54 protein-coding genes and 1 pseudogene (1 of these 55 running past the window's edge) are annotated in these 57,061 nt (G+C 70.0%); 14 read left to right on the plus strand and 41 right to left on the minus strand.

What is annotated here, in order from left to right; genetic code table 11:
• On the minus strand, positions 1–92 hold the 5' portion of the coding sequence (locus G6N30_RS10770; protein ID WP_134052621.1) for a MerR family transcriptional regulator. The gene continues 334 nt to the left of window position 1, outside the view; only the first 92 of its 426 coding nucleotides appear in the window; its start codon is at positions 90–92; its stop codon lies off the left edge, out of view.
• 45 nt (positions 93–137) lie between these two features.
• Here G6N30_RS10770 and G6N30_RS10775 point away from each other — a divergent pair, with 45 nt between their 5' ends.
• Positions 138–761 carry a class I SAM-dependent methyltransferase gene (locus tag G6N30_RS10775; RefSeq protein WP_134052623.1) on the plus strand — a complete coding sequence of 208 codons (624 nt, stop codon included), beginning with the start codon at positions 138–140 and terminating at the stop codon, positions 759–761.
• Here the strand turns inward: G6N30_RS10775 and G6N30_RS10780 are convergent.
• The 7 genes from G6N30_RS10780 to rimP all read right to left on the minus strand — a co-directional run bounded on the left by G6N30_RS10780 (position 750) and on the right by rimP (position 8,454).
• Positions 750–2,090, minus strand: coding sequence for an MATE family efflux transporter (locus G6N30_RS10780; protein WP_134052625.1), 1,341 nt, complete (start codon positions 2,088–2,090; stop codon positions 750–752). The two genes, G6N30_RS10775 and G6N30_RS10780, sit on opposite strands and share 12 nt — an antisense overlap.
• Complete coding sequence (locus tag G6N30_RS10785; RefSeq protein WP_134052627.1) at positions 2,083–3,078, minus strand: DHH family phosphoesterase; 996 nt, start codon at positions 3,076–3,078, stop codon at positions 2,083–2,085. The genes G6N30_RS10780 and G6N30_RS10785 overlap by 8 nt, the downstream gene beginning before the upstream one ends.
• Positions 3,053–3,568, minus strand: a complete 516-nt coding sequence (gene rbfA / locus G6N30_RS10790; RefSeq protein WP_134052629.1) for a 30S ribosome-binding factor RbfA — start codon at positions 3,566–3,568, stop codon at positions 3,053–3,055. The genes G6N30_RS10785 and rbfA overlap by 26 nt, the downstream gene beginning before the upstream one ends.
• 3 nt (positions 3,569–3,571) lie before the next feature.
• Complete coding sequence (gene infB, locus G6N30_RS10795) at positions 3,572–6,337, minus strand: translation initiation factor IF-2 (RefSeq protein ID WP_134052631.1); 2,766 nt, start codon at positions 6,335–6,337, stop codon at positions 3,572–3,574.
• Between the two features lie 101 nt (positions 6,338–6,438).
• A complete protein-coding gene (locus G6N30_RS10800) occupies positions 6,439–6,918 on the minus strand; it encodes a YlxR family protein (protein ID WP_234880099.1) in 480 nt (159 codons plus the stop codon).
• Entirely contained in the window at positions 6,851–7,894 is a 1,044-nt protein-coding gene (gene nusA, locus G6N30_RS10805; protein ID WP_134052633.1) for a transcription termination factor NusA, read from the minus strand. The genes G6N30_RS10800 and nusA overlap by 68 nt, the downstream gene beginning before the upstream one ends.
• Complete coding sequence (gene rimP, locus G6N30_RS10810; RefSeq protein ID WP_134052635.1) at positions 7,891–8,454, minus strand: ribosome maturation factor RimP; 564 nt, start codon at positions 8,452–8,454, stop codon at positions 7,891–7,893. The genes nusA and rimP overlap by 4 nt, the downstream gene beginning before the upstream one ends.
• A gap of 150 nt (positions 8,455–8,604) precedes the next feature.
• On the opposite strand from rimP, the gene G6N30_RS10815 reads away from it, so the two are divergent.
• Complete coding sequence (locus G6N30_RS10815; RefSeq protein WP_134052636.1) at positions 8,605–9,141, plus strand: hypothetical protein; 537 nt, start codon at positions 8,605–8,607, stop codon at positions 9,139–9,141.
• Positions 9,138–9,605 (plus strand): ferritin-like domain-containing protein, encoded by a 468-nt coding sequence (locus tag G6N30_RS10820; RefSeq protein WP_134052637.1) that lies wholly within the window; start codon positions 9,138–9,140, stop codon positions 9,603–9,605. Before G6N30_RS10815 ends, G6N30_RS10820 begins: the two co-directional genes overlap by 4 nt.
• Positions 9,606–9,655: 50 nt before the next feature.
• On the opposite strand, the gene G6N30_RS10825 is transcribed toward G6N30_RS10820, so the two are convergent.
• The 8 genes from G6N30_RS10825 to mqo all read right to left on the minus strand — a co-directional run bounded on the left by G6N30_RS10825 (position 9,656) and on the right by mqo (position 20,224).
• A complete protein-coding gene (locus G6N30_RS10825) occupies positions 9,656–11,410 on the minus strand; it encodes a proline--tRNA ligase (RefSeq protein WP_134052638.1) in 1,755 nt (584 codons plus the stop codon).
• 74 nt (positions 11,411–11,484) lie between these two features.
• A complete protein-coding gene (locus G6N30_RS10830) occupies positions 11,485–13,077 on the minus strand; it encodes an MFS transporter (protein WP_134052639.1) in 1,593 nt (530 codons plus the stop codon).
• A gap of 33 nt (positions 13,078–13,110) precedes the next feature.
• On the minus strand, positions 13,111–14,307 hold the full coding sequence (gene cobA / locus G6N30_RS10835; protein WP_134052640.1) for a uroporphyrinogen-III C-methyltransferase: 1,197 nt from the start codon (positions 14,305–14,307) through the stop codon (positions 13,111–13,113).
• Positions 14,304–15,671 (minus strand): cobyrinic acid a,c-diamide synthase CobB, encoded by a 1,368-nt coding sequence (locus G6N30_RS10840; protein ID WP_134052641.1) that lies wholly within the window; start codon positions 15,669–15,671, stop codon positions 14,304–14,306. Before G6N30_RS10840 ends, cobA begins: the two co-directional genes overlap by 4 nt.
• A gap of 97 nt (positions 15,672–15,768) precedes the next feature.
• Positions 15,769–16,383: a cob(I)yrinic acid a,c-diamide adenosyltransferase gene (gene cobO, locus G6N30_RS10845; RefSeq protein ID WP_134052643.1), complete on the minus strand. Its 615-nt coding sequence runs from the start codon at positions 16,381–16,383 to the stop codon at positions 15,769–15,771.
• Positions 16,384–16,394: 11 nt separating this feature from the next.
• Positions 16,395–18,251 (minus strand): magnesium chelatase subunit D family protein, encoded by a 1,857-nt coding sequence (locus tag G6N30_RS10850; RefSeq protein WP_134052645.1) that lies wholly within the window; start codon positions 18,249–18,251, stop codon positions 16,395–16,397.
• Complete coding sequence (locus G6N30_RS10855; protein ID WP_134052647.1) at positions 18,248–18,703, minus strand: GNAT family N-acetyltransferase; 456 nt, start codon at positions 18,701–18,703, stop codon at positions 18,248–18,250. Before G6N30_RS10855 ends, G6N30_RS10850 begins: the two co-directional genes overlap by 4 nt.
• A gap of 12 nt (positions 18,704–18,715) precedes the next feature.
• Positions 18,716–20,224 carry a malate dehydrogenase (quinone) gene (mqo, locus tag G6N30_RS10860; protein ID WP_234880174.1) on the minus strand — a complete coding sequence of 503 codons (1,509 nt, stop codon included), beginning with the start codon at positions 20,222–20,224 and terminating at the stop codon, positions 18,716–18,718.
• A gap of 213 nt (positions 20,225–20,437) precedes the next feature.
• Between mqo and G6N30_RS10865 the strand changes: the two genes are divergently transcribed.
• Positions 20,438–21,454: an alpha/beta hydrolase gene (locus tag G6N30_RS10865; RefSeq protein ID WP_134055149.1), complete on the plus strand. Its 1,017-nt coding sequence runs from the start codon at positions 20,438–20,440 to the stop codon at positions 21,452–21,454.
• A 36-nt stretch (positions 21,455–21,490) separates the two neighbouring features.
• Complete coding sequence (mtr, locus tag G6N30_RS27225) at positions 21,491–22,903, plus strand: mycothione reductase (RefSeq protein ID WP_134052651.1); 1,413 nt, start codon at positions 21,491–21,493, stop codon at positions 22,901–22,903.
• A 97-nt stretch (positions 22,904–23,000) separates the two neighbouring features.
• On the opposite strand, the pseudogene G6N30_RS10875 reads toward mtr, so the two are convergent.
• From G6N30_RS10875 to G6N30_RS10925, 11 genes and pseudogenes are all read right to left on the minus strand, one after another.
• A pseudogene (locus G6N30_RS10875) lies at positions 23,001–23,492 on the minus strand (sigma-70 family RNA polymerase sigma factor); the annotation flags it as partial.
• Positions 23,493–23,525: 33 nt separating this feature from the next.
• Complete coding sequence (locus G6N30_RS10880) at positions 23,526–24,272, minus strand: energy-coupling factor ABC transporter ATP-binding protein (RefSeq protein ID WP_134055151.1); 747 nt, start codon at positions 24,270–24,272, stop codon at positions 23,526–23,528.
• A gap of 8 nt (positions 24,273–24,280) precedes the next feature.
• Positions 24,281–25,054: a cobalt ECF transporter T component CbiQ gene (gene cbiQ / locus G6N30_RS10885; RefSeq protein ID WP_134052653.1), complete on the minus strand. Its 774-nt coding sequence runs from the start codon at positions 25,052–25,054 to the stop codon at positions 24,281–24,283.
• A 2-nt stretch (positions 25,055–25,056) separates the two neighbouring features.
• Positions 25,057–25,398, minus strand: coding sequence for a PDGLE domain-containing protein (locus G6N30_RS10890; RefSeq protein WP_134052655.1), 342 nt, complete (start codon positions 25,396–25,398; stop codon positions 25,057–25,059).
• On the minus strand, positions 25,395–26,093 hold the full coding sequence (locus tag G6N30_RS10895; protein ID WP_163687522.1) for an energy-coupling factor ABC transporter permease: 699 nt from the start codon (positions 26,091–26,093) through the stop codon (positions 25,395–25,397). The genes G6N30_RS10890 and G6N30_RS10895 overlap by 4 nt, the downstream gene beginning before the upstream one ends.
• 58 nt (positions 26,094–26,151) lie before the next feature.
• Entirely contained in the window at positions 26,152–26,481 is a 330-nt protein-coding gene (locus G6N30_RS10900) for an ArsR/SmtB family transcription factor (RefSeq protein WP_179965577.1), read from the minus strand.
• Between the two features lie 53 nt (positions 26,482–26,534).
• Positions 26,535–27,284: a FadR/GntR family transcriptional regulator gene (locus G6N30_RS10905; protein ID WP_134052659.1), complete on the minus strand. Its 750-nt coding sequence runs from the start codon at positions 27,282–27,284 to the stop codon at positions 26,535–26,537.
• Between the two features lie 11 nt (positions 27,285–27,295).
• Positions 27,296–28,084 carry a 3-oxoacyl-ACP reductase gene (locus G6N30_RS10910; protein ID WP_134052661.1) on the minus strand — a complete coding sequence of 263 codons (789 nt, stop codon included), beginning with the start codon at positions 28,082–28,084 and terminating at the stop codon, positions 27,296–27,298.
• A complete protein-coding gene (locus G6N30_RS10915; RefSeq protein WP_134052663.1) occupies positions 28,081–29,460 on the minus strand; it encodes an aldehyde dehydrogenase family protein in 1,380 nt (459 codons plus the stop codon). The genes G6N30_RS10910 and G6N30_RS10915 overlap by 4 nt, the downstream gene beginning before the upstream one ends.
• The gene (locus G6N30_RS10920; protein ID WP_134055155.1) at positions 29,457–30,179 is read right to left on the minus strand and encodes a gamma-glutamyl-gamma-aminobutyrate hydrolase family protein; all 723 of its coding nucleotides are present in this window, start codon (positions 30,177–30,179) and stop codon (positions 29,457–29,459) included. The genes G6N30_RS10915 and G6N30_RS10920 overlap by 4 nt, the downstream gene beginning before the upstream one ends.
• 25 nt (positions 30,180–30,204) lie before the next feature.
• Complete coding sequence (locus G6N30_RS10925; protein ID WP_134052665.1) at positions 30,205–31,572, minus strand: glutamine synthetase family protein; 1,368 nt, start codon at positions 31,570–31,572, stop codon at positions 30,205–30,207.
• Positions 31,573–31,759: 187 nt separating this feature from the next.
• Between G6N30_RS10925 and G6N30_RS10930 the strand changes: the two genes are divergently transcribed.
• From G6N30_RS10930 to ngg, 3 genes are all read left to right on the plus strand, one after another.
• A complete protein-coding gene (locus G6N30_RS10930; RefSeq protein WP_134052667.1) occupies positions 31,760–33,328 on the plus strand; it encodes an amino acid permease in 1,569 nt (522 codons plus the stop codon).
• 149 nt (positions 33,329–33,477) lie between these two features.
• The gene (locus tag G6N30_RS10935; protein WP_134052669.1) at positions 33,478–35,283 is read left to right on the plus strand and encodes an N-acetylglutaminylglutamine amidotransferase; all 1,806 of its coding nucleotides are present in this window, start codon (positions 33,478–33,480) and stop codon (positions 35,281–35,283) included.
• Positions 35,280–37,064 carry an N-acetylglutaminylglutamine synthetase gene (gene ngg, locus G6N30_RS10940; RefSeq protein ID WP_134052671.1) on the plus strand — a complete coding sequence of 595 codons (1,785 nt, stop codon included), beginning with the start codon at positions 35,280–35,282 and terminating at the stop codon, positions 37,062–37,064. The genes G6N30_RS10935 and ngg overlap by 4 nt, the downstream gene beginning before the upstream one ends.
• Here ngg and G6N30_RS10945 read toward each other — a convergent pair whose 3' ends face one another.
• The 5 genes from G6N30_RS10945 to map form a co-directional block, all read right to left on the minus strand.
• Positions 37,065–37,628 carry an alpha/beta fold hydrolase gene (locus G6N30_RS10945; protein ID WP_134052673.1) on the minus strand — a complete coding sequence of 188 codons (564 nt, stop codon included), beginning with the start codon at positions 37,626–37,628 and terminating at the stop codon, positions 37,065–37,067. It abuts the gene before it with no gap.
• Positions 37,629–37,687: 59 nt separating this feature from the next.
• Positions 37,688–38,350: a hypothetical protein gene (locus G6N30_RS10950; RefSeq protein WP_134052675.1), complete on the minus strand. Its 663-nt coding sequence runs from the start codon at positions 38,348–38,350 to the stop codon at positions 37,688–37,690.
• A 52-nt stretch (positions 38,351–38,402) separates the two neighbouring features.
• Positions 38,403–38,663 (minus strand): hypothetical protein, encoded by a 261-nt coding sequence (locus G6N30_RS10955; protein WP_134052681.1) that lies wholly within the window; start codon positions 38,661–38,663, stop codon positions 38,403–38,405.
• Positions 38,664–38,765: 102 nt separating this feature from the next.
• Positions 38,766–40,253 carry a cobyric acid synthase gene (locus G6N30_RS10960; RefSeq protein ID WP_134052683.1) on the minus strand — a complete coding sequence of 496 codons (1,488 nt, stop codon included), beginning with the start codon at positions 40,251–40,253 and terminating at the stop codon, positions 38,766–38,768.
• 69 nt (positions 40,254–40,322) lie between these two features.
• A complete protein-coding gene (gene map, locus G6N30_RS10965) occupies positions 40,323–41,180 on the minus strand; it encodes a type I methionyl aminopeptidase (RefSeq protein ID WP_134052685.1) in 858 nt (285 codons plus the stop codon).
• Between the two features lie 80 nt (positions 41,181–41,260).
• Here map and G6N30_RS10970 point away from each other — a divergent pair, with 80 nt between their 5' ends.
• A complete protein-coding gene (locus G6N30_RS10970) occupies positions 41,261–41,647 on the plus strand; it encodes a PaaI family thioesterase (RefSeq protein ID WP_134055157.1) in 387 nt (128 codons plus the stop codon).
• A gap of 64 nt (positions 41,648–41,711) precedes the next feature.
• Here the strand turns inward: G6N30_RS10970 and G6N30_RS10975 are convergent, their stop codons facing one another.
• The 4 genes from G6N30_RS10975 to G6N30_RS10990 are packed head-to-tail and all read right to left on the minus strand — an operon-like array spanning position 41,712 to position 45,880.
• Complete coding sequence (locus G6N30_RS10975; RefSeq protein WP_134052687.1) at positions 41,712–42,329, minus strand: DUF1707 SHOCT-like domain-containing protein; 618 nt, start codon at positions 42,327–42,329, stop codon at positions 41,712–41,714.
• A gap of 16 nt (positions 42,330–42,345) precedes the next feature.
• The gene (locus G6N30_RS10980) at positions 42,346–44,166 is read right to left on the minus strand and encodes a penicillin-binding transpeptidase domain-containing protein (RefSeq protein WP_134052689.1); all 1,821 of its coding nucleotides are present in this window, start codon (positions 44,164–44,166) and stop codon (positions 42,346–42,348) included.
• A 60-nt stretch (positions 44,167–44,226) separates the two neighbouring features.
• Positions 44,227–45,156 carry an alpha/beta hydrolase gene (locus tag G6N30_RS10985; RefSeq protein ID WP_134052691.1) on the minus strand — a complete coding sequence of 310 codons (930 nt, stop codon included), beginning with the start codon at positions 45,154–45,156 and terminating at the stop codon, positions 44,227–44,229.
• 7 nt (positions 45,157–45,163) lie between these two features.
• Positions 45,164–45,880, minus strand: a complete 717-nt coding sequence (locus G6N30_RS10990; RefSeq protein WP_134052693.1) for a FadR/GntR family transcriptional regulator — start codon at positions 45,878–45,880, stop codon at positions 45,164–45,166.
• Positions 45,881–45,963: 83 nt separating this feature from the next.
• Here G6N30_RS10990 and G6N30_RS10995 point away from each other — a divergent pair, with 83 nt between their 5' ends.
• The 3 genes from G6N30_RS10995 to G6N30_RS11005 are packed head-to-tail and all read left to right on the plus strand — an operon-like array spanning position 45,964 to position 50,214.
• The gene (locus G6N30_RS10995; protein WP_134052695.1) at positions 45,964–47,184 is read left to right on the plus strand and encodes an iron-containing alcohol dehydrogenase family protein; all 1,221 of its coding nucleotides are present in this window, start codon (positions 45,964–45,966) and stop codon (positions 47,182–47,184) included.
• Positions 47,168–48,817: a flavin-containing monooxygenase gene (locus tag G6N30_RS11000; protein WP_134052697.1), complete on the plus strand. Its 1,650-nt coding sequence runs from the start codon at positions 47,168–47,170 to the stop codon at positions 48,815–48,817. Before G6N30_RS10995 ends, G6N30_RS11000 begins: the two co-directional genes overlap by 17 nt.
• Positions 48,814–50,214, plus strand: a complete 1,401-nt coding sequence (locus tag G6N30_RS11005; protein ID WP_134052699.1) for a glutamine synthetase family protein — start codon at positions 48,814–48,816, stop codon at positions 50,212–50,214. Before G6N30_RS11000 ends, G6N30_RS11005 begins: the two co-directional genes overlap by 4 nt.
• Here the strand turns inward: G6N30_RS11005 and G6N30_RS11010 are convergent.
• From G6N30_RS11010 to dxr, 5 genes are read right to left on the minus strand one after another with little or no spacing between them, the layout of a single operon-like run.
• On the minus strand, positions 50,211–50,900 hold the full coding sequence (locus tag G6N30_RS11010; RefSeq protein WP_134052701.1) for a GNAT family N-acetyltransferase: 690 nt from the start codon (positions 50,898–50,900) through the stop codon (positions 50,211–50,213). The two genes, G6N30_RS11005 and G6N30_RS11010, sit on opposite strands and share 4 nt — an antisense overlap.
• A 22-nt stretch (positions 50,901–50,922) precedes the next feature.
• The gene (locus tag G6N30_RS11015; protein ID WP_134052703.1) at positions 50,923–51,777 is read right to left on the minus strand and encodes a GNAT family N-acetyltransferase; all 855 of its coding nucleotides are present in this window, start codon (positions 51,775–51,777) and stop codon (positions 50,923–50,925) included.
• Positions 51,778–51,829: 52 nt separating this feature from the next.
• Complete coding sequence (ispG, locus tag G6N30_RS11020; RefSeq protein ID WP_134052705.1) at positions 51,830–53,014, minus strand: flavodoxin-dependent (E)-4-hydroxy-3-methylbut-2-enyl-diphosphate synthase; 1,185 nt, start codon at positions 53,012–53,014, stop codon at positions 51,830–51,832.
• Between the two features lie 8 nt (positions 53,015–53,022).
• Positions 53,023–54,237, minus strand: a complete 1,215-nt coding sequence (locus tag G6N30_RS11025) for a M50 family metallopeptidase (RefSeq protein ID WP_134052707.1) — start codon at positions 54,235–54,237, stop codon at positions 53,023–53,025.
• Positions 54,234–55,412 (minus strand): 1-deoxy-D-xylulose-5-phosphate reductoisomerase, encoded by a 1,179-nt coding sequence (gene dxr, locus G6N30_RS11030; RefSeq protein WP_134052709.1) that lies wholly within the window; start codon positions 55,410–55,412, stop codon positions 54,234–54,236. Before dxr ends, G6N30_RS11025 begins: the two co-directional genes overlap by 4 nt.
• A gap of 195 nt (positions 55,413–55,607) precedes the next feature.
• Between dxr and G6N30_RS11035 the strand changes: the two genes are divergently transcribed.
• Both G6N30_RS11035 and G6N30_RS11040 read left to right on the plus strand, forming a co-directional pair.
• Entirely contained in the window at positions 55,608–56,294 is a 687-nt protein-coding gene (locus tag G6N30_RS11035; RefSeq protein WP_134052711.1) for a fasciclin domain-containing protein, read from the plus strand.
• A gap of 126 nt (positions 56,295–56,420) precedes the next feature.
• On the plus strand, positions 56,421–57,017 hold the full coding sequence (locus tag G6N30_RS11040; protein WP_134052713.1) for a fasciclin domain-containing protein: 597 nt from the start codon (positions 56,421–56,423) through the stop codon (positions 57,015–57,017).
• The last annotated feature ends 44 nt before the right edge of the window (positions 57,018–57,061 follow it).

Genomic DNA, 57,061 nt, shown 5'->3' on the forward strand with positions numbered 1-57,061 from the left:
GGGTGCACCAGACCGCGCTCGTCGTAGTAGCGCAACGCCGACGTCGTCATTCCCAGCCGGGCGGCCGCCTCGCCGATCGGAATCGCCTCCATGCGGCCATTTGACTTCAACCGGACTTGAACCGGCAAGGTCGTTTCATGACCGAACCCGCCACCGTGGTCAACCACCATGCCGGCCAGCGGGGCTTCGCCGGGCCCACCGGCGTGCTGTCCGCCGTCCTGTTCCTGCTCACCGGACGCGGCAACGCCCGCCTCGCCGCCGACCTCGCCGCGGTGTCGGCGAACGACCGTGTCGTCGACGTCGGGTGTGGGCCCGGGACCGCCGCCCGGGTCGCGGCCCGCCGCGGCGCCCGGGTCACCGGTATCGACCCGTCGGACGCCATGTTGCGGGTGGCGCGGGCGGTGACCCGCCGCCGCACCGCGGTGACGTGGGTGCGCGCCGGCGCCGAGGCGCTGCCCGTGCCCGACGGGTCCGCGACGGTCGTCTGGGCGCTGGCCACGGTGCACCACTGGCCCGATGTCGGCACGGCGCTGACCGAGATCCACCGCGTGCTGGCCGCCGGCGGGCAGCTGCTCGTCCTGGAGCGTCAGGTCCAGCCCGGCGCCACCGGACTCGCCAGCCACGGCTGGACTGCGCAGCAGGCGGAAACGTTTGCCGCACTGTGCAGTTCCGCCGGCTTGACCGATGTGCGCGTGACCGCACACGTGCGCCGGCGCCGTGCCGCCTGGACCGTGCGCGCCGTCCGGCCGTCAGCCCCGTGACGTGCCCGGGACCAGCCACCGCCCCGACAGCGCCCGCCAGCCGACGAACACCAGACGCAGCACCATGAACGTGGTCAGCCCCGCCCAGATCCCGACGAGCCCCCAGCCGAACGCGAGCGCCAGCCAAATCAGCGGCAGGAAGCCGACCAGCGCGCTGATCAGCGTCGCGTTGCGCATGAACGTCGCGTCTCCGGCGCCCAGCAGGACGCCGTCGAGCGCGAACACCACCCCGGCGACCGGTAACTGTGCGACCAGGAACCACCACGGCACCCCGATCTCGTCGAGCACCGAACGGTCGTCGGTGAACACGCCGGGCAGCACCGAGGCCCCGAGGGCGAACACCAGTGCCAACAGCGCGGCGGCCACCGTCGAGAAGACCGTCACCCGCCACGCCACCGACTTCGCGTGCGGCAGGTGTCCGGCTCCCAGCGCCGCCCCGACCAGCGACTGCGCCGCGATCGCCAGCGAATCCAGCACGAGGGCAAGGAAACTCCACAGCTGCAGCACGACCTGGTGGGCGGCGACGGCGGCCGCGCCGAAGCGTGCGGCCACCGCACCGGCCGAGACGAAGCAGGCCTGGAACGCCACCGTGCGCAGCACCAGGTCGCGCCCCATCACCACCTGGGCGCGCAGCACCGACGGCTGTAGGCGCAGCGGTACGCGTTCCACGATCAGCGCCCGGCAGAACAGCACGGCGGCCAGCCACTGCCCGACGAGGTTGGCCACCGCCGACCCGGCCAGACCCAGTCGCGGTGCCCCGAGCAGTCCGTAGACCAGCAGCGGGCACAGCACCGCCGACACCGCGAATCCGAAGACCACGTAGCGCAGCGGCCGCACCGTGTCCTGCACGCCGCGCATCCACCCGTTGCCCGCCGCGGCGATCAGGATCGCCGGTACGGCCAGGCTGGCGATGCGCACCCACGGCAGCGCGGCGTCGGCGATCTCGGCGGATCCTGCCAGCGCCGAGACCAGCGGCACCGCGCACACCTGGACCGCGGCGACGATCGTCGTGCCGATGCCCAGCGCCAGCCACGTGGCCTGTACGCCCTCGGCCACGGCGGCGGTGCGGTCGCCTGCGCCGTAGAAGCGGGCCGCCCGCGCCGTCGTGCCGTAGGACAGGAAGGTCAGCTGCGCGCTGAGCACACCCATGACCAGCGCGCCGATAGCCAGACCGGCGAGGCTGAGCGCCCCGAGCCGGCCCACGACGGCAAGGTCGAACAGCAGGTAAACGGGTTCGGCGGCGAGCACGCCGAGCGCCGGGAAGGCGAGCGCCGCGATGCGCCGGCCGGTCGCCGGTTCGACGGGCGCAGCGCCGTCGCGCTCAGCCAAGGGCCGCGCGCAGGGCCGCCACCACGTCCTCGGCCGGTCCGCTGGCGGAGTACCCCGCCGCGAGGCGGTGCCCACCGCCGCCGAACGCACCGGCCACCGACGTCAAGTCGATCGACTTGGCGCGCATCGACACCGACCACTGCTGCGGTTGGAGTTCCTTGAACACCGCCGCGACCTCGGCCTGCTGCGTGGTGCGCACGATGTCGACGATGCTCTCGACCTCTTCGGGGCGCGCGTCGGCCAGTTCCTCGTGGGCCACCACCGCGTACACCAGGCCGCGACCGTCCACGGCGTCGGCGATGAGCCGGGCCGAGGCCAGCACACGCGACAGCATCGGCAGCCACGCGAACGGGTGGGTGTCGAGCAGCGTCCGGCTGATCTGCGCGTTGTCCACGCCGAGGTCGACCAGCCGGGCGGCCAGCCGGTGGGCGCGGGCGCTGGCCCAGCGGAACGATCCGGTGTCGGTGGTCAGTCCGGCGTACAGGCAGTGGGCGACGCCTTGGTCGATCGGCTTGTTCCACGCGTCGAGCAGTTCGGCGATGAGCATCGTGGTGGAGTCGGCGGACGGGTCGACGTAGTTGGCGGTGCCGAACAACTCGTTGGACGCATGGTGGTCGATCACCAGCACCCGCCGCCCGGCCGTGGCCAGCTCACGCAACGCGCCGAGCCGGTTGAGGCTCGGAATGTCCACGGTGACAACCAGGTCGGCGTCGTCGCGCATCGCCTCCGGCGTCACCAGCAGGTGGCCGCCGGGCAGCGACTGCAGTGACTCCGGCAGGTCCGCCGGCGCCGCGAAACTGACCTCGACACCCTTACCGGCATGGTCGAGGACCAGCGCCAGCGCCAGCCCGGCGCCGATGGTGTCGGCGTCCGGATAGACATGACAGATGACGCTGACCGTCGCAGCCGCGGCCAGCATGTCGGCCGCCCGGTAAGCGTCTACACGCGCGCCGGCAGGTACCTCAGTCGTCTTGTCTATTGCGGTCACCGGTGTCCTCAGCGTCGAACTCGGTCTGAACTTCTCCAGACCCCCCGGATTCCTCCTCCGCCCCACTCACACGGTACGGGTCCGCATCGCCTGCGTGCTTGGCGCCCTGACGTACTCTCGCCAAATCCTCATCTGCGGCGCGCGCGCGGGCCAGCAGCTCCTCCATCCGGTGCGCGGTGTCGGGGACGGTGTCGCGGACGAACGCCAGGGTCGGGGTGAACCGCACCCCGGTCCCGGCGCCCACCTTGGTGCGCAACACACCCTTGGCCTTGTCCAGCGCGGCCGCCGCCCCGACGTAATCGGGCTCCTCGTCGAGGCTGCGGCCGAGCACCGTGTAATACAGCGTCGCGTCGTGCAGATCGTTGGTGACCTTGGCGTCGGTGATGGTCACACCGGCCAGCCGCGGATCCTTGATCTCGTACTCGATCGCCGAGGCGACGATGGTGGAGATGCGCTTGGCCAACCGCTTCGCTCGTGCTGGGTCAGCCATCCGCTAGGTCCTCGCCTTCTCCACGAGTTCGTACGTCTCGATGATGTCGCCCTCTTTGATATCCGAGTACGTCAGCGTCAAACCGCACTCGTAACCTTCGCGGACCTCGGTGGCGTCGTCCTTCTCCCGCTTGAGCGACGACACGGTGAGGTTCTCGGCCACCACCACGTTGTCGCGCAGCAGCCGGGCCTTGGCGTTGCGCCGCATGATGCCGGACTGGACGAGGCAGCCGGCGATGTTGCCGACCTTCGACGACCGGAAGATCGCGCGGATCTCGGCGCGGCCGAGCTCCCGCTCTTCGTAGATCGGCTTGAGCATGCCCTTGAGCGCGCTCTCGATCTCGTCGATCGCCTGGTAGATCACCGAGTAGTACCGGATCTCCACGCCTTCGCGGTTGGCCAGTTCGGTGGCCTTGCCCTCGGCGCGGACGTTGAACCCGATGATGATCGCGTCCGACGCCGACGCCAGGTTGACGTTGGTCTCGGTGACACCACCGACGCCGCGGTCGATGACGCGCAGTTCCACCTCGTCGTCCACCTGGATGCCCATCAGGGCCTCCTCCAGCGCCTCGACGGTGCCGGAGTTGTCGCCCTTGAGGATCAGGTTCAGCTGGCTGGTTTCCTTCAGCGCCGAATCCAGGTCCTCGAGGCTGATGCGCTTGCGGCTGCGGGCGGCCAGTGCGTTGCGCTTGCGCGCGCTGCGCCGGTCGGCGATCTGCCGGGCGATGCGGTCCTCGTCGACGACCAGCAGGTTGTCACCGGCACCGGGCACCGACGTGAAGCCGATGACCTGCACCGGCCGCGACGGCGTGGCCGCCTCGACGTCGTCGCCGTGCTCGTCGACCATGCGGCGCACACGCCCGTAGGCGTCGCCCGCGACGATCGAGTCGCCGACCCGCAGCGTGCCGCGCTGGATGAGCACGGTCGCCACCGGGCCGCGGCCACGGTCGAGGTGCGCCTCGATCGCCACACCCTGGGCCTCCATGTCGGGGTTCGCCCGCAGGTCCAGAGCGGCGTCGGCGGTCAGCAGGACCGCCTCGAGCAGCGCGTCGATGTTGGTGCCCTGCTTGGCCGAGATGTCGACGAACATGGTGTCGCCACCGAAGTCCTCCGCCACCAGGCCGTACTCGGTGAGCTGACCGCGGATCTTGGCCGGGTCGGCACCCTCCTTGTCGATCTTGTTGACCGCCACCACGATCGGCACGTCAGCGGCCTGCGCGTGGTTGATGGCCTCCACCGTCTGCGGCATGACGCCGTCGTCGGCGGCGACCACGAGGATCGCGATGTCGGTGGCCTTCGCACCGCGGGCACGCATGGCGGTGAACGCCTCGTGACCCGGGGTGTCGATGAAGGTGATGAGCCGTTCGTTGCCGTCGTGGTCGACGGCCACCTGGTAGGCACCGATGTGCTGGGTGATGCCGCCGGCCTCGCCCTCGCGGACGTTGGCCTGCCGGATCGTGTCGAGCAGTCGGGTCTTGCCGTGGTCGACGTGGCCCATGACGGTGACGACCGGCGGACGGATCTCGAGGTCCTCCTCGCCGCCCTCGTCCTCGCCGTAGGTGAGGTCGAACGACTCCAGCAGCTCGCGGTCCTCGTCCTCGGGGGACACGACCTGCACGACGTAGTTCATCTCGCTGCCGAGCAGCTCGAGGGTCTCGTCGTTCACCGACTGCGTCGCGGTGACCATCTCGCCGAGGTTGAACAGCGCCTGGACCAGCGAGGCCGGGTTGGCGTTGATCTTCTCGGCGAAGTCCGACAGCGACGCGCCGCGGGCCAGCCGGATGGTCTCGCCGTTGCCGTGCGGCAACCGCACGCCACCGACGACCGGCGCCTGCATGTTCTCGTATTCTGCGCGTTTCGCCCGCTTCGACTTGCGACCCCGCTTCGGGGCGCCGCCGGGACGGCCGAACGCACCCGCAGCGCCACCGCGCTGTCCGGGCCGTCCACCGCCACCGGGACGACCGCGGAAGCCTCCGGCCGCCGCGCCGCCTCCGGCACCGCCACCGGCGCCACCACCGCGGTAGTTGCCGCCACCGCCGCCGGCGCCGCCACCCGGGCGACCGCCACCGGCCGGACCACGGCCACCGGGGCCGGGGCGCGGACCGCCGGGACGACCCGCGGGGGCACCCGGACGGGGGCCGGCGGGACGCGGCGGCATGTTGTTCGGCGACATGCCGGGACGCGGCGTGCCGGGCCGGGGTGCGCCGGGACGCGGCTGCGGCCGCGGGATCGGTCGCTCGACCGGCTGCTGCGTGGAGAACGGGTTGTTGCCGACCCGCGGGGTCCGCGGAGCGGGCTTGGGCGCCGGAGGGCCGGGACGCGGGCCGGGGGTGGGCCCCGGACGCGAGGGAGCCGGTGCCGGTGCCGAGGCCGCGGGCTGGGCCGGGGCGGGTGCCGGTACGGACGCCGCAGGCTGGGCCGGTGCGGCCGGTTGCGGCGCGGGCGCGGGCGCCGCGGGCTTGGGGGCCGCGGGCTTGGCCGGGCTGGGTGCCGCCGGTGTCGGCGACGGGGCCGGAGCGGCGGCAGCGGCAGCCGCGGCGGCGGGCGTCGCGGGGGTGGGCGCGGGTGCGGACGGAGCACCGTTGCCTGCGCTCTTGGCCGGCGCGGATTTGCTGCCGAACTTCTCGCGCAACCGGCGCGCAACGGGTGCTTCCACGGTCGAAGAAGCGGATTTGACGAACTCACCCTGCTCTTTGAGCGTTGCGAGGAGTTCTTTGCTGGTGACACCGAGTTCCTTCGCCAACTCGTGTACGCGAGCCTTACCTGCCACTACATCTCCATCTCTAGAGGCGACAGCGGTGGTAGGCGCCGCGCCTCGGGTTAGCTATGACGCATGGTCATCGGGACTTCACGGTGTGCTCATGTTCTTCGCTACCTGTTCTCTCTTGCCGGGTGAGGCGAACTCGCCGAGAGGTTCTCGACGTGCTCGATCACCGCGGATAAGTCCGGTGAACCGGTGATTCGCAGCGCTCGGACGAACGCTCGCCGCCGGATTGCCGCGTGTAGACACTGCTGGTCGGGATGCAGCCAGGCACCCCGCCCGGGCAGATTACCCGTTGTATCGACAGTCGCGGCGCATTTACCGTTCCCGTCGACCACAGCGGCCACTCGAAGCAGTTCGGCGGCCAGCTCTCGCTTCCGGCATCCCACACACGTCCGCACCGGCCCCGGGGGGTTGTCTGTGGTGCTTCGATGCCGCGATACCGAAATCTCGTGCTGGCTCACGTCGAGTCTACCGCCAACGCCCCCGCGAACCGAAACGGCCGTAGGGATGGGACGGGCACTACCGATCACGTACCGCGGGATGCGGCGCGTCGGAGTCGGCCTTGGGCTGATCGGCGGGGGCGGCATCGCTGCGGATGTCGATCCGCCAGCCCGTCAGCCGCGCGGCCAGCCTGGCGTTCTGCCCCTCCTTGCCGATGGCCAGCGACAACTGGAAGTCGGGCACCACCACACGCGCGGCGCGGGTCTGCTCGTCGATCACGCTGACCGAGACGACCTTCGCCGGAGAGAGCGCGTTGGCGACGAACCGCGCCGGGTCCTCGTCCCAGTCGATGATGTCGATCTTCTCGCCGGACAGTTCGCTCATCACGTTGCGCACCCGCTGCCCCATCGGACCGATGCAGGCGCCCTTGGCGTTCAGACCGGGCACCCGGGAGGCCACCGCGATCTTCGACCGGTGGCCGGCCTCGCGCGCCACCGCGACGATGTCCACCGAACCGTCGTTGATCTCCGGGACCTCCAGGCTGAACAGCTTGCGCACCAGGTTCGGGTGGGTGCGCGACAGCGTGATCAACGGTTCGCGCGCTCCGCGGGTCACCCCGACGACGTAGCAGCGCAGCCGGTCGCCGTGTTCGTAGCGTTCACCGGGCACCTGTTCGGCGGACGGAATGACGCCTTCGTTGCCCTTGGTCTCGCTGCCCATCCGCACCACGACCAGTCCGCGGGCGTTGGCACGGGCGTCGCGCTGGATGACCCCGGCCACGATGTCGCCCTCACGGGCGGAGAACTCGCCGTAGTTCTTCTCGTTCTCGGCGTCGCGCAGGCGCTGAAGGATGACCTGACGCGCCGTGGTCGCGGCGATCCGGCCGAAACCCTCGGGGGTGTCGTCCCACTCCTGGATGAGGTTGCCGTCGGCATCGGTCTCGCGAGCCATGACCTTCACCGCACCGCTCTTGCGGTCGATGTCGATCCGCGCGTCGGACTGGTGCCCTTCGGTGTGGCGGTAGGCGGTCAGCAACGCCGACTTGATGGTGTCGACGACGACGTCCACCGAAATGCCCTTGTCCGCCTCGATGGCGTGCAGGGCCGCCATGTCGATGTTCATGCTCCGGCCTCCTCTCCCGGTTGGCCGGCCAGTTCCAGCTCACGCTGGCTCGGTGGCGAGAACTCCACCTGGACAACGGCTTTGACGATTCCTTCCAGCGGCAGCTCGCGCACCGAGAAGTTGGCGCGCGCACCTTCGCGCACCACCAGCGACACCGCTTTCCCGTCCTCGGTCAGCGCACCCACCCGGCCGGTGAGCTGCGACCCGTCGGACAGGGTCAGCTCCACCTTGCGTCCGCGCGCCCGGCGGAAGTGCTTCTCGGTGGTCAACGGCCGGTCCACCCCCGGCGAGGTGACCTCCAGCACGTAGGTCGCGGCATCCACCGACTCGTCCACGCGGTCGAGTTGCTCGGAGGCCGAGCGCGACAGGCTCGCGATGGTGTCGAGGTCGAGCGGGCGGTCGCCGTCGACGACCACGGTGATACGCGGGGGGCGTGCGCCGCCGTCGATGACGACGCTCTCGATCTCATAGCCGGCGCTCGCGAACTCGCCGTCGAGCAGCTCCATCACCTGCTCCTGCGACGGCAATCCCGCCGGCCGCAAGTTTGGCTCCGGTGCCACGGCGAGCTCCTCATCTTGAGTTGTCCTGACGCGCTGCCGGCGGAGACACCGCCGGAATCGACTATCCACGATACGCCAGGCCCGCCAGGGCAGGAACCGAACGCAAACCCGGCTCGTCGCGCTACGGACCGGCCCGCGGGCAATGGCAGGATGTTGCTCGTGCCGAGCGCCACCGACACCGACACCGCTCCCGACGCCGGGCACCTCAGCAGGCGGCGCCTGCTGGCCGGCGCGGCCGCCCTGGCGGCGCTCGGTGTCTCGGCCGCCGCGTGCGGTTCGCCGCCACCGCCGCCCGAGGCCGACGAGTTGACCGCCCAGATCGACCGGGCCCGCACCGACAGCCGGCTGGCCACCGACGCCTCCGCGACGGCCCGCCCCCCGCTGGCCCAGACCCTGACCGCGGTGGCCGCCGAACGGACGGCGCACGCACAGGCGCTCAGCGACGAGCTCACCCGGCTCGTCGGCACCGAAGCCCCGACCACCACGCCGTCGACGAGCACGGCGGCTCCGGTCAAACCGCCGACCGCCCGGGACGTCGCCGCCGCGCTGCGCCAGTCCGCCGAGAGCGCGACCGAACTCGCAGCCACGATGTCGGGCTATCGCGCCGGCCTGCTGGGCTCGATCGCCGCGGCCTGCACCGCGGCGGCCGACGTCGCACTGGCGCCCCCGCCCAAGGACACACCGTGACCTCTGCCGAACCGACCCCGTCCCGCCCGTCCGACAGCGCCGACGGGGCGCTCTACGACGCGGTCGCCACCGAGCACGCCACGATCTACGGCTACGGGCTGGTGTCCGCCCATTCGACAGCGGAGGTCAACTGGCTGGTCTCGGCGTCGATCGCCGAACACCGCGAGCGCCGGGAGGCCGCGATCGCCCTGCTGGAGCAGCGACAGGTGGCGCCGCCGCTGCCCGCGGCCGGCTACCGGGTGCCGATGCCGGTCGAGAACCCACAGCAGGCCGCGAAGCTCGCGGTCCGCATGGAGGCGGATGGCGCCGCGGCGTGGCGGGCCGTCGTCGAACAGGCGACCGCCACCGAGTACCGCACCTTCGGGCTCACCGCGCTGACGCAGTCGGCGGTGGCGGCCGCGCGCTGGACGCAGATCGTGGGCACCGACCCGGTGACGGTCGCCTTCCCCGGCGGCAACGAGTAGCGCTACCGCACCGGAAACATGTGGCGCTACCGCACCGGAAACATGTGGCGCTACCGCACCGCGGCGAGGATTTCCGTCGCGGCACCGTCCACGGCGATCTCCCGCTTGTCGCCGGTGAACCGGTCGCGCAGTTCGACCACGCCGTCGGCCCAGCCGCGGCCGACCACGACGATCCACGGCACGCCGAGCAGTTCGGCGTCCTTGAACTTCACGCCCGGCGAGGATTTGCGGTCGTCGAGCACCACCTCGAGCCCGAGCCGGTCCAGTTCGCCGGCCAGTTCGGTCGCGCCGGTGCGGGCGCCGTCGTCCTTGTTGGCGATCACGACGTGCACGTCGAAGGGCGACACCGCGGCCGGCCATCGCAGGCCCAGTTCGTCGTGCTGCTGTTCGGCGATCACGGCCACCAGCCGCGACACCCCGATGCCGTAGGAGCCCATGGTCAGCCGCACCGGTTTGCCGTCCTCACCGAGGACGTCGGCGTTGAACGCCTCGGTGTATTTGCGGCCGAGTTGGAAGATGTGGCCGATCTCGATGCCGCGGGCGCTGACCAGCGGGCCTGCACCGTCCGGTGACGGGTCGCCGTCGCGTACCTCGGCGGCCTCGATGGTGCCGTCGGCGTGGAAGTCCCGGCCCGCGACGAGCCCGACGACATGCTTGTTCGGCGCGTCGGCACCGGTGATCCACGCCGTGCCGTCCACGATCCGCGGGTCGACGAGATAGCGGACACCGTTGTCCCGCAGGGCTGTCGGGCCGACGTAGCCCTTGACCAGGAACGGGTGCCTGGCGAAGTCGGCGTCGTCGAGCAGTGCGTACTCCGCCGGTTCCAGGGCCGCGCCGAGGCGTTTCTCGTCGACCTCGCGGTCACCGGGCACGCCGACGGCCAGCAGTTCCCACTCGCCGCCCGGCTCGCGGACCTTGAGCAGGACGTTCTTGAGCGTGTCGGCGGCGGTCACCCGGCGTCCGGCGAAGCTCGGCAGGTCCGCGCTGTTGGCCCAGTCGACCAGCGTCGCGATCGTCGGGGCGTCCGGGGTGTCGTGGACGACCGCCTCGGGCTGTCCCTCGATCGGCAGCGCGTCGGGCACCCGGGTGAGGACGGCTTCGACGTTGGCGGCGTAGCCGGACTCCAGGCAGCGCACGAACGTGTCCTCGCCGACCTCGCTCTCGGCGAGGAACTCCTCGGAGGCGCTGCCGCCCATGGCCCCGGACACCGCCGAGACGATGACGTAGCGCACGCCGAGCCGGGCGAAGATCCGCTGGTATGCCTCGCGGTGCAGGTGGTAGGCGGTCTTGAGGCCGTCGTCGTCGACGTCGAACGAATACGAGTCCTTCATCACGAACTCGCGGCCGCGCAGGATGCCTGCGCGCGGGCGGGCCTCGTCGCGGTACTTGGTCTGGATCTGGAACAGGATCAGCGGGAAGTCCTTGTAGGAGCTGTACTCCCCCTTGACCGTCAGGGTGAACAGCTCCTCGTGGGTCGGCCCCAGCAGATAGTCGTTGTCGCGGCGGTCCTTGAGCCGGAACAGGGTGTCGCCGTACTCCGTCCACCGGTTGGTGGTCTCGTACGGGGCGCGCGGCAGCAGTGCGGGGAACAGGATCTCCTGCCCGCCGATCGCGGTCATCTCGTCGCGGACGATCTGCTCGATCTTGCGGAACACGCGCAGCCCCAGCGGCAGCCAGGTGTAGAGCCCGGGTCCGACCGGGCGGACGTAACCGGCCCGGATGAGCAGCTTGTGGCTGGGCACCTCCGCGTCGGCGGGATCGTCACGGAGAGTACGCAGGAACAGCTCGGACATGCGGGTGATCACAGCGGGCCAGCTTAGCCGCCGCGCCCGGCCGCAGATCCCGCCGGCATCCGCGCGGTGTACCCCTCCGGGCTAGATCACAGTTCGCCGGCGTCCAGCGCGTCCTTGACCTCTTGGGCGTGGGCGACTTGTTCGGAGGTGTAACCGATCAGCAGGGCCGCACCGCCGACGAGCACCGCCACCGCGGCCACCCACAGCAGCCCGTAGGTGTAGCCGGCGTCGAGGGCGGCCAGCTGGGTGCCGTCCATGTTCTTGACCGGCCCGGTGGTGCCGCCCAGGTACAGCGTGCGGGAGGTGATCACGGCCTGGACGATGGCCAGCACGACCGGCCCGCCGAGGTTCTGCAGCATCAACGCGATCGCCGAGACCGGACCGATCCGGTCGAACCCGACGCCGGCGATCGCCGACAGGGTGAGCGGGACGACGATCATGCCGATGCCGATGCCGCCGACGGTGATCGGGACGACCAGGTTCGGGAAGTACGGGATGCCGCGGTTGAGCGTGGACCCGTAGATCATCGCGCCGAGCACGAGCACGCCACCGGCGATGACCAGCACGCGCGGCGGCAGCATGGACACCAGCTGCGATGACAGCGCCAGGCCGATGCCCATGGCGATGACGAACGGGATGAAGCCGACGCCGGCGCGCAGAGCGCTGTAGCCGAGGATGTCCTGGACGTACAGCCCGATCAGCACGGTCAGCGTGAACAGCACACCGCCGGCGAGGAAGATCGCGGCGAAGGTGGCCAACCGGTTGCGGTCCTTGAACAGGTCGAACGGCACGACGGGGTTCTCGGCGGAGCGCTCGACGATGATGAACATCAGCAGGAACACCAGCGCGGCACAGACCGATCCGATCGTGATCGGCGACAGCCAGCCCTTCTCCGGGCCCATCGAGAAGCCGAACACCGCGGCGGTGCAGCCCAGCGTCGCCAGGATCGCGCCGGTGGCGTCGAGCTTCATCCGCTCCTTGCTCGTCTCCCGCAGCGTGGTGCGGGCGAGGTAGATCATCACCAGCCCGATCGGCACGTTGACCAGGAACGCCCAGCGCCACGACACCTCGGTCAGGGCGCCGCCGACGACCAGGCCCATCACGGAGCCGACGGCGGTCATGGCGCCGAACACGGCGGTGGCGGCGTTGCGCGCCGGGCCCTTCGGGAAGGTGGTGGCGACCAGCGCGAGCCCGGTGGGTGAGGCGATCGCGGCGCCGATGCCCTGCAGCAGCCGGGCGATCACCAGCGTCGCCTCGTTCCAGGCGATACCGCAGAGGATCGAGGCGATGGTGAACAGCGCGACGCCGGCGATGAACGCGCGTTTGCGTCCGATGGTGTCGCCGAGGCGACCGCCGAGCAGCATCAGACCGCCGAAGGTGAGGACGTAGGCGGTGATGACCCAGCTGCGGCCCGCATCGGAGAGCATCAGCTCGTCCTGGATGCGCGGCAGCGCCACGATCGCGATGGTGCTGTCCATGGTGGCGAGCAGCTGCATACCGGCGATGGCGATCACGGCGGCGAAGAACCGCCGCGACGGCAACCAGGTCGGCGCCTTGTTGGTGGCCTTGTTGGTGCGTGTCACAGGTGTTTGCTCCACACTCGTCGGCTGTACCCGCTTCGGCTGGCCTTCCGCGTCGCGGATCATGGCTGCGCGCTCCGCGTCATTGAGAGCCGTCATAACGGGTTACCTTACAGTAATCTTAGGAATCCTTTATCCGCCGAAAGCGGCGACTGCCCCGATCACGATGATCGCGGGGGGTCGAATACCTTCTGCGCTCATCCGTTCCGGCGCATCCGCCAGAGTAGCCCGCAAAGTCCGCTGTGCGCTGGTGGTGCCGTGCTGAACCACCAGAACCGGTGTTTCCGCAGGTCGTCCGCCGTCGAGCAGCACCTTGGTGAACAATTCGATGCGTTCGACGGCCATCAGCAAAACAATCGTCCCAGTGAGCGCCGCCAACGCATCCCAATTGACTAACGATTCGGGGTGGTCCGGCGCAACATGCCCGCTGACCACCACGAATTCATGCGTGACGTGGCGGTGTGTGACGGGCACACCGGCCAGTGCCGGAACGCCTATTGCGCTGGTCACACCGGGCACGACGGTCACCGGGATCCCGGCTTCGGCGCACGCGATCACCTCTTCGTAGCCGCGCGCGAAGACGAACGGGTCGCCGCCCTTGAGCCGCACCACGAACTTTCCCGCCGAGGCGCGGTCGATGAGCACCTGGTTGATGGCGTCCTGCGCCATCGCCCGGCCGTAGGGGATCTTCGCGGCGTCGATGACCTCGACGTGCGGCGGAAGCTCGGCGAGGAGTTCCTGTGGCGCCAGCCGGTCGGCGACCACGACGTCGGCCTGGGCGAGCAGGCGCCGCCCCCGCACGGTGATGAGTTCGGGATCGCCGGGTCCCCCGCCGACCAGCGCGACGCCGGTGGTGACGGTGTCGGGGTCGTCGCCGGAGATCAGCCCGCTGGCGAGCGCCTCGTGGATGGCCGAGCGGATAGCCGCCGAGCGCCGGTGCTCGCCGCCAGCGAGGACGCCGACCGACAGGCCCTCGTAGTCGAACGATGCCGGGGTGACGGCGGTGCCCTCCCGAGCGACGTCGGCGCGAACGCAGAAGATGTGGCGACGTTCAGCCTCGGCGACGACGGCCGCGTTGACGTCGGGGTCGTCGGTGGCGGCGATGACGTACCAGGCGCCGTCGAGGTCGCCGACGCGGAAGTCGCGCAGTGTCAGTGTGATTCCCGCCATAGCTTCGACGGCGGGCGTGGCGGCGCGGGCGATGACGTGCACGTCGGCGCCGTTGGCGATCAACAGCGGCAGCCGGCGCTGGGCGACCGTTCCCCCACCGACGATGACGACCTTCCTGCCGGTGAGGCGTAGGCCGACGAGGTACGCGTTATCGGTCACCCGGCGAGCTTAGAGCGTGCGGCCGACGCCACGAAGCGGGCGATCGCGTGCGGGTGGGCGGCGGGGTGGGTGTGGAGGTAGCCGGCGTGGACGCCGCGGTGGACGGCGCCGTCGGTGACGGGGCCCGTGGGCCCCGCGGCGAAATGCCAGGCCGGTTCGTAGGGCGCGGCCAATGTGACCGCGGTGCGGTGGAACTCGTGGCCGGTGACCCGCTCGCCGGTGTGGTGCAGCGGTGAGTCGGTGGCCGCGATCGCCTGCCGGTACCCCAGCGTGAGGCGCTCGGTGAACCGCGCCGAACCCGTCAGCACCCCGCACATGGGGCGGCCGTCGAGGTCGTCGACGAGGTAGGTCAGCCCCGCGCACTCCGCGTGGATCGGGCCGCCGGCCGCGGCCAGCTGGGCGATCTGTTGGCGCACAACGGTGTTCGCGGACAGGTCGGCGGTGTGCTGTTCGGGGAAGCCGCCGGGTATCACCAGCGCCGCGGTCTGCGGGGGCAGGCCGTCGGTCATCGGGTCGAATTCGACGACCTCCGCACCGGCGGCCCGCAACACTTCCCCGTGCTCGGGGTAGCCGAAGGTGAACGCTTTGCCCGCCGCGAGCGCGACCCGCACACCGGGGCCCGCGGTCGCGGCGATGCCCGGATCCCACGGCATGTCGGTGACGGCGGCGCGCGCACCCACAGCGACCGCGTCGAGATCGACGTGGCGGGCGACGAGGTCGGTCATCGCGGCCACCGCGTCGCGGGCGGCACGGCCGTGTTCGGCGGCGGTGATCAGGCCGAGGTGGCGGGACGGGACGGCGAGCGCCTCGGCGCGCGGGATCGACCCGAACACCGCAAGGCCGGCGTGCTCGCACGCCTGGCGCAGCACCTCCTCGTGGCGGGCGGAGCCCACCCGGTTCAGCACGACTCCGGCGATGCGGGTGTGCGGGTCGAAGGTCGAGAACCCGTGCAGCAGTGCGGCGATGCTGTGGCTCTGGCCGCGGGCGTCGACGACCAGCACGACCGGGGCGCCGAGCAGGCCGGCGACGTGCGCGGTGGAGCCCGTTGCCGGGCCGGTCATCGAGTCGGCGATACGGCCGTCGAACAGACCCATCACGCCCTCGACGACGGCGATGTCGCTGCCCGCGGTGCCGTGCGCGTACAGCGGTCCGATCAGCTCGTCGCCGACCAGCACGGGGTCGAGGTTGCGGCCGGGGCGGCCGGTCGCCAGCGCGTGGTAGCCGGGGTCGATGAAGTCGGGACCGACCTTGAACGGCGCGACGCGGTGGCCGGCGCGCCGCAGCGCACCCATCAAACCCGTTGCCACGGTGGTCTTCCCGCTGCCCGAGGCGGGCGCGGCGATCACGACGGCCGGAACCGTCACGGTGCTATTCCACCGCGAGCGTGCGTGTCTGCACAGGACACGCCGCGGTGTGTGCAGCAGTCTGCGCACGCTCGCGGAGTGTCAACGTGCACGAATGTCACCATTCGATGCCCTTCTGGCCCTTGCGACCCACATCCATCGGGTGTTTGACCTTGGTCATCTCGGTCACCAGGTCGGCGGCGTCGATGAGTGCCTGCGGCGCGTCCCGGCCGGTGATGACGACATGCTGGCGACCCGGCCGCGAGGCCAGCACGCCGATCACCTCGTCGACGTCGACCCACCCCCACTTGAGCGGGTAGGTGAACTCGTCGAGCACGTAGAAGTCGTGGCGTTCCTCGGCGAGGCGGCGCGTGATCTCGGCCCAGCCGTCGGCCGCCGCGGCCGCGTGGTCGTCGTCGCTGCCCGGCTTGCGCGACCACGACCAGCCCGAGCCCATCTTGTGCCATTCGACCGCGCCGCCGGCGCCGTGTTCGTCGTGCAGGCGGCCCAGCTCACGGAACACCGACTCCTCGCCGACCTTCCACTTCGCGCTCTTGACGAACTGGAACACCGCGATGTCGAAGCCCTGGTTCCACGCCCGAAGCGCCATGCCGAACGCGGCGGTCGACTTGCCCTTCCCCGCCCCGGTGTGGACGGCCAGCAGCGGCGCGTTGCGGCGGGCGCGGGTGGTCAGCCCGTCGTCGGGAACGGTCAGAGGTTGGCCCTGCGGCATGGATTCCTCCGTTAGGCGGCGGTGCGGTCGGTCTGGGTGACCAGCCGGGTGAGATCGTCGGCCCGCAGGTGGGCCAGGCGCACGGCGGGCCCGCGCAGCGCGGTGGCGAGTTCCTCGGCCAGGCCGAGCCGCACCAGCGACGTCTCACAGTCGACGACGACCGCGGCGGCGCCCTCGGCGACCAGCCGGGCGGCGGCCTGGCGGGTGCGGCCGAGCGGATCCGGTCCACCGGTGGCGCGGCCGTCGGTCAGCACGACGACCAGACAGCGGCGCGCGCGGTCGCGGGCCTTCTCGCGGACGACGACGTCCCGGGCGGCGAGCAGGCCCTCGGCGAGCGGGGTCTTGCCCCCGGTGTCGAAGCGGGCAAGCCGCCGGCTGGCGATGTACACCGACGTCGTGGGCGGCAGCAGCAGCGTGGCCTGCCGCTGCCGGAACGTGACGACGGCGACCTTGTCGCGGCGCTGGTAGGCGTCGCGCAACAGCGACAGCGTGGCACCGCTGACGGCGGCCATCCGGTCGCGCGCGGCCATCGAACCCGAGGCGTCGACGACGAAGACCACGAGGTTGCCCTCATGCCCCTCGCGCACGGCGCGGCGGATGTCCTGCGCTCGGGGACGCGGACGGCCGGGCACCCGCTGGTTCTCCGCGGCGGCGAGCAGCGTGCCGAAAACGTGGAGTCCGTGGCCGGTCTCGGCGTCCGTCGTCGACGCCACGACGGTGCCCGTGCGGTTACGGGCACGGGAGCGCCTGCCGGGCGCACCCTCCCCCACGCCGGGCACGACGAGCGTCCGGGTCTTGAACACCGGCGACGGCGACCCGCTGCTTCGGTTCTGGGGCGCGGATTTGCGCTGCGGCACAGCCGATCCCGACGAATCAGACGTCGCACCCCCGCCGGGTGGTCGGTCCGGGTCGGGATCCGGTTCGGGCCCGGGTTCCGGGACGTCCGCGGATTCGCCGGCCTGCGCCATCGCCTCGTCCAGCCGCTCCTGGTCCAGGCCGGGATCGTCGAACGGATCGCGCCGGCGCCGATGCGGCAACGCCAGTTCGGCGGCCACCCGGATGTCGTCCTCGGAGACGGTCCGCGCGCCACGCCACGCGGCGTGCGCCACCGCGGTCCGCGCCACCACCAGGTCGGCGCGCATCCCGTCGACGTCGAACGCCGCACAGAGCGCCGCGATGCGTCGTAACTCGTTGTCGGGCAACGCCACCGAATCGACGAGTGCGCGGGCCCGGGTGACCCGTGCGGCCAACTCGGAATCCTTGCTCGCGTAGCGCTCGGCGAAGCCGGCCGGATCGGCCTCGAACGCCATGCGATGCCGGATCACCTCGACGCGGACGTCGACGTCGCGGCTCGCCGCCACGTCCACGGTGAGGCCGAACCGGTCGAGAAGCTGCGGGCGCAGTTCGCCCTCTTCGGGGTTCATCGTGCCGATCAGCACGAACCGGGCCTCGTGGCTGTGGGAGATGCCGTCGCGTTCGACGTGCACCCGACCCATTGCCGCCGCGTCGAGCAGCACGTCGACCAGGTGGTCGTGCAGCAGGTTGACCTCGTCGACGTAGAGCACGCCCCCGTGCGCCCGTGCCAGCAGACCCGGCGAGAAGGCGTGTTCGCCGTCGCGCAGCACCTTCTGCAGGTCGAGCGAACCGACCACGCGGTCCTCGGTGGCGCCGATCGGAAGCTCGACGAGCGCGCCGCCGTCGACCTGCGCCAGTACCTGGGCCAGCCCGCGGACGGCGGTGGATTTCGCGGTGCCCTTCTCGCCGCGGATCAGCACGCCGCCGATCTCGGGCCGCACCGCACACAGCAGCAGGGCGAGCAGCAGCCGGTCGTGTCCGACGATCGCGCTGAACGGGTAGACGGCCGTCACGGCGCTCCCGGCCGCAGCATCGGCACGTGCGGAATACCGTCCTCGACGAATTCGTCTCCGTCCCTGACGAATCCGTGCCGGGCGTACATCGCTTCGAGGTAGGTCTGGGCGTCGATGCGGCACGGGTGGTCGCCGACATCGGCCAGCGCGGCCTGCATCAGCCGCGCGGTGTGACCGTGACCGCGGGCGTCGCGTCGGGTGCACACGCGGCCGATGCGGAATCCCTTGACGGCGCCGGGGTGTTCCTCCATCAGCCGAAGCGTGGAGATCACCTCGCCGTCGGGACCCTCCAGCCAGAAGTGGCGTGTCTCGGCGAGCAGGTCACGCCCGTCGAGTTCCGGGTACGGACAGGCCTGTTCGACGACGAACACCTCGACCCGCAGCTTGAGCAGTTCGTACAGCGTCGCCGCGTCGAGGTCCTTGGCCCAACTGCGGCGCAGCGCAACAGTCATCGCCGCGCCACGTCAGGCGGTCACCGCGGCCGTGGACGAGGCGCCGGGCCGCAGGTGCTCGGTGTCCGGTCCGGCGCTCGGCAGACCCCTTGCCGGGCGGTCGAGTTTGAGCACCTTGGTGCCGTGCGCCCACACCTCTTCGAACAGTCGGGGTTCATTGGACAGCGGGGTCCCCAGCGAGGGCACGATCTCCTTGAGCTTGGGCAGCCAGCTGCGGTAGCGGTCGGCGAAGCAGCGCTCCATGATGTCGAGCATCGCGGGGACCGCAGTCGACGCGCCGGGCGAGGCGCCGAGCAGACCGGCCATCGAGCCGTCCTGTGCAGCAAGCACGGTGGTGCCGAATTCCAGCACCCCACCGCGGCCCTTGCGGCGGATCACCTGTACGCGTTGGCCCGCGATGTCCAGCTCCCAGTCGGAATTCTTTGCGCTCGGTGCGAATTCACGCAGGGAATCGACCCGGTCGGACTCGGTGAGCATGAGCTGGCCGATGAGGTACTTGAGCAGGCCCATCTCGGTGAGCCCGACCCCGAGCATCGACGCGAGGTTGTTGGGCTTCACCGAGAACGGCAGATCGGTGACCTTGCCCTGCTTGAGGAACTTCGGCGACCAGCCGGCGAACGGGCCGAACAGCAGCCACGACTTACCGTTGATGACGCGGGTGTCCAAGTGCGGCACCGACATCGGGGGCGCTCCCAGGGGCGGCATGCCGTACACCTTGGCCTGGTGCTTCGCCGTCAGCTCCTGGTTGCCGGTGCGCAGCCACTGTCCGCCGACGGGGAAGCCGCCGAAGCCCTTGGCTTCCTTGATGCCCGCCTTCTGCAGCAGCGGCAGCGCACCGCCGCCTGCGCCGACGAAGACGAACTTGGCGTTGATCTTGCGCTTGGCGCCGGTGCGACGGTTGAGCACCTTGACCGACCAGCTGCCGTCGGACTGCTTGTCGAGGTCGCGCACTTCGTGGCCGAACAGGGTGGTCATCCCGCGCTGCGCCGAGTAGCCGATCAGCTGGCGGGACAGCGAACCGAAGTCGACGTCGGTGCCGTCCTGGGACCAGTTCAGCGCGAGCGGTTCGCGCAGGTCGCGCTTTTCCGCCATGAAGGGCAGCCGACGGGCGAACTCGCCGGGGTCGTCGATGTACTCCATCGACCCGAACAGCGGGTTCGTGACCAGCGCGTCGTAACGGGCCCGCAGGTACTGGCGGTTCTTCTCCCCGCTGACGAAGCTGACGTGCGGCACGGGATTGATGAAGTTGCGCACGTCGGGCAGCACACCGTTCTCGACGGCGTAGGTCCAGAACTGCCGCGACACCTGGAACTGCTCGTTGACATGGACGGCTTTGGTGATGTCGATGGAACCGCCGGGGCCCTCGGGTGTGTAGTTGAGCTCGCACAGCGCGGAGTGTCCGGTGCCCGCGTTGTTCCACGCGTCGCTGCTCTCGGCCGCCGCGCCGTCGAGCCGTTCGATCAGCGTGATCGACCAGTCGGGCTCCATCAGCTTCAGCAGGGTGCTCAGGGTGGCGCTCATGATGCCGGCCCCGACCAGCACGACGTCGGTCTTGGCTACCTGTGAATCAGACACCGGCTCATCGGTCCTTTTCGTCGCGGCTTTGTGACGGTCTACCTCGTTCCAGGTTATCCCGCTGCGGCGGACGCCAACCGCTCGGCCACTGTGCCATCCCTCACCGCTGTGGCCTGCACCGTTGCCGGTCCGCCTAAGGTGACATGCGTGAGCTCCCCGGTGCCGAGCTGGGAAACCGACGTGCTGCCGGACTACCAGCGGCACACCCTGTCGCTGGGTCCCGATCCCGACGGTGAGGGCGACCTCGTCGCGACGGTCGTGCGGCGGGGCCGGCCGCAGCCGGGCGCGCGGCGCGCGGTGCTGCTGGTGCACGGGTTCACCGACTACTTCTTCCACAACGAACTCGCCGACCACCTGGCCGCGAGGGGATTCGCTTTCTACGCCATCGACCTGCACAAATGCGGCCGCTCGCGCCGCGACGGGCAGACCCCGCACTTCACCACCGACCTCTCGCGCTACGACCGCGAACTCGAGCAGGGTCTGCGGATCATCGGCGAGGAGACCGGTGGGGCCGCCGTGCTGGTGGTGGGCCATTCGGCGGGCGGACTGGTGGTCTCGCTCTGGCTGGACCGGCTCCGGCGGCGCGGCCTGACCGCGGCACTGAACGTCACCGGCCTGGTGCTCAACAGCCCGTGGTTCGATCTGCAGGGCCCCGCGATGTTGCGCTCGGCGGCCGCCTCGGCCGCGCTGGGAGCCGTGTCGCGGTTCGGCAAGCGCAGGATCGTGCGGTCGCCGAATCCGGGCGGCGGGTACGGCGCGACCCTGCACCGCGATTTCGCCGGTGAGTTCGACTACGACCTCGAGTGGAAGCCGGTCGGGGGCTTCCCCGTGACGGCGGGGTGGATCCACGCGATCCGCCGTGGCCACGCCCGGTTGCACCGCGGCCTCGACGTCGGGGTGCCGAACCTGATCCTGCGCTCGGACCACAGCGTGCGTGAGGCACCCGATCCGGCGGAGATGCAGCGCGGCGACGCGGTCCTCGACGTCACGCACATCGCCCGCTGGGCGGGCTGTGTGGGCAACCGCAGCACCATCGTGCCGATCGCCGACGCCAAACACGACGTGTTCCTTTCGCTGGCCGAGCCGCGGCGTGCGGCCTACGGTGAACTGGATCGCTGGCTGGACTGGTATCTGGCCGAACACCGGGCTACGACACGACGATCCGAACGGGGATGACGGGCATGGGGCGAGCGAAGCGGCGGGGGGTCTGAAGTGGGGCACTTCGATATCGCGATCATCGGAACGGGTTCGGGCAACACGATTCTCGACGAGCGGTATGTCGACAAGCGCGTCGCCGTGTGCGAGGAGGGCCTGTTCGGCGGCACCTGCCTCAACGTCGGCTGCATCCCGACGAAGATGTTCGTGTACTCCGCCGGGGTGACCCAGAACGTCCGTGAGGCAGCGCGATTCGGTATCGACGCCCACGTCGACGGCGTGCGCTGGAGTGACATCGTCTCGCGCGTGTTCGGCCGCATCGACCCTCTGGCCACCGGCGGTGAGCACTACCGGCGGTCGTCGCCCAACGTCGAGGTGTTCGACAGCCACACCCGGTTCGCCGATGTGCTGCCCGACGGCCGGTACCGCCTGCGCACCGAGGACGGTGACGAGTTCACCGCCGATCAGGTGGTGATCGCGGCGGGTTCGCGCGCGACCGTGCCGCCGGCCATCGCCGACTGTGGGGTGGCCTATCACACGAGTGACACCATCATGCGGCTGGCGGAACTGCCCGACCACATCATCATCGCCGGCGGCGGTTACGTCGCAGCGGAATTCGCGCACATCTTCTCGTCGCTGGGGTCGCGGGTCACGATCGTCATCCGGGGGACGGCCATGCTGGCCCATGCCGACGACACCGTCTGCGAACGCTTCACCGACATCGCGGGCAAGAAATGGGAGATCCGCAGTCGCCGCAACATCGTCGGCGGCTCCACCGACGAGTCGGGGGTGACGCTCAACCTCGACGACGGTTCCTCGCTGCGCGGTGACGTACTACTGGTCGCCACGGGGCGGGTGCCCAACGGCGACCGGCTCGACGCGCATCTGGCGGGGGTGGCGGTCGAGCACGGCCTGGTCACCGTCGACGAGTTCCAGCGGACCACCGCGCGCAACGTCTTCGCCCTCGGCGATGTCAGTTCGCCCTATCAGCTCAAGCACGTCGCGAATCACGAAGCGCGCGTGGTGAAGAACAACCTGCTCATCGACTGGGACGACACCGATGCGCTGATGCCGGCCAATCACCGCAACGTCCCGTCGGCGGTGTTCACCGAACCGCAGATCGCCTCGGTCGGCCTCACCGAGAACGAGGCGCGCGCACAGGGATACCGGATCAGGACCAAGGTCCAGGATTACAGCGACGTCGCCTATGGCTGGGCGATGGAGGACACGTCCGGTTTCGCCAAGCTCATCGTCGACGACGACAGCGGGATGCTGCTGGGCGCACACATCATGGGCCACCAGGCGTCGTCGATCATCCAGCCGCTCGTCCAGGCCATGGCGTTCGATCTGCCCGCCCAGGACATCGCACGGGGTCAGTACTGGATTCATCCGGCGCTGCCCGAAGTGGTCGAGAACGCTCTGCTGGCCCTGTGCGGTGAGCCGCCGTGGCCGCCGGCGCGGCAGCACTGAACGCGGGCAGGTAACCCCGCGCGACCGCGACGTCGGTGAGCAGTCGGCGCAACCGGGTCCGCCCCCGGTGCAGCCGCGACATCACCGTGCCCAGCGGAATGTCGAGGACCGCCGCGATCTCCTTGTAGCGCAACCCTTCCACGTCGGCGTAGTAGACCACCAGCCGCTGGTCGACGGGCAGACCCGCCAGCGCGGCGCGCACGTCGTCGTCACCCATAGCCTCCAGCGCCGCGAGTTCGGCCGACGGCAGCCCGGTGGAGGTGTGGGCGGCCACCGCGGCGAGCTGGGCGTCGGTGACCTCGGCGTTGACCTCGTCGGGGCGGCGCTGGGCTGCACGGTAGGAGGAGATCCAGATGTTGGTCATGATGCGCAGCAACCACGCCCGCATGTGGGTGCCGTCACTGTAGGAGTGGAACCCCGCGTACGCCTTGGTCAGCGTCTCCTGGACCAGGTCCTCGGCGTCAGCAGCGGTGGTGGTGTAGCGGCGCGCGGCGCGGTAGAGGGTGTCGACCAGCGGCAGCACGTCGCGCGTGAAGCGCGCGGTGAGGTCGTCTGCGCTCGTTGTCGGTTCATCGGTCGTCGTGCCCACACGGGCAGACTGGCACCTCAACCGAAGTTGAGGTCAAGTGATTTTCCCGGGGATGGCGAAGCCCCACGGCAGTTCGAGCCGGTGTGCGGCCAGCAGATCCGCGTCCGAGAGCAGGTCGCCGATCGGGCCGTCGGCCACCACCACACCGGCGTCGACGATCACCGCGCGCTCGCAGAGTTGAGCGGCGTACGGCAGGTCGTGGGTGACGACGATGGTCGTGGCGTCGATCCCCGCCACGGTCTCGGCGAGCTCGCGGCGCGCGACGGGGTCGAGGTTGGCCGACGGTTCGTCGAGGACGAGGATCTCCGGTTCGCAGGCGAGCACGGTGGCAAGGGCGGCGCGTCGACGCTGGCCCGCCGACAGATGCGTGGGGCTGCGATCGGCTTCGTCGGTGAGTGACACGGTCATCAGTGCACGACGGACCCGCGCGGCGAGTTCGTCGCCGCGCACCCCGAAGTTGGCTGGTCCGAACGCCACGTCCTGGGCGACGGTCGGCATGAACAGTTGGTCGTCGGGGTCCTGGAACACCAGGCCGACGCGCCTGCGGATGTCGGCCAGCGTGGTGCGCCGCACCGGTGTCCCGCCGATGTGCACGGTGCCCGCTGTCGCCTCCAGCACACCGTTGAGGTGCAGCATCAGCGTGGTCTTGCCCGCCCCGTTGGGGCCGAGCACCGCGACGCGTTCCCCGGCGCCGACGGTGAGATCCACACCCGCCAGCGCAACGTGGCCGTCGGGGTAGACGTGGCGCAGCCCCTCGACGCGGACCGCAGGCGCCTCGATCGGCCCGGTCACGGCACCACCCAGGCCGCGGCGGCGACGGCGGCGGCAGCCGCGGCGGGCAGCAGCGCGACGGCCCACTGCGTGCGGCGTGCCGGAGGTGGCGCCCCGACCGCCGCCAGATCCGGTGTGTGGCCGTCGAATCCGCGGGACAACATGGCGATGTGGACGCGTTCACCGCGCTCGTAGGATCGCAGGAACAGCGCACCGACACCCTTGGCGAGGGCGCCGGCCTGATGCAGTGCGCGCGGGGAGTCGCCGCGCGAGATCCGGGCGATCCGCATACGGGCCGCCTCGGCGGTCAGCAGGTCGATGTAGCGGATCATCAGCACGAGCACCGACGTCATCACCGCGGGTACACGCAGCCGGCTCAGCGCGGCCGGCAGTTCGGCCGCCGGGGTGGTCGCGGCGACGGTCAGCGAAGCGGCGATGCCGAGGGTGCCCTTGGCGACGATCGCCCACGCCGCGTACAGCCCGGTCACCGACAGGGACAGGCCGGCGACGTCGATGCGTTCCTCGCCGTCGGCGAAGGGCAGCAGCACCGCGAGCACGACGAACGGCACCTCGATCAGCATCCGCGGCAGCGCCCAGCGCAGTGGGATGCGGGCGGCCCACCACGCGACGGCGACGATCATCCCGTAGAGCGGGTACGGCCAGAAGAGCTCTCGGGGGGTGGCGACGACGGCCAGTACGAACGCCAGCAGGCAGACGATCTTGGTCTCGGCGGGCATGCGGTGCACGGCGGAGTCGCCGTGACGATAGAGCGGATGCGCGCCCGCACCCACGGCTATCTCCTGCTGCGGCGGCCGCGGGCGATCAGCCAGAACAGGGCCGAGCCGAGGGCGGCGGTCACGACCACGCCCAGCACACCGGCCGGGCCGTTGGTTCCCGGCCGTCCGCCCACCGCGTAGTCGGCGAGCGGTGAGCCGGCGAGCGCGTGGTCGTCGGCGTGCCGGGCGATGCAGTCTCCGGTCAGGGATTCCCCGTCAGCCGTCTCGATCACCTCACACCCGCGCAGGGTCGTGGCGTCGAGCCCGTCTGGGCTGGCGCTGGCGACGTACGACACCCCGCCGGCGATGACGACGGTGATGGCGGCGAAGACGACCCAGAACAGTCGGCGGCCGCTCATGCCGGCACCTTCTCGCGGGCCGGGCGCATCAGGTGGACGAGGTCGGGGCGCACTCGGGCGACGGCCATCACGGTGACCGCGGTGATGACACCCTCCCCCACCCCGATCAGGGCATGCGTGCCGCCCATGTAGGCCAGCACCGCATCCAGCGACGTCGGCGCCGCTCCGCCCATCGCATATTGCAGGACGAATCCCATTGCCGCACACACCGTCCCGATCATCGCGGCGGCGAACGCGATCACCCCGACCGCGGCCACCGGCACCTGGGTTCTGCGGCGGGCCAATGCGTACAGTGCCGCTGCGGTGCCGTAACCGGCGGCGACGCCGATCACCGCCATGTTGGTGATGTTGGTGCCGAGTGCGGTGATGCCGCCGTCGGCGAAGAGCAGCGACTGCACCACGAGCACCAGCGCGATGCACAGGGCGCCGGTGTAGGGGCCGACGAGGATCGCCGCCAGCGCACCGCCGAGCAGGTGGCCGCTGACGCCGGGCAGGATCGGGAAGTTGACCATCTGCACGGCGAAGACGAACGCCGCGACAAGACCGGCCAGCGGGACCGCCCGCTCGTCGAGTTCGGTTCGGGCGCGCAGGACGCAGAACCCAAGGGCGGCAACCGCGATGACGCCGAACAGCAGCGACGTGGGTGCGTTGACGATGCCGTCGCTCATGTGCATGGCGACGTGGTCGGCGGTCACTCACCGAGCGTAGGACCGCACCCGACATCTGTCCAGATGAACAGATGTTCAGAGGTGGTCAGCCGTGCCGGGCGCCGATCCAGTGCAGGAGGTCGTGGACGATCTCGTCGTCGAGGCGGTAGCTGACCGCCCGGCCCACCCGGGTCGAACTCACCCATCCCTGCCGGCGCAGCACGCGCAGGGCCTGCGACACCGCGTTCTCCGATCGGCCGAGCGCGGCGGCCAGGTCGCTGACGCAGATGCCCGGGGCGCGGTGCAGGCTGAGCAGGATCTCCAGTCGGTGCGGGTCGGAGAGCAGGTCGAAGCGCTGCGTCCAGCCACCGGTGTCGACGTCGGCCAGCGCCGAGGTCGCCCGTTCGACCTGCGTGTGATCACCGGGTTGCTCCACTGCTGACAACTTAATGGAGATCGGCGGGCACCGGTGCCCTCGCGCACGGGGGCTCAGTCGAGGAAGCCGTGCAGCAGCGCGGCCGAGCCCGCCACGTGCGCGCGCATCGCCGACTCGGCCGCATCGGCGTCGCCGGCCAGGATCGCGATGACGATCTCCTGGTGCTGTTCGTCGGAGTGGACGATGTTGCGCTTCAACAACGGGATCCGGTCGAGCAGCGCGTTGAGGCGCATCCGGTTCTCCGCCACCAGCGGCACCAGTGACGGTGAGCCGGCCGCCTCGGCGATCGCGAGGTGCAACCGGGAGTCGAGCCTGCGGTAGTCGTCGGGTGCGGCGCCGCGAACGTCGGCCAGCCGGGTCCACAGCTCCTCGCGCTGCGCCGAGGTCAGCGTGCGGCCCGCCGCCATCCGGGCGGCGCCGACCTCGAGGATCTCGCGCAGCCGCAACGCGTCGTCGATCTCCTCGCGGGTCAGCCCGCGGTCGTCGCGCGTGTGCCGCGGCAGTTCGTCGGCGAGGAAGGTGCCGCCGTAGCGGCCCCGGCGCGACACCAGATAGCCGGCGTCCGCCAGTGATTTGATGGCCTCTCGCACGGTGTCCCGGCTGACCCCGAGCCGCACGGCGAGTTCGCGTTCCGGCGGCAGCGATTCACCCGGTGCGACGACACCCAGCCGTATCGTCTCCAGCAGCCGGCCGACGGTGTCCTCGAACGCGTTGCCGAGCCGCACCGGACGCAGCAGCACCTCAGCCGCCGGCTCCGCGGCGAGGCGGTCGCCGGCGGGCTGAGGTTCCGGGGCGGAGGTCATGGCCGATGTGGTTACAGCGGCGTCACGTACGCCGAGCTGATCCCGCCGTCGACCAGGAACGACGATCCGGTGATGAACGACGAGTCGTCGCTGGCCAGGAACGCCACCGCGGCCGCGAGCTCCTCGGGTTCGGCGAACCGTCCCAGCGGGATGTGCACGAGCCGGCGGGCGGCCCGCTCCGGATCCTTGGCGAACAACTCCTGCAGCAGCGGAGTGTTCACCGGTCCGGGGCAGAGCGCGTTGACCCGGATTCCCTGGCGGGCGTACTGCACGCCGAGTTCCCGCGACATCGCCAGCACCCCGCCCTTGGAGGCGGTGTAGGAGATCTGCGAGGTGGCCGACCCCATCACCGCCACGAACGACGCGGTGTTGATGATCGACCCCTTCTGCTGGGGCACCATGTGGCGCAGCGCGGCCTTGCAGCAGAAGAACACCGACTTGAGGTTGATGTCCTGCACCCGCTGCCAGGCGTCGATGCCGGTGTTCTCGATCAGATCGTCCTCCGGCGGGCTGATGCCGGCGTTGTTGAAGGCGATGTCGACCGACCCGTAGGTCTCCGCGGCGGTGTCGAAGAGCGCGTCCACGGCGACCTGGTCCGAGACGTCGACCGGTACGAAGGTGCCGTTGAGGTCGTCGGCGACGGACTTGCCGGTGGCCGGATCGATGTCGCCGATGACGATCGTGGCGCCCTCGGCCTTCATCCGCTTCGCGGTGGCCAGCCCGATACCGCTGGCACCGCCGGTGATGACGGCGACCTTGCCGGCCAGCCGCTGGGTCAGGTCAACCCGGGACGGGGTCATGAATTCTCTCCGATCGATTCTGCGACAGCGATGAACACGTTCTTTGTCTCGGTGAAGGACAGCGGGGCGTCGGGTCCGAGCTCACGGCCCAGTCCCGACTGTTTGAAGCCGCCGAACGGTGTGGTGTACCGGACGGAGGAATGCGAATTGACCGACAGGTTGCCCGCTTCGACTGCGCGCGAGACGCGCAACGCCCGCGACAGATTGTCGGTCCAGATGGAACCGGACAGCCCGTATGCGGTGTCGTTGGCGATCGCGATCGCATCGGCCTCGTCGTCGAACGGCAGCACCGTCACGACGGGCCCGAAGATCTCCTCGGTGAAGGCACGGTCGGCGCGCTGCGCGGTGAGCACCGTCGGCGCGAACCAGTAACCGCGGCCCGCGGGGGCCTCGCCGCGGAAGGCGACCGGGGCGTCGTCGGGCACGAAGGAGGACACCTTCTCCCAGTGCGCCTTGCTCACCAGCGGACCCATCTCGGTGTCGCGCGAGGCCGGGTCACCGACCACCACGCCCTTGACCGCCGGTTCGAGCAGTTCCATGAAGCGGTCGTAGACGTTGCGCTGCACCAGGATCCGGCTGCGCGCACAGCAGTCCTGTCCCGCGTTGTCGAAGACGCCGTAGGGCGCGGTCGCGGCGGCCTTCTCCAGGTCGCAGTCGTCGAAGACGATGTTGGCGCTCTTGCCGCCGAGTTCCAGGGTGACGCGCTTGACCTGTGCGGCCGCCCCCGCCATCACCCGGGTGCCCGTGGCGGTGGAGCCGGTGAACACCACCTTGCGGACGGCGGGGTGGGTGACGAAGCGTTCGCCGACCACCGAGCCCCGCCCGGGCAGCACGCTCAGCAGGCCCTCGGGCAGACCCGCCTCGACGGCCAGCTCACCGAGGCGGACCGACGTCAGCGGAGTCCACTCGGCGGGTTTGAGGACCACCGCGTTGCCCGCGGCGAGCGCCGGTGCGAAACCCCACGCCGCGATCGTCATCGGGAAGTTCCACGGCGTGATCACCCCGACGACGCCCAGCGGCTCGTTGAACGTGACGTCGAGACCGCCGGCCACCGGGATCTGCTTGCCGGACAGGCGTTCGGGAGCCGCGGCGTAGTACTGCAACACGTCGCGGACGTGTCCGGCCTCCCATTCGGCGTTGCCGATCGGGTGCCCGGAGTTGGCCACCTCCAGCGCGGCCAGCTCGTCGATGTGCGCGTCGACCACCGCGGCGAACGAGCGCAGCGCGGCGGCGCGGTCGGCCGGCGCCAGCCTCGCCCACGTCCGCTGGGCCGACGCGGCCCGAGCCACGGCATCGTCGACGCCCTCGACGTCGACGAATTCGACGGTCCGCAGCACCTCCTCGGTCGCCGGGTTGATCACCTCACAGGAGGTCACGTTCGTACCCTTTCCATCGCATGGTGGTTCGCGGCCGCCACCACCGCGGCGAACAGCCGCAGGTCGTCGAGCCGCTCTTCGGGGTGCCACTGCACGCCCACGACCCACTGGTCCGGATGAGTCCGGCGGTCCAGCTCGACCGCCTCGATCACGCCGTCGTCGTCGCGCGCGCTGACGATCAGGCCGTCACCGACGCGGTCGATCGCCTGGTGGTGGTAGCACTGGGCGTCCGAGGATGTGCCGATCAGCTCCGCCAGCCGGGTGCCGGGTTCGGTCCACACCGCCGAGGTGCCGAACACCGCGTTGCCCTTCTGGTGGTGGGTGTGGCCGATCACGTCGGGCAGGTGCTGGAACAGCGTGCCGCCCAGCGCGACGTTGAGCACCTGTGCCCCGCGGCAGATCCCGAGCACCGGAACGCCGCGCCGCAGGGCCTCGTCGAGTAGCGCGAACTCCCACGCGTCGCGGATCCGGTCCGGCTCGTCGGTCGTGGGGTGCGGCGCCTGGCCGTAACGCGCCGGGTCGACGTCTTTGCCGCCGGTGATGATCAGGCCGTCGAGCCCGTCGAGCACCCGGGCCGCCGCGCCGGAGTCGACCGGTTGCGGAGGAAGCAGCACCGCGACTCCCCCGGCCAGGTTCACGCCCTGGAAGTAGATCGCCGGCAGGAAGCTCGCCTGCACGTCCCACACGCCGGTCTGCGCCTGCTGCAGGTAGGTGGTCATGCCCAGGACCGGGCGGCGGACGGGTTCAGAGCCGCTCAAAGCCTCGCACCCTTTCCCAATCGGTCACCGCGGCGTTGTACGCCTTGAGTTCCACGCGCGCGTAGTTGAGGTAGTGCTCCACGACGTCGTCGCCGAAGGCCGCGCGGGCGACCTCGGAGCGCTCGAACAGGTCGGCCGCCTCCGCCAGCGTCGTCGGGAGGCGTTCCGCGCCACTGGTGTAGGCGTTGCCCCTCACCGGATCCGGCAGTTCGAGCGAGTTCTCGATGCCGTGCAGACCGCCGGCGATCAGCGCGGAGACCGCGAGGTACTGGTTGACGTCGCCGCCCGGGGCGCGGTTCTCCATCCGCATCCCGGCGCCGTGGCCGACGACCCGCAGCGCGCACGTCCGGTTGTCGAAACCCCAGGCGATCGCCGTGGGAGCGAAGCTGCCCTCGGCGAACCGCTTGTAGGAGTTGATGTTCGGCGCATAGCAGAGTGAGAGCTCACGCATGGTCGCGATCTGGCCGGCGATGAAGCTGCGGAACAGCGGTGACATGCCGTCGTCGGCGTCCTCGTCGGCGAACACCGCACTGCCGTCCTCGCCGCGCAGCGAGATGTGGATGTGGCAGCTGTTGCCTTCGCGCTCGTCGAACTTCGCCATGAAGGTCAGGCTCTTGCCGTGCTGGTCGGCGATCTCCTTGGCGCCGTTCTTGTAGATGGTGTGGTTGTCGCAGGTGGTCCGCGCGTGGTCGTAGCGGAAGCCGATCTCCTGCTGACCGAGGTTGCACTCGCCCTTGACGCCTTCGCAGTACATCCCCGCGCCCTCCATGCCGAGCCGGATGTCGCGCATCAGCGGTTCCATCCGGGTCGAGGCCAACATCGCGTAGTCGATGTTGTAGTCCGTGGCAGGGGTGAGGTCCTTGTAGCCGGCGGCCCATGCCGCACGGAAGGAGTCGTCGAACACCATGAACTCGAGTTCGGTCGCGGCGTAGGGCACCAGACCCTTCTCCGCGAGCCGGTCGATCTGGCGATTGAGGATGCTGCGCGGCGCCTGCTCGACCGGCCGGCCGTCGGTCCACGACAGATCGGCCATCACCAGCGCGGTGCCGGGCAGCCACGGAATCAGCCGCAGCGTAGCGAAATCCGGCGTCATCACCATGTCGCCGTAACCCGTCTCCCAGCTGGAGACGGTGTACCCGTCGACGGTGTTGTTCTCCACGTCGACGGCCAGCAGGTAGTTGCAGCACTCCGCCCCGTGGGCGGCGACGTCGTCGACGAACAGCCGGGCCGATATCCGTTTGCCGGTCAGCCTGCCCTGCATATCGGTGAAAGCGACGATGACCGTGTCGATCTCGCGATCGGCCACCATGCGTTCGAGGTCGGCCTGCGCCAACATGCCGGTTGGAGCCCCCATGCGCGCACCTTTCCCACGGGCTTCACGTGGCGTGAAGCCAACCATTGCCCGGTGAATTGCCGAAGCTCGCCACGAATTTTTACACGGTCGCTACTCGCAAAGGTCGGACACCAGACCTTTGGCATCCTATGCTGCCACTGCGGCCGACGCAGCCCGGCCCCACTGAGGGAATCGAAGGAGGATCAGGATGCCCGAGGGTCACGAACATCTCGACGACGACGAGAAGCACCTCGCCAGACTCGGCTACGTCCAGGAACTGCAACGGTCCTGGTCGGGCTTCTCCAACTTCGCCATCTCGTTCTCGATCATCTCGATCCTGGCCGGCTGCTTCACCTCGTTCGGTCTCGGCTGGAACAACGGCGGCCCCGCCGCCATCGCGTGGGGCTGGCCGATCGTCTCGGCGTTCATCCTGATCACCGGACTCTGCCTGTCCGAACTCGTGTCCGCGTATCCGACATCGGGCGGAATCTACTGGTGGGCAGCCAAACTCGGCGGCCCGAAGGCCGGCTTCTACACCGGCTGGCTCAACCTCATCGGCCTCGTGGCGATCCTCGCGTCGGTGTCCTACGGATGCGCGACGTTCCTCGACCTGACGCTGGGCACGTTCAGCGAGAGCTGGCTGGCCGGCTACAGCCTCACCCGCACGTTCGTGATCTTCGTGATCATCCTTGCCGTCTCGGCGACCATCAACATCCTCAGCAGTCACCTGCTGGCCGTGATCAACAACGTCTCGGTCTGGTGGCATGTCGCGGGTGCGGTCGCGGTCGTCGCGATCCTGTGGCTGATCCCCGAACAGCACGCCAGCGTCAGCGACGTGTTCGCGCAGACCATCAACAACAGCGGCATCTTCGACGGGGAGAAGGGCATCGGCTGGCTGCTGTTCGTGTTGCCGATCTCGGCGATCCTCACCCAGTACACGATCACCGGTTACGACGCGTCGGCGCACCTGTCGGAAGAGACGAGGAGCGCCGCCGACGGTGCCGCCAAGGGCATCTGGCGCTCGATCTTCTACTCCGCGATCGGCGGCTGGATCCTGCTGCTGACGTTCCTGTTCGCGGTGCAGGACGCCGACGAGGTGTCCGCGGGCGGTGGCGCGGTGGTGACGATCTTCAACCAGGCGATGGACTCCACATGGGTGGCGATCGTGTTGCTGATCTCCACCGCGGGGCAGTTCTTCTGCACGACCGCGTGCCAGACCAGTGCCTCGCGGATGCTGTTCGCGTTCAGCCGCGACCGCGCGGTGCCCGGTCATCAGCTGTGGTCGAAGGTGAGCGCCAAGCGGGTGCCCGCCAACGCGGTGGTCGTGACCGCGGTGGTGGCGGCCGTCATCACCCTGCCGGCACTGGTCGAGGTCGACGTCAACGGGGCACCGGTGCCGGTCGCGTTCTTCGCGGTGGTGTCGATCGGTGTCGTCGGGCTGTATCTGTGCTTCGCGGTGCCGATCTACTACCGGTGGAAGCTGGGCGACCGATTCGAGGTGGGACGGTGGAACCTGCGCGGCCACCACAGGTGGATGGCTCCCGTGGCCATCGCCGAGATCGTCCTCACCTCGATGATCGCGATGTTCCCGACGTCGCTGGGCGGCATGCCGTGGGACCCGAGTTTCGCGTGGAAGTTCGTCAACTACACCCCGCTGCTGGTCGGCGGCGTCCTGATCCTGCTCTTCATCTACTGGCACGTGTCGGTGAAGAAGTGGTTCACCGGGCCGATCAAGCAGATCGACGAGAGCGACGGGCAGCTCGAGGGTGTGTCCTGACGTGTCCGAAATTGTGAGCTAGGCCATTCGGGGCGCATAGAGCGACGCCACGTGGGTACGTACCTGCGGTGTCCATCAAACGAAACTCCGACGCCCCGATTGACGCTGCTGTCAGGCACTGCGGGCGTGGTCGCGGTAGGGTTTAAGCGATGTGTGGAGCCACCGGCGAGGTACGCCTCGACGGCAGAACCCCTGACATAGCCGCTGTCTCGGCCATGGCCGAGACGCTGACCCGGCGCGGACCGGACGGCGCCGGCGCCTGGTCGCAGGGCCGGGTCGCGCTGGGGCACCGTCGTCTCAAGATCATCGATCTGTCCGAGGCGGGCGCGCAGCCCATGGTCGACGGCGAGCTCGGCTTGGCGATCGCCTGGAACGGCTGCATCTACAACTACCGGCAGCTGCGCGACGAACTCAGCGGCCACGGCTACCGGTTCTTCTCCACCAGCGACACCGAGGTGCTGCTCAAGGCCTACCACCACTGGGGTGACCGGTTCGTCGACCGCCTCTACGGGATGTTCGCGTTCGCGATCGTCGAACGTGACAGCGGGCGGGTACTGCTGGGCCGCGACCGGCTCGGCATCAAACCGCTCTACATCTCCGAGGACGCCAACCGGATCCGGTTCGCCTCGTCCCTGCCCGCGCTGGTCGCCGGTGGCGGCGTCGACACCCGCATCGACCCCGTCGCGCTGCATCACTACCTGTCCTTCCACTCCGTCGTACCGGCGCCGCTGACGATCCTGCGCGGCGTCAAGAAGGTGCCGCCGGCGTCGCTGATCGCGATCGAGCCCGACGGCAGGCGGACCACCACGACGTACTGGACGCCGGACTTCACGCGCCACGCCGACCGCGCCGACTGGTCGGAGCGCGACTGGGAGGACGCGGTGCTCTCCGCGCTGCGACGCGCGGTCGAGCGGCGGCTGGTCTCCGACGTGCCGGTGGGCTGCCTGCTGTCCGGCGGTGTCGACTCCAGCCTGATCGTCGGCCTGCTCGCCGAGGCCGGGCAGACCGGCCTGCAGACCTTCTCGATCGGATTCGAGTCGGTGAACGGGGTGGCGGGCGACGAGTTCAAGTACTCCGACATCGTCGCGCAGCGCTTCGGCACCGACCACCACCAGATCCGCATCGACACCGCGCGCATGCTGCCCGCTCTCGACGGCGCGGTCGCCGCCATGAGCGAGCCGATGGTCAGCCACGACTGCGTGGCCTTCTACCTCCTGAGCGAGGAGGTCGCCAAGTACGTCAAGGTGGTGCAGTCGGGACAGGGCGCCGATGAGGTCTTCGCCGGCTACCACTGGTACCCGCCGATGGCCGATCCCGCAGCCGCGTCCATCGAGGGTTCGGTGGCCAGCTACCGGGCCGCGTTCTTCGACCGCGACCCGGAGGCCGTCAACGCGCTCATCACTCCCCCGTACTTCACCGACGGCGACCCGAGCGGCCGCTTTGTCACCGAGCACTTCGCGCGTGAGGGCGCGGCGACCGGCGTCGACCGGGCGTTGCGCCTCGACACCACGGTGATGCTGGTCGACGACCCGGTCAAACGCGTCGACAACATGACGATGGCCTGGGGTCTCGAAGGCCGCGTGCCGTTCCTCGACCACGAGCTCGTCGAACTCGCCGCCACGTGTCCGCCCGAGTACAAGACCGCCCAGGGCGGTAAGGGGGTGCTCAAGGAGGCGGCCCGCCGGGTCATCCCGGCCGAGGTGATCGACCGGCCCAAGGGGTATTTCCCGGTGCCTGCGCTCACCCATCTGGAGGGTCCCTACCTCGACCTCGTCCGCGACGCCCTGTCCTCGCCCGCGGCCAAGGAGCGCGACCTGTTCCGGCCCGAGGCGGTCGACCGTCTGCTGGCAGATCCGAACGGCCGGCTGACCCCGTTGCGCGGCAACGAGCTGTGGCAGATCGGACTGCTCGAGCTGTGGTTGCAACGCAACGGCATCACGGGGCCGGCAGCATGACCGACCTCGGCTCCCACCTGGACCCCGACAGCGACCACACCGAGGCCATCACGCTCGGGCTGCACGACGCATCGCCGCAGCACCTGGTCGACGCGATGGCCGACGACGTCGTTGTCGAGCTGGGTTGGGGCCGTCTGATCTTCGGCCAGACGTTCGCCGATCCGGAGAAGCTGGCGCAGGTGCTGCAGCACGAGGGTCCCGGCCGCCGTGACATCTGCATCTACGCGCGCGAGTCGCATGTGCTGGTGGCGCGCTCACCCTCGGAACTGTTCATCGACCCGAGCCACACCTACCGGTTGCGGTTCCCCGAGCACGAGGTCACCGCGGACCCCAAGCCGGTGGGTTTCACCGTCCGGTCCCTTCGCGAGCCGTCCGACGCTGACGCGATGAATCGGGTGTACGTGCAGTGCGGGATGGTGCCCGCACCCACCGAAGTCATCTGGGACAACCACAACAACGCCGACGCCGTCGATTACCTGGTGGCGGTCCGCGACGACGACGGCAGCATCATCGGCACGGTGACCGGAGTCGACCACAAGCGGTTGTTCAACGACCCGGAGGACGGGTCGAGCCTGTGGACGCTGGCCGTCGACCCCACGTCGAGCCTGCCGGGCGTGGGTGCCGCGCTCACCCGGGCGCTGGCCCAGCTGTTCCGCGACCGCGGCCTGTCGTACATGGATCTGTCGGTGGCGCACAACAACACCGCGGCGATCGCGCTCTACGAGAAGCTCGGCTTCCAACGCGTGCCGGTGCTGGCGGTCAAACGCAAGAACGCGATCAACGAACCGCTGTTCACCCACTCCCCAGAGACCATCGACGACCTCAACCCGTATGCGCGCATCATCGCCGACGAGGCGATCCGCCGCGGGATCTGGGTGGAGGTGCTCGACGCTGGTGCCGGGGAGATGCGGTTGAGCCACGGCGGGCGCAGTGTCATCACCCGGGAATCGCTGTCGGAGTTCACCTCCGCGGTGGCGATGGCGCGGTGTGACGACAAACGCCAGACCCGGCGGATCGTCTCCGAGGCCGGTATCGCCGTGCCGAAGGGCCGGCTCGCCACGTTCGACGAAGAGGACCACAGATTCCTCGCCGAGGTCGGTGACGTGGTGGTCAAGCCGACCCGCGGCGAGCAGGGCAAAGGCATCACCGTCGGCGTCGACAGCGCCGAGGAACTCGACGCGGCGCTGGCGCGCGCCCGGGAACAGCATCCCGACGTGCTGATCGAACAGCGGGCACCGGGCGACGATCTGCGGCTGGTGGTCATCGACGGCAGGGTGGTGGCGGCGGCGTTGCGGATGCCGCCGGAGGTGCTGGGGACCGGCAAACACACCATCCGCGAGCTCATCGAGACGCAGAGTCGCCGGCGGGCCGCCGCGACCGGGGGCGAGTCGAAGATCCCGATGGACAAGGTCACCGAGGGCACCGTCAAGGAGGCCGGCTGGTCACTGGACGACGTCCTGCCCGAGGGTCAGCGGCTGCGCGTGCGCCGGACCGCCAACCTGCATCAGGGCGGCACCATCCACGATGTGACCGCCGAGGTGAACCCGGAGCTGTGCCGGGTCGCGGTGGCCGCCGCGGAGGCGATCGGCATCCCGGTCACCGGTATCGATCTGCTGGTGCCCGATGTCACCGGCGTCGACTACGTCTTCGTCGAAGCCAACGAACGACCGGGACTGGCAAACCATGAACCACAGCCCACCGCAGCGGCTTTCGTCGATTTTCTGTTCCCGATGCAGCCGGGGTTGCCGCAGGCGTGGACTCCGGAGGAGACGCCGGCCTAGTCACCAGGTGCTGGTGCGCATCACGATCTCGGCGGCGAGCTGCGCCGTGGAGTCCGCGGCGTTTCGCCGGCCCAGCAGGTCGACCAGACGGTAGTCGCCGTAGACGAAGCGCTGGCTGGCTTTGGCCACCGACCGCGACGCCGGCGTGCTGACCAGCGCCGTGGTGTTCATCTCGACCGGCGGACAGTGCTCGTCGCGGACGGTTCCCTTCGGGTCGGGGACGCGCGGATGCCCCCGGTCGATCACGACCAGCCCGATGAACCGGTCGAGCCGGGTGGCGGCCAGCTCCCAGGCGAGTTCGCCGCCGTGACGGTCGCCCACCAGAAGCGCCCACCGGACGTCGATCGCGTCGAGGATGCCGACGACGGCCTTGCCGGTGAGCCGCGGATCGGCGCCGATCACGACGGTGCGCAGCGACGCGGTGTGCAGCCGCTGGCAGATCCCGTCGTACGCCGCGGGCGAATGCTGCGCCGCACCGAGCAGTACCACCGCTGAACCCTTTTCGGGACCGGCCACGTCCACCGGTACGGAGAATCCGTCGACGGTGACCATGGATGAGAGCATTCGGCCACGCTACCGGCAACACCGCGCCGGCGGGCGGGATTTTTGGTGTTGCGCCCGTCTCAGCCGGCGCCGATGCGCTCGGCCTGGCGTGTCGCGATGTCCAGAAAGGTCTGCGGCAGCGCACCTTTGGCGGTGATTCCCGGATTCGGCGTCGGGAATGCGATGCCGAACACAGCCATCGTGCCGACGTTCTCGAAGCTGAAGAACACGCTGTTGTCGACCCCGGAAAGTGTCATCGTCTGCCGGTACACCAAGGCGTCGGGTCGTGCGGTCTGAATGCGGGTGGTGGTCATCGGGATGCCCTCGTCGGTCGGATCGAAGAAGGTGTCGTAGCTGGCGCACCGGTCGGCGGTCGCGGCGAGCTGGTCGACGTCGAGTGGCCACGTCAGCACCGTCATCACCGCGCGGGCCCCGTCGTAGGCGGCGACATACTTCGCGGCGCTGCCCGGTCCCCGTTGCGCGGAGGCTTCGATCACCCGGGTCAGACCGTCGGAGCACCCCTCGGGGCGGGAGAGCATCGGCGGCGGGCCGGTGCCGCCACCCTGGCCGGGGTCGTCGACGATGCGGTCGTACTGCACCCCGGCGGGGAAGTCCGCGGCGGTGAGCAACACCCGCTCGAGGCGGGCGCCCGGCCACGTGGGTGTTCCCGTCACGGTGGTGGCGCATCCACCGAGCACGACCATCGCCACGAGGGCGCAAGCCACCGCGGGCCGCCTGGTCATCTTCCCAGGTTACGCAGAATCGGTGCCGGTGAGCCGACCGTCGACAGCTTTCTCAGAGCCGGTACATCTCCCGCGCCATCCGCGAGTGCTCGGTGAAGTCACGCCGCGACTGCACGTGGTGGCGCGGTTCGCGCCGCAGGCTCGCGAACCAGGCGAGGACGGTCCGCCGCCGGTGGGTCTCACGGGGCGGGGCCAGCAGCGCCGCCGCCGAACCGAGCATCACCTCGTGCTCGGTGACGATCACCCGTGTCGGCGCCGTCGGCTTCGTCGACCTCGGTGTGGTCGGAAAGGCCTGTGTGTAAAGGATGTTCATGGCTTTGACTCCTGATGCGGGGCCGGTCTTCTCCGGCTCGACCACAGGCAACGTAAGGCGCGCAGCGACGAGGGTCGCGAGTAGTGCGCTACCCGTTCTCGGCTACGGGCGCAGCCCGGTCGTGACGGTCGGCCGCGACGGCGGTCCGGCGTCGATGAGGTCGGCGACGGCATCCACGTCGAGGTGACGTTCCAGCAGGTCGGCCATGACGTCCAGTTGGGCGTCGCGGCGCGCGCTCACATCGACGTCGTCGGCGACCACGAAGCCGGTCCTGCCCGCCGCGGCGGCCGCCTCGGCGAGCCAGGCGCGGCGGAACTCGTCGTTGTCGAACAGACCGTGCCAGTGGGTGCCGAACACCGCACCGCGACGCAGCCCGATGCCCGCCCAGTCCTCGGCCCCGGAGCGGACCACCTGCCCGTGATGGATCTCGTACCCGTGCAGCGGAGTCGTCCAGCGCCGCAACGTCTTCTCGGCGGCGAACGCGATGTCGGCGTCCACCAGACCCAGCCCGTCCACGTTGCCGGCCCGGGACTCGACCGGATCGTCGATGTGGCGGCAGAGCATCTGAAAACCGCCGCAGATTCCCAGCACCGGTAGGCCGGCGCGGGCGTGCGCCGCGATCGGTTCCGCCAGCCCGTTGGCGCGCAACCACTCCAGATCGGCGACGGTGGCCTTGGTGCCGGGCAGCACGACGACGTCCGCATCGGCCACGTCGGCGGGGTCGGTCACCCACCGCACCGCCACCCCCGGCTCGCACGCCAGGGCCTCGATGTCGGTCGAGTTGGAGATGCGCGGCAGCCGCAGCACCGCGACCTGCAGACCGTCGCCGCCGCGCGGCGGCGCAGGCCTGCCGATGACCCGCCCCGACACGACGGACACCGAGTCCTCGGTGTCCATCCAGAGCGCGTCGCTGTACGGGACCACCCCGTAGGTGGGCCGGCCCGTCAGCTCCCGCAGTTGGTCGAGGCCCGGCGTGAGCAGGGCCGGATCGCCGCGGAACTTGTTGACCACGAACCCCGCGATCAACGCCTGATCGTCGGGCTGCAGCACCGCGACCGTGCCGAACAGGTGGGCCAGCACTCCGCCCCGGTCGATGTCGCCGGCCACGATGACCGGCAGGTGGGCGCGGCGCGCGAGCCCCATGTTGGCCAGGTCGGTGCCGCGCAGGTTGATCTCCGCGGGCGAACCCGCGCCCTCGCAGAGCACGACGTCGAATTCTTCACGCAGCGCACCCAGTTCGTCGGCGACCACGTCGGCCAGCCGGTCGCGGTGGGTGATGTAGTCCGTCGCGCTGACGGTGCCGGTCACGTGTCCGCGTACGACGAGCTGCGAGGTGCGGTCACTGCCCGGTTTGAGCAGCACCGGGTTGAACCGCACGCTCGGGGCCAGGCCGGCGGCGCGGGCCTGCATGGCCTGGGCCCGTCCAATCTCACCCCCTTCGACGGTCACCGCCGAGTTGTTCGACATGTTCTGCGCCTTGAAAGGCGCGACCCGCACACCCTTGCGGGCCAGCAGCCGGCACAGTCCGGCCACCAGCATCGATTTCCCGGCGTCGGAGGTGGTGCCGGCGACGAGCAACGCTCCGTTCATCGCGGCGAACGTGTACTCACTGCCAGATTCCGCCCCGGATGTCGCACTGGGCGCCACTCGCTGCGGCGCTCACGGCAGCGTGAGGATCTCGGCGCCCGTATCGGTGACGACCAGGGTGTGCTCGAACTGGGCGGTCCACTTGCGATCCTTGGTGGCCACGGTCCAGCCGTCGTCCCAGATCTCGTAGTCCAACCCGCCCAGGTTGATCATCGGTTCGATGGTGAACGTCATGCCGGGTTCGATGACGGTGTCCACGCTGGGCTGGTCGTAGTGCAGCACCACCAGACCGTTGTGGAAGGTCGTGCCGATGCCGTGGCCGGTGAAATCGCGAACGACGTTGTAACCGAACCGATTCGCGTAGGCCTCGATGACCCGGCCGATCACGGACAGGGCACGACCCGGTTTGACCGCCTTGATGGCGCGCATGGTCGCCTCGTGGGTGCGCTCGACGAGCAGGCGGTGCTCCTCGGAGACGTCACCGGCGAGGAAGGTGGCGTTGGTGTCGCCGTGCACCCCGTCGATGTAGGCGGTGACGTCGATGTTGACGATGTCGCCGTCCTGGATCACGGTCGAGTCCGGGATGCCGTGGCAGATCACCTCGTTGAGCGATGTGCAGCAGGACTTCGGGAAACCCTTGTAGCCCAGCGTCGACGGGTACGCGCCGTGGTCGACCATGTACTCGTGGGCGATGCGATCCAGCTCGTCGGTGGTGACGCCCGGTGCGACGGCTTTGCCGGCCTCCGCCAGCGCGCGGGCGGCGATGCGGCCGGCCACGCGCATCTTCTCGATCACCTCGGGGGTCTGGACCCAGGGTTCGTTGCCCTCGTCGACGGTCGGGCGCCACGCGTACTCGGGGCGCTCGATCGACTTGGGTACCGGCAGCGTGGGAGAGAGTTCGCCGGGACGGAGGGCGGTGCGCACAGACATACACCGAGGATAGCCAGGAGAACGCCGCTCTCCTGTGGCGAGAATGTTAGGTTGTCTCCATGCTCGGCGAGTCGACACCGATGAAGACCACCCCGAATCATCTACTCGGGCAGCTGGGTATGCACGACATCCTGGAGACCGACGAGCGGATGGTCATGGAGATGGCCAACCGCCCGGAACTCACGAACACCCGGGGCGCCCTGCAGGGTGGGTTGGTCACGACGCTGATCGACATCGCCGCCGGACGACTGGCCGGCAGGCTCGTGCGAGCCGATCAGGATGTGACGACCGCCGATATGAACGTGCACTTCCTGGCGCCCGTGGTGGTCGGTCCCGCGCGGGCCGAGGCGACCGTCGTGCGCGCCGGTAAACGCCTCATCGTCACCGCGGTCGACGTCACCGACGTCGGGCGTGACCGCCTCGCGGCGCGGGCCACGCTGAGTTTCGCGGTGCTCGACCGCCGCTGAGCGGCGAATAGGCAAGAGCCGCTGAGCGGCGAATAGACAAGAGCCGCTGAAGAAGGGCCGGTGGTCAGCCACGCTCGCCGAGGAACCGCGGCCGGCGCAGCCACCCGGTCTGCGGGCCGCGGATGTCGACCGAACCCCACACCACCTTGCCGGTGAGCACCACGTGCGGCCTGCCCTCCGCGGTCACGTCGCGGCGGTGGTCGGTCGCGCTGCCGACGATCACTTCGACGTCGTCGATCGACGCGCTCGCGCCGTCGGGCAGCCGCAGGTCGAGTCCGCCGAATTTCAGATCGAGTTCGATGACGACCATCGGCCCCGCGAAGCGCGCACGGGTCAGGTCGAGGTCGATCGATCCCATCCGGCGGTGCAGCGCCAGCCGCGTCGGCACGATCCACTCCCCGTGCCGCTTCAGCGAACCGAACACTCCGCGCAGTTCGACCCGATCGGTGGCGGAGGTGACGATCGCCCCCGGCCCGGGCAGATCGGTGACCAGGGCGTCGAGATCGGCGCGCATCCGCGCCTGCGACACCGCCGCCGAGCGTTCCTCGAACTCCTCGATGTCGAGCAGACCGAGTGCCACCGCGTTGTGCAGCCGTCGCAGCGTGCCGTTGCGATCGGCGTCCGAGATGCGCATCGGCATCGGCTCGGGGCGGGCGTCACCGTTGTGGGCCGGGGTCGTCATAGCCCCTCCAGGCTACTCAGGCCAGGTAGTCGGCGGGCAGTCCGTCGAGCATGCCGCGCAACATTCGGACGGCGTATTCCGAACTGCCGCCGCCCACGATGAGCGCGGCGAAGGCGAGGTCGCCGCGGTAGCCGGCGAACCAGGAGTGCGAACCGCCGGCGAACTCCGCCTCACCGGTCTTACCCCGCACGTCGCCGGCGCCGGCCAGGTCCTTGGCCGTGCCGTTGGTCACCACCAGCCGCATCATCGGCCGCAGGGCGTCGACCACCTTCGGGTCGACGGGCTGGTGCTGGCCGGTGACGACGGTGTCGCGGCCCTCGATCAGCCGCGGCACCGGCGTCTGGCCGGCGGCGACGGTGGCCGCGACGAGCGCCATGCCGAACGGGCTCACGACGACCTTGCCCTGGCCGAAACCGTCTTCGGTGCGTTCGGCGAGGTTGACGGTCGGCGGGACCGAACCGGACACCGTCGGGATGCCTTCGATCCGGTAGTCCGGTCCGATGCCGTACTGCGCGGCCGCGGTGGTCAGTCCGCGCGGCGGCATCCGGCTGGCCAGTTCGGCGAACGTGGTGTTGCAGGAACTGGCGAACGCCCGCGACATCGGCACGGTGCCGAGATCGAATCCGCCGTAGTTCGGCACGGTCCGATGGCCGATGTCCATGTGGCCGGGGCAGGGCAACATGGTGTTCGGAGTCGCCATATCGCGTTCGATGGCCGCGCCCGCGGTGACGATCTTGAACGTCGACCCCGGCGGGTACAGGCCCATGGTGGCCAGCGGGCCCTCCGCATCGGCGGCGGCGTTCTGCGCGACGGCCAGGATCTCGCCGGTCGAGGCCTTCATCGCGACGATCATCGCCTGTTTGCCGGTGAAGTTCACCGCGTTCTGCGCGGCGGTCTGCACGGCGCGGTCGAGGCTGATCGTCACTGACGGCGCGGGATCGCCGGGCACCTCGTTGAGGACGTCGACGTCGACCCCGTTCTGGTTGACCGTGACCACCCGCCACCCGGAACGGCCGTCGAGTTCGTCGGCGACCTCCTTTTTGACCTCGTTGACGATCGCGGTGGCGAAACCCTCGTCGGTGGGCAGCAGATCCGGTTGCGGGGTGATGACCACCCCGGGCCGCGGGCCGAGGATGCCGGCCACCCGGTCGTGGTCGGCCTGGTTGAGGATCAGCAGGCTCATCGGTTCGGCCATCGAGCTCGCCTGTTCGGCGAGCCGCTGCGCATCGATCGTGGGCAGGAAGGGGCGCAGCGTGTCGGCCACCACGCGCGCGGTCGACATCAGCTCCGCGCCCGCCGCCCTAGCGTCGAGCGAGACGTGGTACCGGTAGCCGGGGACCAGCACGTCGGTGCCGCCACGTTCGTTGACCGATGCTCGCGGCGGCGGGTCGGCGCGCAGGGCGAACGACTGGTTCTCCCCCAGCCGCGGATGCAGACCCGTTGTCGCCCAACGGACTTCCCAGCGGCCCTCGTCGCGCACCATGTTCAGCTGACCGTCGTAGGTCCAGGTGCGTTCCTTGGGCAGGTGCCAGGTGTAGCGGTAGGTGATGCTGCCGGTGTCCTCGGTGTACTTCGACCCGAGGATCTGTGCGTCGAGGTGGGTCGCCTGCAGTCCGGCCCAGGCGTCGTTCAGCGCGGCGCGTGCATCGGCGGGGCGGTCGGCGAGTTCGGCGGCCGCGGCGGTGTCACCGGTCGACAGCGCGGCGAAGAACTCCTCCGCGGCGGGCTCGGGTCCGTTGGGTTTGGGGGTGCAACCGCTGAGTCCGAGGCTGCCGAGGACTGTGGCCACCGTGAGCAGACAGGTGACCCTTGTTGCTGCTGAGGTTTTAGTTGCCATTGAGGCAGATGTTAGGGATGTGGTGATCGGTTTCCGGGGAGGCGCACCGTGATGGGTTCGTTACCGCCGCAGCGCTGCGGACAATCGGTCGCCGGCGAAGACCATCGCCGCGGCCGCCGAGGGGTAGAGCTCCGTCAGCCCGAAGAAGCCGTGCACCAATCCCGGCGTGAGGTGCGTGCGCACCGGCACACCGGCGGCGTCCAGCGCCGCCGCAAAGCGTTCCCCCTGCGGCCGGATCGGATCGCACTCGGCGAGGATCACGGTGGTCTCGGGCAGGCCGGCCAGGTCGGCGTCGAGGAGATTGACGCGCGGATCGGTGGCCTGCAGCGGGCTCTCGAGATAGTTGTCCTGATGCCACTGCAGTTCGTCGCGCTCCAGGACGACACCGTCGTAGTCCGGATCCACGCCACGTTCCAGGTCGGTCGTGGTGACCGGATAGACGAGCAACTGGTGACGCAGCCGCGGGGCTCCGGCGTCGCGGGCATACAGGGCGGCCGCGCCGGCGAGGTTCCCGCCGGCGCTGTCTCCTGCCACCGCGACGCGGTCGTGGTCGACCGGCAGGCCCGACGCGGGATCGGCCGCCCAGACAAGCGCATCGACGGCGTCGTCGACCGCGGTCGGGAACCGCGATTCGGGCCCCCGGCGGTAGCCGACCGACAGCACCGCGCTGCTCGAGGCGTTGGCCAGTGCCCGGGTGGTGACGTCGTGGGTGTCGATGCTGCCCAGCAGCCAGCCGCCACCGTGGAGGTAGACCGTCAACGGCGGCGCCGTGTCCGGGCCGGCCGGTAGGTAGAGCCGGCCCGGAATCGACTGTGCGTCGCGGGTGGGGACGGCCAGGTCCACCACGCGGCGCACCGGCGGCCGGGCCAGGCCGCGGAACGACGATTCGAAGTTGTCGCGCGCGGTGGGCACCGGGAGCAGGTGGGCGTTCGGGCGGCCCGACGCCCCGGCCTCGTCCAGCAGTCGCTTCGCGACGGGGTCGATCGGCATCACGGGGTCATGCCCGGCCGGCGCGGCGCTCGGCCAGGACTGCGTTGACTTCGTGCCGGGCTTCCTCGATGTGGGCGGTCATGGCGGCCGAGGCGCCGGCCGCGTCGCGCTCGCGGACCGCAGCGATCACCGCGGCGTGCCCGCGGATCGTCGACTCGTGGATCACCGCGAGATCGTCGCGATCCAGTCGCGAGAACGCCGCGGCCCGAAGGTCTTCCACCACCTGGATGAGGATCGCGTTACCGCTCATGCGCGCGATCGCGAGATGGAACTCCGAGTCGGCCCGCCGGAATTCGTGCACGTCGGCGCTCGCGGTCAACGCCGCCTGGCAGGAGTCCAGCCACTGCAGGTCTTCGGCCGTCCCGCGCTGGGCGGCCAGACCCGCGCCCATCGCCTCGACGGCCAGTCGGAGCTCGAAGACGTCGCCGAGTCGCCGGAGGTACTCCTCGTCGTCGACCGCGGTGTTCAACGCCGCAGCCGTCGGTGAGACGACCGTGCCCGCGCTGCCGCGCTTGGTGGTGAGCAGACCTTCACCCTGCAGCACCCGGATGGCTTCGCGGACCGTCACCCGTGACACGCCCAGCCCTTCGGCCAGCGCGCGCTCGGCCGGCAGCCGCTCGCCCGGCAGCAGGACGCCGAGCGCGACCGCACGACGGACGCGGTCGACGACCGCGGCGTAGGCCGGCGGTGTCTGCACGGGGCGCAGCAGGAAATCCTCGGACATGTCGGATGCAGGATAACGCCGCACCGGCGCGCGGTCTGATGGTATGAAAAGCAAACCAAGAACGACTCATCAGCTGGAGCTCAGTGACCCCCGACATCATCGGCCCGTTCGCCAACCACCTTCCGGTGCGCATCACCTTCGGCGACGGCGCCGCCCTCCACCTGCACGACGTCCTCGACGCGATCGGCGCCGCACGCGTGCTCGTGCTCACCGACCAGGACATCGAGGTCTACAACCCCGCGGTCGCCGCCGTGCTCGCCGCGCTGGACACTGCGGGGCGCACCGTATCGCGGTGGCCCAAGCCGCCCGGCGAGCCGACGATCGCGATGGTCGACGCGGCGGCCGCGCGGCTCGCCGCCGAACCTGTCGACGCGATCGTCGCCCTCGGTGGCGGCTCGGTGATCGACACCGCCAAGGCCGCGCGGCTGTGTCACCAGCGCGGCATGACCTTCGCGCAGTTCCTGGGCTCCGAGCGCGAGTTCCCCGAGCCGGCCCTGCCGCTCATCGCCGTGCCGACCACCGCAGGAACGGGATCGGAGGTGTCGGGCGGTTCGGTGGTGTCCGATCCCGGCGCCGGCCGCAAAGCCGGTATCGCGCACCCTAATCTGCGGGCGCAGTACGCGGTGGTCGACCCGGTGCTCACCTGGAGCATGCCGCCTGCGATGACCGCCAACACCGGGATCGACGCCCTCGCACAGGCGATGGCGGCGGTGATCGCCAAGGTCCGCACGCCGATCGGCGACGCCATCGCCCTGGAAGCGGTGCGCCTGATGAGCGGATCGCTGCCGCGGGCCTACCGGGACGGCCGCGACGCTCACGCGCGGGCGCAGATGGCCTGCGGCAGCATGATGGCCGGTTTGGCGATGAACATCTCGGACTGCGCGGCCGAGCATTCACTCGGACAGGCGATCGGCGGCCTCACCGGCGCTCCCCACGGACTGACCATCGGCGTGGTGCTGGCCGAGACCCTCGAGCGGGAGCGACGAGTCGTCCCCGAACGGCTCGAGCGCATCGCCGACGCATGGGGGCTACCCCGTGACGGCGCCGGCGACGGCACCCGCCTGGTGACGGCGGTGCGCCTGCTGCTCGACGAGCTGGACTTTCCGGTGCTGGCCGATCTCGGCCTCACCGACGCCGACCTCGACCGGCTGACCGATGCCGCACTGGCCGACTACTTCATCACCATGTCGCCGCAGCCGTGGCAGCGGGCGGAGGTGCGCGACGCCTTCGCCGCGGCGCTGGGTACCCCACGCCGCAGGGCCGCGGCGGGCACTGAACAGGAGATCGATGCTCTCACAAGCTGATTCGGGCACCCCGTCGACCGTCGACGTGGTGATCGTCGGAGCCGGGTTCGCCGGGCTCTACATGCTGCACCGCATGCGCGGGCTCGGTCTGAGCGCACACATCCTGGAGCGCGCCGAGGACGTCGGCGGCACCTGGTACTGGAACCGGTATCCGGGGGCGCGCTGCGACATCGAGAGCGTCGACTACTCGTACTCCTTCGACGAGCAGCTCACCCGCGAGTGGCGATGGACCGAGCGCTACGCGGCCCAGCCGGAGATCCTGTCCTACATCGGCCATGCCGCCGACCGCTTCGACCTGCGCCGCGACATCACCTTCGGCACCACCGTCGCCTCGGCGCACTGGGACGACGACACCGCGACGTGGACCCTGACCTGCGACACCGGTGCGGTGGTCCGCACGACGTACTGCGTGATGGCCACGGGCTGTCTGTCGGTCGCCAAGCAACCCGACGTCCCCGGACTGTCCGAGTTCACCGGACGCTGGTTCCACACCGGCCGGTGGCCGCACGAACCGGTCGACTTCACCGGCCGGCGCGTCGCCGTCGTGGGCACCGGATCCTCCGGCATCCAGGCCATTCCGCAAATCGCGGCCGCGGCGGACTTCGTCCACGTGCTGCAACGCACCCCGAACTACAGCATGCCGGCGCAGAACCGGCCGCTGTCCGCGGCCGAATTCGACGCCGCCATCGCCGATTTCGCGACGCGTCGGCGGATCTGCGAGCAGTCCGACGCGGGTGTCCCGCATCCGCCGCCCACGCAGTCGACCTTCGAGGTGACGCCCGCCGAACGCGAACGCCGCTTCGAGGAGGGCTGGCAACGCGGCGGGATCAACGCACTGTCCGCCGCGTTCACCGACTTCTTCACCGACGAGGAAGCCAACCGGTTGGCGCAGGACTTCGTGCGGCGCAAGATCCACGAGATCGTCGCCGATGAGCGGACGGCCGACCTGCTGTGCCCGCACCATCACATCGGCACCAAGCGCACCTGCGTGGACACCGGCTACTACGCCACCTACAACCGCGACAACGTCGAACTCATCGACGTGCGTACGAATCCGATCGAACACGTCACCACCACCGGCGTCCAGCTCACCGGCCGCCACATCGACGCCGATGTGATCGTCTTCGCGATCGGCTTCGACGCGATCACCGGCGCCCTGGCCGACATCGACATCCGCGGCGTCGACGGCGTCGAACTGCACGACGTGTGGGCCCACGGACCGCGGACGCTGCTCGGGCTGCAGACCGCCGGGTTTCCCAACCTGTTCATGGTGACCGGGCCGGGCAGCCCCTCGGTGCTGAGCAACATGCTGGTGTCGATCGAACAGCACGTCGACTGGATCACCGACTGCCTGGCACATCTGGATGCTCACGGGCTCGAGCGGATCGAGGCGACCGAAGACGCCCAGGACCGGTGGATGGACCACGTCGCCGCCCTGGCGGCCGACACGCTCTACCCGCAGGCGACGTCGTGGTACCTCGGCGCCAACATCCCTGGCAAACCGCGGACCTTCATGCCCTACGTCGCGGGCTGCGGGCAGTACCGCCGGGAATGTGAGCAGGTGGTCGCCGACGGCTACGCGGGGTTCCTGCTGGGCCGGCCGAGCCCGGTGGCCGAGGGCAGCCGCGCATGACCGACGCACCGGGCGGGCGGACCGCCGCGGAGGTCCTCGCCCACCTGCAGGACAACGACATCAGCACCGTGATCATCGGCGGCTCCGACACCCACGGGGTCATGCGGGGCAAACGCATGCCCATCGAGCAACTACCCCGGGTCCTCGAGCACGGGATGCCGATGTGTGACGTGTTCTGGGTCATGCATGTCGACGAATCCGACCTGGTGCCGCGGCCCGACGGCCATCGCGGCTACTTCCCCACCGAGACCCAGGGCTACCCCGACATCCTGGGGGTCCCCGACCTCACGACGCTGCGCGTCGTGCCGTGGCATCGCCGGACCGCACTGCTGCTCTGCGACTGGACCCTGCACGACGAGGACCGGCCGGTGCCCATCTCGCCGCGGGCGGTGCTGCGCCGGGTCGTCGAGCGCGCCGGCGAGCTGGGCTACCAACCGCTCAGCGCGCTGGAACTGGAGTTCTACCTGCTGCGCGAGAAGGCGGGCACCGCGCACCACAAGCGGGCCGCCGAACTGGTTCCGCTGCAGGAGGTCGCGAGCACCTACGGCGTGGTGATGGGATCGTTGCAGGAGGAGATCGGCGAGCTGATCCGCCGCCACATGCTCGATTACGGACTGCCCGTGGAGGCCTGCAACCCCGAGACCGGCCCCGGGCAGTTCGAGATCACGCTGCGCTACGGCGACAGCCTGCGCTCGGCCGACGACGCCTTCCTCTTCAAGTCGGCGATCAAAGAGGTTGCGGCGCAACAGGACCTACTCGCCACCTTCATGGCGAAACCGTCGAGCAGCTGGGCGGGCAACAGCTGCCACATCCACATGAGCCTGCGCGACACCGACGGCCGCGCGGTCTTCTTCGACGCCGGCGCACCGGATCAGCTGTCCGGAACCCTGCGTCACTTCACCGGCGGGATCCTGGCCTCCATGCGGGAGTTCACCGCGATCATGGCGCCGACACCGAACTCGTACCGCCGGTACGTCCCGTATTCGTGGGCGGGCACCACGACCACCTGGGGGGTGGAGAACCGCTCGGTCGGTGTCCGGATCATCCGCGACGGACAGAGCGGTACCCGGCTGGAGCACCGCCAGCCCGGCGGCGACGCCAACCCGTATCTCGCGACCGCCGCGGCACTGGCCGGGGGCCTGCACGGTCTGGTCAACGAGATCGACCCCGGCGAGATGGCCGCGAGCGACGTCTACGGGGCGCCCGTGGGCCGGCACACCGCGCTGCCGACGACCCTCGGTGAGGCGTTGGACCTGCTGGAGCACGGCACGGTCGCTCGCGAGTGGTTCGGCGACGACTTCGTCGACCACTACGTGGCGATGAAACGTGCGGAGCTGCAGGCACAGTCGCTGGCCGTCACCGACTGGGAGGTCGCCCGCTACCTGGAGTCGATCTAGCCGCCGGCGGCCGGCGCGCGGACGACCAGCGGCACCGCCGGGAAGTACGCCGCCATCTCCGACCGGGACGCGCGCAATGTCGCGGTGCCGTAACCCCGTTTGCGGTGCTCGGGGTGGATCCAGATCCGCACGTTCACCTCACCGCCGGCCAGCTCGCCGAACACCATGCCGATCTTCTGGTCGCCGACGGTCGCGACCAACCAGACCGCTTCCTCGGCGTCGACCCGGTCGACCGCCGCGCTGATCTCGTCGTCGAGCGCGCCGGCCGGTGCGCCCGAACCGTCACCGGCCGCGCGGACGTCGGCGGTGCGCGCGGCGAACACGTCGCGGTCGTCGGCCGCCGAGAACGGCCGCAGCACAACGGGTTCCGACCGTCGCGGCTGCTCCCCCATCGTGAAGCTCAGCTGGTTGTTGAGGTCGTCGAGCTCGGCGGCGATGCGGCGTCGCGACACCTTGGTCAACCGGTCGAACGACAGCCCGAGCACGGCCTCAGCCCCGGTCACCGAGATTCCCAGCAGGGCGGCGAGGTCCTGGATGGCGGCGTCGTAATCCTCGGCGGCCACGATCACGTCGAGCACTTCGTGGCGGCGTTCCAGCGCGCGCATCAGCGCGTCGGCGATCTCCCGGCGGATGACGCGGCGATCACGGGCGTCACCGCGCTCACGGACGTCGTCGGGGTCGGTCATGGCGCCAGCGTAGCCGCCGGGATCAGTCGAGCAGCACGGTGGCGAAGGTGCCGACCTGGCGGAAACCGATGCGGGCGTACGTGGCCCGGGCCACGGTGTTGTAGCTGTTGACGTACAGGCTGGCGACGCGTCCACCGCGCACGACGGCGGCGGCCAGCGCCGCGGTCCCCGCGGTGCCGAGCCCGTGGCCGCGCCGGTCCGGATGCACCCAGACACCCTGGATCTGGCCGACGGCGGGCGACTGCGATCCGACCTCCGCCTTGAATACGACCTGACCGTGTTCGAACCGGGCCCAGGCGCGGCCGGCCGCGATCAGCCCCGCCACCCGGCGCCGGTACCCGCGACCGCCGTCACCCGCGCGCGGGTCGATGCCCACTTCGCCGATGAACATGTCGATGGCCGCGACCAGATACGCGTCGAGTTCCTCGATCCGCACCGGCCGCACCGAGGGATCGACAGGACTCTGCGGGGCGGTGTCGAGCGCCATCAGCGGCTGATGGTCCCGCACGTCGCGCGCCGGTCCCCACGTCTGCTCCAGCCGCCGCCACATCGGCATCACCAGCTCGGCGCGGCCCACCAGCGACGAACACCGTCTGGCGCTGCTGGAGGCCTTGTCGGCGAACGCGTACATGTCGGCGGGTTCGCCGCGCAGCGGTATGAGGTTCGCGCCGGCGTAACACAGCGACTCGGTCGCGCGTCGGCGCGTCCACAGTTCTCCGCCGATCGCGCTGGGCTCGACGCCGTGATCGGCCACCCGCGAGGCGACCATGCAGCCGCCGACCGGGTCGTCGTCGAGCACCCGCCGCACCGCGGCGACGTCGCGCACCACCGAGACCCGTCGGTCGTCGGCGAGGCGGAAGAGCGGCGGAGCCGACATCGATACTGCTTTCTGCTGGCCGAGGCGGTGACCCCAATCACCGCGTCGAGATTCAGCTTACGGTCACAACCGGCGAACCGCTGGCACTTCCCTCCGGGCTGTCGCCGCCGACGCTCTCGATCTCGGCGGCGATGCGCATGGCCTCCTCGATCAGGGTCTCGACGATCTGCGCCTCCGGCACGGTCTTGATGACCTCACCCTTGACGAAGATCTGGCCCTTGCCGTTGCCGGAGGCCACTCCGAGATCGGCTTCGCGCGCCTCGCCGGGGCCGTTGACCACGCACCCCATCACGGCGACGCGCAACGGGACCTCCATCCCCTCGAGCCCGGCCGAGACCTCGTTGGCCAGGGTGTAGACGTCGACCTGAGCGCGTCCACACGACGGGCACGACACGATCTCCAGCTTGCGGGGCCGCAGGTTCAGCGATTCCAGGATCTGGTTGCCGACCTTGACCTCCTCAGCGGGCGGCGCCGAGAGCGACACCCGGATCGTGTCGCCGATCCCCCGCGACAGCAACGCACCGAAGGCCACCGCGGACTTGATGGTGCCCTGGAACGCGGGACCCGCCTCGGTCACCCCGAGATGCAGCGGGTAGTCGCACTGTGCGGCGAGCTGTTCGTAGGCGGCGACCATGACGACCGGATCGTTGTGCTTGACGCTGATCTTGATGTCGCCGAAGCCGTGCTCCTCGAACAGCGAGGCCTCCCACAGGGCCGATTCCACCAGCGCCTCGGGGGTGGCCTTGCCGTACTTCTGCATGAACCGCTTGTCGAGCGATCCGGCATTGACGCCGATGCGGATCGGGATGCCCGCGTCGCCGGCCGCCTTGGCGACCTCCTTGACCCGGCCGTCGAACTCCTTGATGTTGCCGGGGTTCACGCGCACCGCCGCGCAGCCGGCGTCGATCGCGGCGAAGATGTACTTCGGCTGGAAGTGGATGTCCGCGATGACCGGGATCTTCGACTTCTTCGCGATGATCGGCAGCGCGTCGGCGTCTTCCTGCCGGGGACAGGCCACGCGCACGATGTCGCAACCCGAGGCCGTCAGCTCGGCGATCTGCTGCAGGGTGGAGTTGATGTCGTGGGTCTTGGTCGTGCACATGGACTGGACAGAGACCGGATGGTCACTGCCCACACCGACGTCACGCACCATCAGTTGGCGTGTCTTGCGCCGCGGCGCCAGCACCGGCGGGGGCGCGGGCGGCATGCCAAGCCCGATGACGGGGCCGGAAGTCATGAGGTCTCCTATTGGAACAACCTGATCGGGTTGACCAGGTCAGCGGTCACGGTCAGCAGCATGTAGCCGACCACCACCACCAACACTACGTAGGTGGCGGGCATGAGCTTGAGATAGTTCACCGGCGCCGCGGCCACCATGCCGCGCGCCGACCGGATCATGTTGCGGACCTTCTCGAACACGGCGATGGCGATGTGGCCACCGTCGAACGGCAGGAGCGGCAGCAGGTTCACCGCGCCGAGGACGAAGTTCAGCTGAGCGAGGAAGAACCAGAACGCCACCCACAGCCCGGCATCGACGGTGTCGCCGCCGATGATGCTGGCGCCGACCACGCTGATCGGGGTCTCGGGATCCCGCTCACCGCCGCCGATGGACTCCACCAGCGCGCCCACCTTGGTGGGGATCTTCGCCAGCGACTTGCCCAGTTCGACGGCCAGGTCACCGGTGAACGCGAACGTCGCGGGCACCGCCGAGAGCGCGTTGTGCTGGGTGGGCCCGAACTGCGCGGCCCCGATGCCGATCGCGCCGACCGTCGACGGCTGGTCACCGTCACCGGTGAAGCGCTGAGTCTGGGTGACGTCGACCACCTTGGTCATTTCCTGACCGTCGCGCTCGATCACGATAGGTGTCGGTCCGGACGCCTTCTGCAGGGTCACCCGGGCGTCGTCGAAGGTCGCGACGTCGGTGTCGCCGACCTTCACGATCACGTCGCCCGCATGGATGCCCGCCTCCGCGGCGGGACCGGGACCGGTGCACTCACCCACCTGGTCCTTGCTGACCTGCGGTGCGACACAGCCGGTTTGGCCGACGATGGCGGCGGTCGGCGGGTTCAGGTTGGGCAGCCCCCAGATCACCGCGATCGCGTAGATGAGCACCAGACCGATGATGAAGTTCATCCCGGGTCCGGCGAACAGGACCGCGACGCGCTTCCACACCTTCTGCCGGTACATGGCGTACGGCCGGTCCTCCGGTGACAGTTCCTCGACCGAGGTCATCCCGGCGATGTCGCAGAACCCGCCGAGCGGTACGGCCTTCACGCCGTACTCGGTGCTGCCGAGCCGGTTGGGCCGCCGGATCGACCACAGGGTGGGGCCGAATCCGACGAAGTAGCGCCGCACCTTCATCCCGGTGGCCCGGGCGACCCACATGTGCCCGCACTCGTGCAGCGCCACCGACACCAGGATGGCCAGCGCGAAGAGCACGATGCCGAGAGTGAACATCATCTGGTGACTAACCCTTTACTCGGAGGAGTTCCGGCCCGCTCGACGGCGCGCCCGGCGTGTTCGCGAGCCCAGCGCTGCGCGTCGAGGACCTCTTCCACGGTAGCGGGTTCCGCCGCCCACTGGTCGGCAGCGCGCAGCACCTCGGCGACGGTCTCGACGATCTCGGGGAACCGGATGCGGCCGGAGAGGAACGCGGCGGCCGCCTCCTCGTTCGCGGCGTTGTACACCGCGGTGAGGCTGCCGCCGCGGGTTCCCGCGTCACGCGCCAACCGCACCGCCGGGAACACCTCGTCGTCGAGCGGCAGGAACTCCCAGGTCGAGGCGGTGGAGAAGTCGCACGCGAGCGCCGCTCCCGGGACCCGGTCGGGCCAGCCCAGCGCCAGCGCGATGGGCAGCTTCATATCCGGCGGGCTGGCCTGGGCCAGCGTCGAGCCGTCGGTGAACGTCGCCATCGAGTGCACGATCGACTGCGGGTGCACGACGACCTCGATGCGCTCGTAGTCGATGCCGAACAGCAGGTGTGTCTCGATGAGTTCGAGGCCCTTGTTGACCAGGGTCGCCGAGTTGAGGGTGTTCATCGGCCCCATCGACCACGTCGGGTGCTTACCGGCCTGTTCCGGGGTGACCGACCGCAGGTCCTCGGCAGACCAGCCGAGGAACGGCCCGCCCGAAGCGGTGAGCACGAGTTTGGCGACCTCGCCGGCGCTGCCGCCGCGCAGGCACTGCGCCATCGCGGAGTGTTCGGAGTCGACCGGCACGATCTGGCCCGGCGCCGCGGCCCGCAACACCAGCGGTCCCCCGGCGACCAGCGACTCCTTGTTGGCCAGTGCCAACCGGGCGCCGGTGGCCAGTGCGGCCAGCGTCGGCTCGAGGCCGAGCGCCCCGACCAGCGCGTTGAGCACCACGTCGGCCGGTGTGTTCTCCACCAACCGGGTCACCGCGTCGGGTCCGGTGTAGGTGACGTCGCCGATCTGTTCGGCCGCCGCGGGGTCGGTGACCGCGACCGCGCTCACGCCCGTCTCGGCCCGCTGACGCGCCAGCAGATCGGGGTTCGCGCCGCCGGCGGCCAGTCCGACCACCTCGAACCGGTCGGGATTCGCCGCGATCACGTCCAGCGCCTGCGTGCCGATCGACCCGGTACTGCCCAGGATCAGCACCCGAAGTCTTGTGCCCACGCGCCCATTGTGCCGTCTGAGGCGCGTTCATCCGTAGTCCCGCCGGGGTGTGACGCGAATCTGACGGGTGACCGCTTCGCCCATCCGCAGGCCGCCGGCGCCCGAATCTCCCGCGTCAGACGTCGAGGCGGCACCCGCGCCGCATCCGACGACATCACGCGGCGCGAGGCCGCACCGACGAAGGGGACAGTGTCGATGAAGACAACGCTTACGAAAGCCGGGACGGCTCGCACCCACCGCAGCACCCTGGCCGCCGCCGGCCTGAGCGCGCTGGCGATCTTCGGTGTCGCGGCGTGTTCGAGCGAAGAGGCGCAGAGCACCGCGTCGTCGGCGGTCGAGTCCGCGACCGCCTCGGCGCCCACGTCGAGCGCGGCCGCCGATCCTGCCGCCAACCTGGTCGGTGCGGGCTGCGCGGCCTACGCCGAGCAGGTGCCGAGCGGACCGGGCTCGGTCGCCGGCATGGCGCCCGAACCGGTGACGGTGGCCGCGGCGAACAACCCGATGCTCAAGACGCTCAGCCAGGCGCTCTCCGGTCAGCTCAACCCGAACGTGAACCTGGTCGACACTCTCAACGGCGGCGAGTTCACGGTCTTCGCACCGACCGATGACGCGTTCGCCAAACTCGACCCGGCGACCGTGGAGACGTTGAAGACCGATTCGGATCTGCTCACCAGCATCCTGACCTACCACGTGGTGCCCGGACAGGCCGCTCCCGACCAGGTGCCCGGTGACCACAAGACCGTTCAGGGCGCCAACGTCACCGTCACCGGCGAAGGCGAGGCGCTCAAGGTCAACGACGCCGGACTCGTGTGCGGCGGCGTGCAGACCGCCAACGCCACGGTCTACATGATCGACACCGTCCTGATGCCGCCGGCGAACTGACCCCTCCCCCTCCCCCCCGCCTCCCCGGCGCGAGCAGACACAGAATCGCCCCGAAACGCGTGATCGAACGCGATTCCGCGTCTGCTCGCGCGAGGAAATCCACCATCACACAAAGGAGTGAGAACCATGAACATCAGCAAGAATCGCGTCCTCGGCGCCGGTTTCGCAGCGGTCGCCGCCGCAGGGTTGTCCCTGGGCGCGGCCGGCTCGGCGGGGGCGGATCCCGCCGCCGGCCTGGTCGGCCCCGGTTGCGGCGCCTACGCCCAGCAGGTCCCGACCGGTCCGGGTTCGGTGGCCGGCATGGCGATGGATCCGGTGGCGACGGCCGCGGCCAACAATCCCATGCTGACCACCCTCACGAAAGCGGTTTCGGGCCAACTGAATCCGCAGGTGAACTTGGTCGACACGCTCAACGGCGGCCAGTTCACGGTGTTCGCGCCCACCGACGAGGCGTTCGCCAAGATCGATCCCGCCACCATCGAGCGGCTCAGGACCGATGCGCCGCTGCTGACCAGCATCCTCACCTACCACGTGGTGCCGGGTCAGGCCGCGCCGGACGCGGTGGTCGGCACCCACAAGACGGTGCAGGGCGCCGACGTCACCGTCACCGGCCACGGGTCCGAGCTGAAGGTCGACGACGCCTCGGTCGTGTGCGGCGGCGTGAAGACGGCTAACGCCACGGTGTACCTGATCGACACGGTGCTGATGCCGCCGGCCGTCTGACGGCCCCCGGAGGGCAGCCCGGTCACCGGACCGGGCTGCCCTTT

This window comes from Mycolicibacterium litorale, from assembly GCF_010731695.1.
Taxonomy (GTDB): Bacteria; Actinomycetota; Actinomycetes; order Mycobacteriales; family Mycobacteriaceae; genus Mycobacterium; species Mycobacterium litorale.

Excerpts from the sequence above, each read along its gene's own strand:
- nusA (WP_134052633.1), bottom strand. The coding sequence starts at position 7,894 with ATGAACATCGACATGGCGGCCCTGCACGCCATCGAGGCGGACAAGGGC.
- G6N30_RS11000 (WP_134052697.1), top strand. The coding sequence starts at position 47,168 with ATGCTCTCACAAGCTGATTCGGGCACCCCGTCGACCGTCGACGTGGTG.
- G6N30_RS10980 (WP_134052689.1), bottom strand. The coding sequence starts at position 44,166 with ATGGCAACTAAAACCTCAGCAGCAACAAGGGTCACCTGTCTGCTCACG.
- G6N30_RS10990 (WP_134052693.1), bottom strand. The coding sequence starts at position 45,880 with ATGTCCGAGGATTTCCTGCTGCGCCCCGTGCAGACACCGCCGGCCTAC.
- G6N30_RS10855 (WP_134052647.1), bottom strand. The coding sequence starts at position 18,703 with ATGACTGTTGCGCTGCGCCGCAGTTGGGCCAAGGACCTCGACGCGGCG.
- G6N30_RS10975 (WP_134052687.1), bottom strand. The coding sequence starts at position 42,329 with ATGACGACCCCGGCCCACAACGGTGACGCCCGCCCCGAGCCGATGCCG.
- G6N30_RS10970 (WP_134055157.1), top strand. The coding sequence starts at position 41,261 with ATGAAGACCACCCCGAATCATCTACTCGGGCAGCTGGGTATGCACGAC.
- G6N30_RS10950 (WP_134052675.1), bottom strand. The coding sequence starts at position 38,350 with ATGACCAGGCGGCCCGCGGTGGCTTGCGCCCTCGTGGCGATGGTCGTG.
- G6N30_RS10890 (WP_134052655.1), bottom strand. The coding sequence starts at position 25,398 with ATGAGCGGCCGCCGACTGTTCTGGGTCGTCTTCGCCGCCATCACCGTC.
- rbfA (WP_134052629.1), bottom strand. The coding sequence starts at position 3,568 with ATGGCTGACCCAGCACGAGCGAAGCGGTTGGCCAAGCGCATCTCCACC.
- G6N30_RS10800 (WP_234880099.1), bottom strand. The coding sequence starts at position 6,918 with ATGCCGCCCCCGCCGATCAGCCCAAGGCCGACTCCGACGCGCCGCATC.
- G6N30_RS10985 (WP_134052691.1), bottom strand. The coding sequence starts at position 45,156 with ATGCCGATCGACCCCGTCGCGAAGCGACTGCTGGACGAGGCCGGGGCG.
- G6N30_RS11005 (WP_134052699.1), top strand. The coding sequence starts at position 48,814 with ATGACCGACGCACCGGGCGGGCGGACCGCCGCGGAGGTCCTCGCCCAC.
- cobO (WP_134052643.1), bottom strand. The coding sequence starts at position 16,383 with ATGCCGCAGGGCCAACCTCTGACCGTTCCCGACGACGGGCTGACCACC.
- G6N30_RS10905 (WP_134052659.1), bottom strand. The coding sequence starts at position 27,284 with ATGACCTCCGCCCCGGAACCTCAGCCCGCCGGCGACCGCCTCGCCGCG.
- G6N30_RS10920 (WP_134055155.1), bottom strand. The coding sequence starts at position 30,179 with ATGACCACCTACCTGCAGCAGGCGCAGACCGGCGTGTGGGACGTGCAG.
- G6N30_RS11025 (WP_134052707.1), bottom strand. The coding sequence starts at position 54,237 with ATGATGTTCACTCTCGGCATCGTGCTCTTCGCGCTGGCCATCCTGGTG.
- map (WP_134052685.1), bottom strand. The coding sequence starts at position 41,180 with ATGTCTGTGCGCACCGCCCTCCGTCCCGGCGAACTCTCTCCCACGCTG.
- G6N30_RS11040 (WP_134052713.1), top strand. The coding sequence starts at position 56,421 with ATGAACATCAGCAAGAATCGCGTCCTCGGCGCCGGTTTCGCAGCGGTC.
- G6N30_RS11010 (WP_134052701.1), bottom strand. The coding sequence starts at position 50,900 with ATGACCGACCCCGACGACGTCCGTGAGCGCGGTGACGCCCGTGATCGC.
- G6N30_RS10955 (WP_134052681.1), bottom strand. The coding sequence starts at position 38,663 with ATGAACATCCTTTACACACAGGCCTTTCCGACCACACCGAGGTCGACG.
- G6N30_RS10910 (WP_134052661.1), bottom strand. The coding sequence starts at position 28,084 with ATGACCCCGTCCCGGGTTGACCTGACCCAGCGGCTGGCCGGCAAGGTC.
- G6N30_RS10830 (WP_134052639.1), bottom strand. The coding sequence starts at position 13,077 with ATGACGGCTCTCAATGACGCGGAGCGCGCAGCCATGATCCGCGACGCG.
- G6N30_RS10815 (WP_134052636.1), top strand. The coding sequence starts at position 8,605 with ATGTTGCTCGTGCCGAGCGCCACCGACACCGACACCGCTCCCGACGCC.
- G6N30_RS11015 (WP_134052703.1), bottom strand. The coding sequence starts at position 51,777 with ATGTCGGCTCCGCCGCTCTTCCGCCTCGCCGACGACCGACGGGTCTCG.
- G6N30_RS10930 (WP_134052667.1), top strand. The coding sequence starts at position 31,760 with ATGCCCGAGGGTCACGAACATCTCGACGACGACGAGAAGCACCTCGCC.
- ngg (WP_134052671.1), top strand. The coding sequence starts at position 35,280 with ATGACCGACCTCGGCTCCCACCTGGACCCCGACAGCGACCACACCGAG.
- G6N30_RS10775 (WP_134052623.1), top strand. The coding sequence starts at position 138 with ATGACCGAACCCGCCACCGTGGTCAACCACCATGCCGGCCAGCGGGGC.
- G6N30_RS11035 (WP_134052711.1), top strand. The coding sequence starts at position 55,608 with ATGAAGACAACGCTTACGAAAGCCGGGACGGCTCGCACCCACCGCAGC.
- G6N30_RS10945 (WP_134052673.1), bottom strand. The coding sequence starts at position 37,628 with ATGCTCTCATCCATGGTCACCGTCGACGGATTCTCCGTACCGGTGGAC.
- G6N30_RS10960 (WP_134052683.1), bottom strand. The coding sequence starts at position 40,253 with ATGAACGGAGCGTTGCTCGTCGCCGGCACCACCTCCGACGCCGGGAAA.
- ispG (WP_134052705.1), bottom strand. The coding sequence starts at position 53,014 with ATGACTTCCGGCCCCGTCATCGGGCTTGGCATGCCGCCCGCGCCCCCG.
- G6N30_RS10935 (WP_134052669.1), top strand. The coding sequence starts at position 33,478 with ATGTGTGGAGCCACCGGCGAGGTACGCCTCGACGGCAGAACCCCTGAC.
- mqo (WP_234880174.1), bottom strand. The coding sequence starts at position 20,224 with ATGAGCGCCACCCTGAGCACCCTGCTGAAGCTGATGGAGCCCGACTGG.
- G6N30_RS10925 (WP_134052665.1), bottom strand. The coding sequence starts at position 31,572 with ATGGGGGCTCCAACCGGCATGTTGGCGCAGGCCGACCTCGAACGCATG.